The organism is Pseudoalteromonas sp. GutCa3, from assembly GCF_002836155.1.
Taxonomy (GTDB): Bacteria; Pseudomonadota; Gammaproteobacteria; order Enterobacterales; family Alteromonadaceae; genus Pseudoalteromonas; species Pseudoalteromonas arctica.
On sequence record NZ_PJBK01000056.1, the window covers coordinates 1 to 57,671 of the forward strand.

General features: G+C 39.9%; 52 protein-coding genes (1 of these 52 running past the window's edge). 20 read left to right on the forward strand and 32 right to left on the reverse strand.

Annotated elements, in window-relative coordinates; all coding sequences use genetic code 11:
- On the forward strand, positions 1-310 hold a 310-nt coding region (locus CXF64_RS09245; RefSeq protein ID WP_133120262.1), incomplete at its 5' end, for a transposase.
- A 135-nt stretch (positions 311-445) separates the two neighbouring features.
- On the opposite strand, the gene gcvP is transcribed toward CXF64_RS09245, so the two are convergent.
- The 4 genes from gcvP to CXF64_RS09265 form a co-directional block, all read right to left on the reverse strand.
- A complete protein-coding gene (gene gcvP, locus CXF64_RS09250) occupies positions 446-3,337 on the reverse strand; it encodes an aminomethyl-transferring glycine dehydrogenase (protein WP_101216869.1) in 2,892 nt (963 codons plus the stop codon).
- A 161-nt stretch (positions 3,338-3,498) separates the two neighbouring features.
- On the reverse strand, positions 3,499-3,888 hold the full coding sequence (gene gcvH, locus CXF64_RS09255; RefSeq protein WP_024590231.1) for a glycine cleavage system protein GcvH: 390 nt from the start codon (positions 3,886-3,888) through the stop codon (positions 3,499-3,501).
- A gap of 73 nt (positions 3,889-3,961) precedes the next feature.
- Entirely contained in the window at positions 3,962-5,044 is a 1,083-nt protein-coding gene (gene gcvT, locus CXF64_RS09260) for a glycine cleavage system aminomethyltransferase GcvT (protein WP_007579945.1), read from the reverse strand.
- 117 nt (positions 5,045-5,161) lie between these two features.
- Positions 5,162-5,761: a hypothetical protein gene (locus CXF64_RS09265; protein ID WP_002958026.1), complete on the reverse strand. Its 600-nt coding sequence runs from the start codon at positions 5,759-5,761 to the stop codon at positions 5,162-5,164.
- 126 nt (positions 5,762-5,887) lie between these two features.
- Between CXF64_RS09265 and CXF64_RS09270 the strand changes: the two genes are divergently transcribed.
- Complete coding sequence (locus tag CXF64_RS09270) at positions 5,888-6,739, forward strand: LysR family transcriptional regulator (RefSeq protein WP_007579940.1); 852 nt, start codon at positions 5,888-5,890, stop codon at positions 6,737-6,739.
- A gap of 188 nt (positions 6,740-6,927) precedes the next feature.
- Positions 6,928-9,084, forward strand: coding sequence for a TonB-dependent receptor family protein (locus CXF64_RS09275; protein ID WP_101216870.1), 2,157 nt, complete (start codon positions 6,928-6,930; stop codon positions 9,082-9,084).
- 329 nt (positions 9,085-9,413) lie between these two features.
- On the opposite strand, the gene rlmB is transcribed toward CXF64_RS09275, so the two are convergent.
- From rlmB to CXF64_RS09300, 5 genes are all read right to left on the reverse strand, one after another.
- Positions 9,414-10,157, reverse strand: a complete 744-nt coding sequence (rlmB, locus tag CXF64_RS09280) for a 23S rRNA (guanosine(2251)-2'-O)-methyltransferase RlmB (protein WP_007378377.1) — start codon at positions 10,155-10,157, stop codon at positions 9,414-9,416.
- Entirely contained in the window at positions 10,154-12,649 is a 2,496-nt protein-coding gene (gene rnr / locus CXF64_RS09285; protein WP_101216871.1) for a ribonuclease R, read from the reverse strand. The genes rlmB and rnr overlap by 4 nt, the downstream gene beginning before the upstream one ends.
- Positions 12,650-13,058: 409 nt before the next feature.
- Positions 13,059-13,793 (reverse strand): enoyl-CoA hydratase/isomerase family protein, encoded by a 735-nt coding sequence (locus CXF64_RS09290; protein ID WP_101216872.1) that lies wholly within the window; start codon positions 13,791-13,793, stop codon positions 13,059-13,061.
- A gap of 262 nt (positions 13,794-14,055) precedes the next feature.
- Entirely contained in the window at positions 14,056-14,670 is a 615-nt protein-coding gene (locus tag CXF64_RS09295) for a response regulator transcription factor (protein WP_058154167.1), read from the reverse strand.
- Positions 14,667-15,770 carry a sensor histidine kinase gene (locus CXF64_RS09300; protein ID WP_010554317.1) on the reverse strand — a complete coding sequence of 368 codons (1,104 nt, stop codon included), beginning with the start codon at positions 15,768-15,770 and terminating at the stop codon, positions 14,667-14,669. Before CXF64_RS09300 ends, CXF64_RS09295 begins: the two co-directional genes overlap by 4 nt.
- A gap of 327 nt (positions 15,771-16,097) precedes the next feature.
- Here CXF64_RS09300 and CXF64_RS09305 point away from each other — a divergent pair, with 327 nt between their 5' ends.
- The 4 genes from CXF64_RS09305 (at position 16,098) to queG (ending at position 20,131) form a co-directional block, all read left to right on the forward strand.
- Positions 16,098-16,964 carry a DMT family transporter gene (locus tag CXF64_RS09305; RefSeq protein WP_101216873.1) on the forward strand — a complete coding sequence of 289 codons (867 nt, stop codon included), beginning with the start codon at positions 16,098-16,100 and terminating at the stop codon, positions 16,962-16,964.
- Complete coding sequence (locus tag CXF64_RS09310) at positions 16,961-17,665, forward strand: glycerophosphodiester phosphodiesterase (protein ID WP_101216874.1); 705 nt, start codon at positions 16,961-16,963, stop codon at positions 17,663-17,665. The genes CXF64_RS09305 and CXF64_RS09310 overlap by 4 nt, the downstream gene beginning before the upstream one ends.
- A gap of 45 nt (positions 17,666-17,710) precedes the next feature.
- On the forward strand, positions 17,711-18,931 hold the full coding sequence (locus CXF64_RS09315; protein WP_101216875.1) for a methyl-accepting chemotaxis protein: 1,221 nt from the start codon (positions 17,711-17,713) through the stop codon (positions 18,929-18,931).
- A 66-nt stretch (positions 18,932-18,997) separates the two neighbouring features.
- Entirely contained in the window at positions 18,998-20,131 is a 1,134-nt protein-coding gene (queG, locus tag CXF64_RS09320; RefSeq protein WP_007579922.1) for a tRNA epoxyqueuosine(34) reductase QueG, read from the forward strand.
- Between the two features lie 46 nt (positions 20,132-20,177).
- Here queG and CXF64_RS09325 read toward each other — a convergent pair whose 3' ends face one another.
- The 3 genes from CXF64_RS09325 to CXF64_RS09335 all read right to left on the reverse strand — a co-directional run bounded on the left by CXF64_RS09325 (position 20,178) and on the right by CXF64_RS09335 (position 23,960).
- The gene (locus CXF64_RS09325; RefSeq protein ID WP_101216876.1) at positions 20,178-21,305 is read right to left on the reverse strand and encodes a response regulator; all 1,128 of its coding nucleotides are present in this window, start codon (positions 21,303-21,305) and stop codon (positions 20,178-20,180) included.
- Positions 21,306-21,357: 52 nt separating this feature from the next.
- Positions 21,358-23,352 (reverse strand): hybrid sensor histidine kinase/response regulator, encoded by a 1,995-nt coding sequence (locus tag CXF64_RS09330; protein ID WP_101216877.1) that lies wholly within the window; start codon positions 23,350-23,352, stop codon positions 21,358-21,360.
- A 119-nt stretch (positions 23,353-23,471) separates the two neighbouring features.
- Positions 23,472-23,960 carry a GNAT family N-acetyltransferase gene (locus CXF64_RS09335; RefSeq protein ID WP_007579917.1) on the reverse strand — a complete coding sequence of 163 codons (489 nt, stop codon included), beginning with the start codon at positions 23,958-23,960 and terminating at the stop codon, positions 23,472-23,474.
- Positions 23,961-24,041: 81 nt separating this feature from the next.
- Between CXF64_RS09335 and CXF64_RS09340 the strand changes: the two genes are divergently transcribed.
- From CXF64_RS09340 to CXF64_RS09365, 6 genes are all read left to right on the forward strand, one after another.
- A complete protein-coding gene (locus tag CXF64_RS09340; RefSeq protein WP_024609133.1) occupies positions 24,042-24,617 on the forward strand; it encodes a glutathione peroxidase in 576 nt (191 codons plus the stop codon).
- A gap of 86 nt (positions 24,618-24,703) precedes the next feature.
- A complete protein-coding gene (locus tag CXF64_RS09345) occupies positions 24,704-24,985 on the forward strand; it encodes a peptidylprolyl isomerase (protein ID WP_002958009.1) in 282 nt (93 codons plus the stop codon).
- 64 nt (positions 24,986-25,049) lie between these two features.
- Entirely contained in the window at positions 25,050-25,628 is a 579-nt protein-coding gene (locus tag CXF64_RS09350; RefSeq protein ID WP_007579913.1) for a glutathione S-transferase family protein, read from the forward strand.
- A 17-nt stretch (positions 25,629-25,645) separates the two neighbouring features.
- Positions 25,646-25,996 (forward strand): DUF2750 domain-containing protein, encoded by a 351-nt coding sequence (locus tag CXF64_RS09355; protein WP_007579911.1) that lies wholly within the window; start codon positions 25,646-25,648, stop codon positions 25,994-25,996.
- 99 nt (positions 25,997-26,095) lie between these two features.
- Complete coding sequence (locus tag CXF64_RS09360; protein ID WP_101216878.1) at positions 26,096-26,776, forward strand: hypothetical protein; 681 nt, start codon at positions 26,096-26,098, stop codon at positions 26,774-26,776.
- 148 nt (positions 26,777-26,924) lie between these two features.
- Positions 26,925-29,498: a M1 family metallopeptidase gene (locus CXF64_RS09365; protein WP_101216879.1), complete on the forward strand. Its 2,574-nt coding sequence runs from the start codon at positions 26,925-26,927 to the stop codon at positions 29,496-29,498.
- Between the two features lie 76 nt (positions 29,499-29,574).
- Here CXF64_RS09365 and CXF64_RS09370 read toward each other — a convergent pair whose 3' ends face one another.
- Both CXF64_RS09370 and CXF64_RS09375 read right to left on the reverse strand, forming a co-directional pair.
- A complete protein-coding gene (locus CXF64_RS09370; RefSeq protein WP_007579906.1) occupies positions 29,575-29,940 on the reverse strand; it encodes a hypothetical protein in 366 nt (121 codons plus the stop codon).
- Between the two features lie 75 nt (positions 29,941-30,015).
- Entirely contained in the window at positions 30,016-30,891 is an 876-nt protein-coding gene (locus tag CXF64_RS09375) for a hypothetical protein (protein ID WP_101216880.1), read from the reverse strand.
- 157 nt (positions 30,892-31,048) lie between these two features.
- On the opposite strand from CXF64_RS09375, the gene CXF64_RS09380 reads away from it, so the two are divergent.
- The 3 genes from CXF64_RS09380 to yjjG all read left to right on the forward strand — a co-directional run bounded on the left by CXF64_RS09380 (position 31,049) and on the right by yjjG (position 33,248).
- On the forward strand, positions 31,049-31,948 hold the full coding sequence (locus CXF64_RS09380; RefSeq protein ID WP_007579904.1) for a phosphoribulokinase: 900 nt from the start codon (positions 31,049-31,051) through the stop codon (positions 31,946-31,948).
- Between the two features lie 66 nt (positions 31,949-32,014).
- Positions 32,015-32,560 carry an inosine/xanthosine triphosphatase gene (gene yjjX / locus CXF64_RS09385; protein WP_007579903.1) on the forward strand — a complete coding sequence of 182 codons (546 nt, stop codon included), beginning with the start codon at positions 32,015-32,017 and terminating at the stop codon, positions 32,558-32,560.
- A 13-nt stretch (positions 32,561-32,573) separates the two neighbouring features.
- A complete protein-coding gene (gene yjjG / locus CXF64_RS09390; RefSeq protein WP_101216881.1) occupies positions 32,574-33,248 on the forward strand; it encodes a pyrimidine 5'-nucleotidase in 675 nt (224 codons plus the stop codon).
- A 93-nt stretch (positions 33,249-33,341) separates the two neighbouring features.
- Here the strand turns inward: yjjG and lpxC are convergent, their stop codons facing one another.
- From lpxC to mraZ, 16 genes are all read right to left on the reverse strand, one after another.
- Positions 33,342-34,253 carry a UDP-3-O-acyl-N-acetylglucosamine deacetylase gene (lpxC, locus tag CXF64_RS09395; RefSeq protein WP_024592892.1) on the reverse strand — a complete coding sequence of 304 codons (912 nt, stop codon included), beginning with the start codon at positions 34,251-34,253 and terminating at the stop codon, positions 33,342-33,344.
- A 106-nt stretch (positions 34,254-34,359) separates the two neighbouring features.
- Positions 34,360-35,607 carry a cell division protein FtsZ gene (gene ftsZ, locus CXF64_RS09400; protein WP_101216882.1) on the reverse strand — a complete coding sequence of 416 codons (1,248 nt, stop codon included), beginning with the start codon at positions 35,605-35,607 and terminating at the stop codon, positions 34,360-34,362.
- A 21-nt stretch (positions 35,608-35,628) separates the two neighbouring features.
- Positions 35,629-36,861 (reverse strand): cell division protein FtsA, encoded by a 1,233-nt coding sequence (gene ftsA / locus CXF64_RS09405; protein ID WP_007582937.1) that lies wholly within the window; start codon positions 36,859-36,861, stop codon positions 35,629-35,631.
- Positions 36,858-37,637 carry a cell division protein FtsQ/DivIB gene (locus CXF64_RS09410; RefSeq protein ID WP_007582934.1) on the reverse strand — a complete coding sequence of 260 codons (780 nt, stop codon included), beginning with the start codon at positions 37,635-37,637 and terminating at the stop codon, positions 36,858-36,860. Before CXF64_RS09410 ends, ftsA begins: the two co-directional genes overlap by 4 nt.
- Before the next feature lies 1 nt (position 37,638).
- Positions 37,639-38,559, reverse strand: coding sequence for a D-alanine--D-alanine ligase (locus tag CXF64_RS09415; RefSeq protein ID WP_101216883.1), 921 nt, complete (start codon positions 38,557-38,559; stop codon positions 37,639-37,641).
- Positions 38,556-40,007 (reverse strand): UDP-N-acetylmuramate--L-alanine ligase, encoded by a 1,452-nt coding sequence (gene murC, locus CXF64_RS09420; protein ID WP_002957994.1) that lies wholly within the window; start codon positions 40,005-40,007, stop codon positions 38,556-38,558. Before murC ends, CXF64_RS09415 begins: the two co-directional genes overlap by 4 nt.
- Positions 40,008-41,084: an undecaprenyldiphospho-muramoylpentapeptide beta-N-acetylglucosaminyltransferase gene (gene murG, locus CXF64_RS09425; RefSeq protein WP_101216884.1), complete on the reverse strand. Its 1,077-nt coding sequence runs from the start codon at positions 41,082-41,084 to the stop codon at positions 40,008-40,010.
- The gene (gene ftsW / locus CXF64_RS09430) at positions 41,081-42,256 is read right to left on the reverse strand and encodes a cell division protein FtsW (RefSeq protein WP_007582927.1); all 1,176 of its coding nucleotides are present in this window, start codon (positions 42,254-42,256) and stop codon (positions 41,081-41,083) included. Before ftsW ends, murG begins: the two co-directional genes overlap by 4 nt.
- Positions 42,253-43,587, reverse strand: coding sequence for a UDP-N-acetylmuramoyl-L-alanine--D-glutamate ligase (gene murD, locus CXF64_RS09435; protein ID WP_101216885.1), 1,335 nt, complete (start codon positions 43,585-43,587; stop codon positions 42,253-42,255). Before murD ends, ftsW begins: the two co-directional genes overlap by 4 nt.
- Entirely contained in the window at positions 43,588-44,670 is a 1,083-nt protein-coding gene (gene mraY / locus CXF64_RS09440) for a phospho-N-acetylmuramoyl-pentapeptide-transferase (protein WP_007582922.1), read from the reverse strand. It abuts the gene before it with no gap.
- Positions 44,670-46,052, reverse strand: coding sequence for a UDP-N-acetylmuramoyl-tripeptide--D-alanyl-D-alanine ligase (locus CXF64_RS09445; RefSeq protein WP_101216886.1), 1,383 nt, complete (start codon positions 46,050-46,052; stop codon positions 44,670-44,672). Before CXF64_RS09445 ends, mraY begins: the two co-directional genes overlap by 1 nt.
- Entirely contained in the window at positions 46,049-47,527 is a 1,479-nt protein-coding gene (gene murE, locus CXF64_RS09450; protein ID WP_101216887.1) for a UDP-N-acetylmuramoyl-L-alanyl-D-glutamate--2,6-diaminopimelate ligase, read from the reverse strand. Before murE ends, CXF64_RS09445 begins: the two co-directional genes overlap by 4 nt.
- Positions 47,520-49,337 (reverse strand): peptidoglycan glycosyltransferase FtsI, encoded by a 1,818-nt coding sequence (locus tag CXF64_RS09455; RefSeq protein ID WP_010554293.1) that lies wholly within the window; start codon positions 49,335-49,337, stop codon positions 47,520-47,522. Before CXF64_RS09455 ends, murE begins: the two co-directional genes overlap by 8 nt.
- Complete coding sequence (ftsL, locus tag CXF64_RS09460; RefSeq protein WP_007582915.1) at positions 49,334-49,660, reverse strand: cell division protein FtsL; 327 nt, start codon at positions 49,658-49,660, stop codon at positions 49,334-49,336. The genes CXF64_RS09455 and ftsL overlap by 4 nt, the downstream gene beginning before the upstream one ends.
- Complete coding sequence (gene rsmH / locus CXF64_RS09465; protein ID WP_101216888.1) at positions 49,657-50,595, reverse strand: 16S rRNA (cytosine(1402)-N(4))-methyltransferase RsmH; 939 nt, start codon at positions 50,593-50,595, stop codon at positions 49,657-49,659. Before rsmH ends, ftsL begins: the two co-directional genes overlap by 4 nt.
- A gap of 28 nt (positions 50,596-50,623) precedes the next feature.
- The gene (mraZ, locus tag CXF64_RS09470) at positions 50,624-51,082 is read right to left on the reverse strand and encodes a division/cell wall cluster transcriptional repressor MraZ (RefSeq protein WP_007582904.1); all 459 of its coding nucleotides are present in this window, start codon (positions 51,080-51,082) and stop codon (positions 50,624-50,626) included.
- Between the two features lie 496 nt (positions 51,083-51,578).
- On the opposite strand from mraZ, the gene CXF64_RS09475 reads away from it, so the two are divergent.
- From CXF64_RS09475 to CXF64_RS09485, 3 genes are read left to right on the forward strand one after another with little or no spacing between them, the layout of a single operon-like run.
- A complete protein-coding gene (locus CXF64_RS09475; protein WP_010554292.1) occupies positions 51,579-51,917 on the forward strand; it encodes a hypothetical protein in 339 nt (112 codons plus the stop codon).
- 6 nt (positions 51,918-51,923) lie between these two features.
- Positions 51,924-52,370, forward strand: coding sequence for a hypothetical protein (locus CXF64_RS09480; protein WP_101216889.1), 447 nt, complete (start codon positions 51,924-51,926; stop codon positions 52,368-52,370).
- Between the two features lie 10 nt (positions 52,371-52,380).
- Complete coding sequence (locus tag CXF64_RS09485; protein ID WP_101216890.1) at positions 52,381-52,623, forward strand: hypothetical protein; 243 nt, start codon at positions 52,381-52,383, stop codon at positions 52,621-52,623.
- A 3-nt stretch (positions 52,624-52,626) separates the two neighbouring features.
- Here CXF64_RS09485 and CXF64_RS09490 read toward each other — a convergent pair whose 3' ends face one another.
- Both CXF64_RS09490 and CXF64_RS09495 read right to left on the reverse strand, forming a co-directional pair.
- A complete protein-coding gene (locus CXF64_RS09490; protein ID WP_101216891.1) occupies positions 52,627-53,601 on the reverse strand; it encodes a glutathione S-transferase family protein in 975 nt (324 codons plus the stop codon).
- 21 nt (positions 53,602-53,622) lie between these two features.
- Positions 53,623-54,465 (reverse strand): pirin family protein, encoded by an 843-nt coding sequence (locus CXF64_RS09495; protein WP_101216892.1) that lies wholly within the window; start codon positions 54,463-54,465, stop codon positions 53,623-53,625.
- Between the two features lie 201 nt (positions 54,466-54,666).
- Between CXF64_RS09495 and CXF64_RS09500 the strand changes: the two genes are divergently transcribed.
- Positions 54,667-57,671 carry the 5' portion of a bifunctional diguanylate cyclase/phosphodiesterase gene (locus CXF64_RS09500; RefSeq protein WP_010554287.1) on the forward strand. 100 nt of this gene lie beyond the right edge of the window, so only the first 3,005 of its 3,105 coding nucleotides appear in the window; it begins with the start codon at positions 54,667-54,669; the stop codon falls past the right edge of the window.

Genomic DNA, 57,671 nt, shown 5'->3' on the forward strand with positions numbered 1-57,671 from the left:
CGCTAAAAAATTTAATAAAGCCAAAGAAGCGGCAGCTTATTGTGGATTAATTCCACGGCATAATGAATCGGGTAAATTAAAAGGGCGAACATCAATCAGTAAACTTGGCCCAGCCAGAATTCGATGCAAACTTTATATGGCAGCCATTGTTGCTGGGCAATGGAATAAAACAATAAAACGACACAAGTTAACATTAATAAATAATGGTAAAACACCAATGCAAGCTGTGTGTGCAAATATGCGAAAGCTAATTCATATATGTTTTGGTGTAATAAAAAACCAAGAAGCGTTTAAGCTCCAAGAAAGTTAAATACGACCTTGAAGCTTAAAATGAGAGATGTTATCTACAATGTTTAAACACACACAAAAAAGCCGCTACATTGCTGCAACGGCTTTTTTAATTTTTGATAAATTCCCAAACTTTAATTGGAAATTTTAAAAATTATCAATCTCTATATGTCTCAACCGCTGGGCATGAACATACTAAGTTACGGTCGCCGTATACGTCATCTATACGTGTAACGGTTGGCCAGAACTTGTTTTTAGCCACAGCAGGCACTGGGAATGCAGCGTAAAAACGGTCGTACGCACGGTCCCATTCGTTACCTAATACGTCGCCTTGTGTATGCGGTGCAAACACTAGCGGGTTGTTTTCGATTGACCATTCGCCAGAAATTACTTTTTCAATTTCGCCTTTAATTGACACCATTGCTTCGATAAAGCGGTCAATCTCACCTTTTGATTCAGACTCAGTTGGCTCAATCATTAATGTGCCTGCTACTGGGAACGACATAGTTGGTGAATGGAAACCGTAATCTTGCAAACGCTTAGCGACGTCCATTTCAGTAATGCCTGATAGCTCTTTAAGCGGGCGCAGGTCAACAATACATTCGTGAGCAACACGGCTGTTACGACCACGGTATAAAATTGGGAAGTGCTTGCTTAGCTCATGCGTTAAGTAGTTAGCATTAACAATTGCCATTTCAGTGGCTTGTTTTAAGCCCTCTGAACCCATCATGGTGATGTAAGCCCATGAAATAGGTAAAATAGCGGCTGAGCCGTAAGGCGCTGCCGATACCGCACCATTACCAATGTTAGTACCTGGTACGTTAATTACGCTATGGTTTGGCATAAATGGCGCAAGGTGCGATTTAACACCAATTGGGCCAACACCTGGACCACCGCCACCGTGTGGAATACAAAATGTTTTATGCAAGTTTAAGTGCGATACGTCTGAGCCAATAAAGCCAGGACTTGTTACGCCAACTTGTGCGTTCATGTTTGCGCCGTCCATGTAAACTTGGCCGCCGTGCTCATGAATAATGTCACAAATTTCGCGAATTGTTTCTTCGTATACGCCGTGCGTAGACGGGTATGTGATCATGATGCACGATAAGTTTTCAGACACTTCCTCAGCTTTCGCTTTAAGGTCGCTCATGTCTACGTTACCGTTTTTGTCGCAGTTAACTACTACAATTTTCATGCTCGCCATTTGCGCTGATGCAGGGTTAGTACCGTGCGCAGAGCTTGGAATTAAACATACATTACGGTGTGCATCGCCGCGTGATTCGTGATATTTACGAATCGCGATTAAGCCTGCGTATTCACCTTGCGCGCCAGAGTTTGGCTGTAGTGATACTGCATCGTAACCGGTAATGTTTACTAGCCAGTCGTGTAGCTCGCCAATCATTATTTGGTAACCCTCTGCTTGATCTAGCGGGCAGAATGGGTGAAGGTTTGCAAACTCCGGCCACGTAATTGGGATCATCTCGGCGGTCGCGTTTAGTTTCATGGTACATGAGCCTAACGAGATCATTGAGTGATTAAGCGATAAGTCTTTGCTTTCTAGTCGCTTAATGTAGCGAAGCATGTCTGTTTCGCTGTGGTAGCTGTTAAAGTTTGGATGCGTTAGTACTTCGTCATCACGTACTAAACTTGCAGGAATTGATTCGCTGCCATTTGCTTCAACGTCGGCTGCAATAGCGTCAACACTTAGGCCATGGCCTTCGCCTAAAATAATATCGAATAACTCAGCTACATCGGCACGTGTTGTTGTTTCTGATACCGAAATTGAGTACTCGCCTTCGTGGTTTGTTGCAAAGTTTACGCCTTTTGCAATTGCACGTGCTGTTACGTCGTTTTTGTTGTCGCTTACTACTGTTAGCGTATCAAACCAAGTACTGTGCTTAAGTGCAATGCCTTTAGCTTTAAGGCCACTTGCTAAAATATCAGCAAAGCGATGTATACGCTGCGCGATAGTTTTTAAGCCTTGTGGGCCGTGGTACACCGCGTAAAACGCTGCCATGTTGGCAAGTAATACTTGCGCTGTACAAATGTTTGAGTTGGCTTTGTCGCGGCGAATGTGTTGTTCGCGCGTTTGCATTGCCATACGTAGTGCGTCGTTACCTAAACGGTCTTTAGATACACCAATAATACGACCTGGTAATGAACGTTTGTATGCGTCACGTGTTGCAAAAAATGCAGCATGTGGGCCGCCGTAACCCATAGGTACGCCAAAACGCTGAGCCGAACCAAGTACTACGTCTGCGCCTAGCTTACCCGGTGCTTTTAATAGTAATAAACTCATTATGTCGGCAGCAACACAGGCAATGGCCTTTTTGCTTTGTACGCCAGCAATTAGGTCTGTTATGTCTACCACTTCGCCTGATGTAGTTGGGTATTGGAACAATGCGCCAAAAATATCAAAGTTAACGGCATCTTCTGCTTTACCTACAATTATTTCAAAACCAAACTGCTCGGCACGTGTTGTTACTACGTCGATTGTTTGTGTGTGTACGTCGTCGGCAATAAAAAAGGCATTGGCTTTTTTAGCTTTTGATACGCGTTTTGCAAGGCCCATAGCCTCTGCAGCCGCTGTTGATTCATCAAGTAGTGATGCACTTGCTAAATCAAGACCGGTTAAATCTAGGGTCATAGTTTGGAAGTTTAATAATGATTCTAAACGCCCTTGTGCAATCTCTGGCTGATACGGTGTGTACGCTGTATACCAACCTGGATTTTCTAGTACGTTACGTAAAATTACGTGCGGTACGTTAGTTGGGTGGTAGCCTTGGCCAATGTACGATTTGAAAACTTTATTTTTGCTGGCTACTGATTTTAGGTAGCTTAGTGTTTCAACTTCAGTACGGCTTTCGCCAACTGTTAGCGGTTGTTCTAGACGAATGCTAGCCGGTACAGTTTGGTCGATCAGCTCTTGCACACTCGATACTTCTAAAGCACTTAGCATATCGCTTACTTGTGCTGGGCTTGGCCCAATATGGCGGCGAATAAAATCTTGCTTTTGCTCTAGTTCTTCAAGAGATTTGGCGTTTGACATGAATCCAGATTCCTATGATCCTAAATGCTAATGGGTAACTAGCATTAATTAAAATATTTGACGATTTAACAGTTCACTCAGTATGGGGTGGTGCGCTGTAAAATCATAAAAGCCCCATTTTTATACATTAAACGGGGCTTTTAGTTATCTTCAAAAAATGATTATTCTTCGTCGATAGTGTGCGAGTAACCTTCAGCGTCTAATAAGTTGTCTAGCTCAGACTCGTCAGATGCTTTAATACGGAATAACCAACCGTCGCCGTAAGCGTCGTTGTTTACTGTTTCAGGTGAGTCTTCAAGTTCTTCGTTAATAGCAACAATTTCGCCACTGATAGGTGCGTAAATGTCTGATGCTGCTTTAACCGACTCTGCTACTGCACAGTCTTCGCCAGCGTCTACTTCGTCGCCAACTTCTGGTAATTCAACAAATACCATGTCGCCAAGAAGTTCTTGTGCATGCTCAGAAATACCAACAGTAAATGTACCGTCGCCTTCACTGCGAACCCACTCGTGTGAAGGTGCGTATTTTAACTCGCTAGGAATATTGCTCATTTTATTTGTCCTTTGGTTTATATTGGGAGGATACCAATCGCAATAATTATTGTGATTGGTATAACCAAATTATTTAAATTATTGATTTACCGTTACGTACAAAGCTAGGCTTTACTACTTTAACGTTTACTAATTTTTTACGCATTTCTACTTGAGCTGTATCGCCTGTTGAACGTGGTACACGTGCAAGGGCTACACTAAAACCAAGTGTTGGTGAAAAAGTACCAGAAGTAATAATACCTATCCCACCGTCAACAATTACTTTAGAACCGCTACGCAAAACGCCTTTTTCTTCAAACACTAAGCCAACTAGTTTGTCAGTGCTTTTTTCTGCGCGTTGCTTAACAAGTACGTCACGGCCAATAAAGTCGCGATCTTCTGGTTCCCATGCAATGGTCCATGCCATGTTAGCTGCAAGTGGTGATACGCTTTCGTCCATATCTAGGCCGTAAAGGTTCATACCTGCTTCTAAACGTAGCGTGTCGCGTGCACCTAAACCAGCAGGCTTAACACCTGCGTCTAGCAGTTGTTGCCATAAATCGGCTGCTTGGTCGTTCGGTACTACTATTTCGTAACCGTCTTCGCCAGTATAACCCGTTGTGGCAATAAATAAATCACCTACTTGAACACCAAAAAACGGCTTCATGCCTTCAACAGCTGCTTGTTGCTCAGCATTTAAAAGAGTGGCTGTTTTTGCTTTAGCGTTAGGGCCTTGTACTGCAATCATTGCAAACTCAGGGCGCTCTGTAACAGTTACGTCAAAGTCGCTCGATACGTTAGCTAAATGCGCTAGGTCTTTTTCGCGCGTTGCTGAGTTAACAACTAGGCGGTAAAAGGTTTCGCTAAAGAAATAAATAATTAAGTCGTCTATTACACCGCCTTGCTCGTTAAGCATGCCTGTGTAAAGCGCTTTACCTGGTACGGTTAATTTTGCAACGTCGTTAGCTACTAGCTTACGTAAAAATGCTTGTGCTTGAGGCCCTTTAATATCAACAATAGTCATGTGTGATACATCAAACATACCTGCGTCGGTACGCACGCTATTGTGTTCTTCTATTTGTGAGCCGTAGTTGATTGGCATTTCCCAGCCATGAAAATCAACCATTTTAGCGCCCGCTTCTAGGTGCTTAGCATGTAGTACAGTTTTAGAAGTCATAACATTCCTTCACGTTTAAATTAACCCTGTTTAGGGCGTGGCTTAAATAGACTTTAATTGCTTAATCGCAATTAAAAACAGGTAAACATTGTTATGTTCACCTGTTGTTTGTATTCGTTATGCGGCTTCACTATGCATAAGTGCAAAACCTTGCGCTTGCATGTAGCTTTGCCATTTTTGTAATTCTTGTTGTTTAGCGACTAATACAAAGTGTTGTTCGTCGTTTTTATCAATGGCGGTAATAAATACATCACCACTTTGCGCACCGTAGCATAGTTGCGCGTCAGAAAGGCGCAAACCGGGTGTTAATTTAAAAGCATTTACTAGAGTATCAAACGCGTTGTCGCCACTTAAAATAAAGCTTGCTAGGTCGGTGCGTACTACATAATCAATATCAAAACGTAGTTGTTGCTCGTTTATAAGTGCTTGTAGTTGAAGGCTTGCGTTGTGTGGCAGTACGAATCTAAAGGCGGTTTCGCTAAAGTAATAAACAGCAAAGCTGTAGTCAGAATTATAGTCGCCATCAAGCGTGCCTTTTAAGCCTAAACCGCTGGCGGTAAGCTTAGTTAAATCAAGGCCTAAAATAGTGCTTAAAAATACACTGGTTTCGGTGCCGCTAAAATCCATTACAACGTGATTGTTGTTAGTTTGCAAAGCGTTAGTAACCGCACTACTTGCGTTGCTGTGGCGGGCAAACATTATTGGGTTAAAAGTCATAACAAACACCTGTGTATTTTCGATTACAAAAGTATATTGCCCACGCCTACCAACAACAAATTGTAATTTTTTATCAATTGATAAATAATACTTATATATATAGCTATATAAATTGTAATTTTAAATATGAAAAACATATCAACAGACGGTTTACGTACTTTTGTAATGGTAGTTGAAATAGGTGGCTTTGCTAAAGCTGGCGATTTACTTGGCTTGTCGCAACCTGCTGTCAGTTTGCAAATAAAGCGCTTAGAAGACGTGCTTGGCTATAAACTATTTAAAAAACAAGGACAGCGCCAAGTATTAAACCAGTACGGCGAGCTATTATTGCCTATGGCAAAACAAATGATGCAACACAACGATGCTATTTTGCAGCAGTTCACATCAGAAAACATTGCAGGTAAAGTGCGCTTGGGTATTCCGAGCGAGTTTGCTGCGCGTATTTTACCCTCAATTATTGGCGACTTTGTGGCGCTCTACCCTGAGGTGTCGTTAGAAGTTAAGTCGCGTTTAAGTAAACATTTACTTTCGGCTTCTCGCCAAGATCAGTTCGATTTAGTACTTGCGCTAAATGAGCGACTCAACTCTGATAAGTTTCCTATTTTTATGCAAGACGAGTTAGTGTGGGTGGGCGACCTGTCACTTGCGCAAAACGACGTGGTTACGCTAGTTACCGCACCAGAGGGGTGTATTTATCGTCGCCGTGCAATTGATGCATTAAAAAGTGCGGGCATAAAATACCGAATTGTATATAGCAACGCCGATTTAACCGGCCTTATTGCTGCATTAAAAGAAGGCTTAGGTATTACCGTACTTGCTAAAAGCACAGTACCGAGTGAGCTTAACTATCAAGTTCAAACCAAACATTTACCCACTCTTGGTAATATTGGTATTAGTTTAATTAAAAGTTCGGGTGAATCGGATCATGCAGTAGATAAGCTCGCGGAGTTTATAGCGCTACGTTTAGGTTATAGCTAATCAAAACTTTATAACGAGTAAAGCAATTACAAAGTAATACAAAAGAAATAATTTAGTTAACAAAGTTGCATAAGTAGGTGCTTTTAGTTCTATTAAACTGAATAATTAAATACTTAATAACATTGATTCGTATTCGTTAACGTGTTCAAATTACGCCAATTAAGATAATTGACATGATTAGGAACACAATGAACCCTAAGTTTTTAGTATCTACCCTTGCAACTGCGGTTGCTTTGTCTTTTAGTGCTACTGCAATAGCAAAAGACACCAGCAATAAAGAACAACGCTTTGAACAAATTACCGTTATTGGCTCTCAGCAGGCAATTAACGATATTCCTGGTTCGGCTACGTTTATTTCTGATGAAGAACTTCAAAAATTCAAATTTACTGATATTTCTCGCGTTTTAGCGTCTGTTCCTGGCGTTTACGTGCAAGAAGAAGACGGCTACGGCCTTCGTCCTAATATTGGTATGCGCGGCACAGGTACTGGTCGTAACGATAAAATATCAGTAATGGAAGACGGTGTATTAGTTGCACCAGCACCATACTCAGCACCATCTGCTTACTACTTCCCTACTACAGGTCGTATGGAGTCTATTGAAGTATTAAAAGGCGCGGCATCAGTTAAGTATGGCCCGCGTACTACGGGCGGTGTTTTAAACTTACTTTCGCGCAGCTTACCTACTGAGCCAAATAGCTCAAAAGGTATGGTAGATGCAGCCCTTGGTGGTGATGGTTATTACAAAGGTCACGCTTACTTCGGTAAAGAAAAAAACAACACAGCAGGCTTAATTGAAGTATTTACTTACGGCGCAGACGGCTTTAAAGAGCTACCAGTAGGCAATGACAACACCGGCTTTGAAAAAACAGATTTACTATTAAAATTTGGCCATACGTTTGGTCAAAACGATGCGCATAATCTTGAGCTAAAAATTAAGTACTCTGACGAAACATCAGACGAAACTTACATGGGCTTAACTGACGAAGACTATCAAGAAAGTCCTTACCGTCGTTATGCTGCATCGCAAAACGATGAAATGAATACTCGCCATAACGCATACCAACTTAACTATGCGTACCGTTTTGGTGATGGCTATGAATTTTTAGCAACGGCTTACTTAAACGATTTTCATCGTAACTGGTATAAAGCCAGCAGCGTAGGTTTAAGTACTCTTGAGCAGTACAGCGATTTTGAAGCAAACCCAACAAGCGAAGGCATTGAAGGTATTGGTATTAAAGCTAATAACCGCGATTACCAAGCTAAAGGTATTCAGTCTGAATTACATATTCCTGCAGGCGATCACTACGTGACTGTTGGCGTACGTTACCACAAAGACGAAATGGATCGTTTTCAATGGGAAGACAAATACACACTCAATCAAGACCTAAGCTTAACGCTTACAGAGCAAGGCGTTCCGGGCTCTGACAGCAACCGTGTAGATAGCGCAGAAGCAAGTACATTGTTTATTCAAGACGAGTGGACAATTGATGCATTAGTAGTAAGTGCAGGCCTTCGTTATGAAGACATTACTATTACGCGTGAAGAGTGGTCTAAATCAGATCCAACACGCAGCAACGGTTTAACTAAAGATGTGTCGAACGACACTGAAATTTTAGTGCCGTCACTAGGTGCTACTTACACGCTTAACGAAAACGTAACGCTACTTGCGGGCATTCAAAAAGGTTATGCACCAGCAGCACCTGGTAATGCTGACCAAGAAGAAGAAGAAAGTGTAAACATTGAGTTTGGCTCTCGCTTTAATATGGATGGCTTTAGCGGTGAAGTAATTGCCTTTTACTCAGACTACAGCAACATGCACGGTAACTGTACTGCTGCGGTTGGTTGTAGCGACGACAACATTGGCGACCAATACAACTACGGTGAAGTAGAAGTAGCGGGCTTTGAATTTAGTGCAGCACGTACGTTTGCAACTGATACAGCTATGTTCCCAGTTAAATTAACGTATACCTACACAGACTCTGAGTTTAAAAACGATTTTGATTCAGAAATTTGGGGCACGGTAGAAAAAGGCGATGCAATGCCTTACGTACCAGAAAACCAAGTAGCGTTATCGTTAGGTGCTGAGTTTTCTGCGTTTGTAGTTAACAGCCAAATACGTTACGTATCTGATGCGCATGCTAACTTAACGCAGTCGGGCTTAAACGCAATTGATAGCCGCGTAGTATGGGATTTAGCTGCTAAATACTTAATCGATGAAAATCAAAAAGTATACCTAAGTGTTGATAACTTGTTTGATAAAACATACGTTGCTAACCGTTCAAACGGTGGCATTCAACCAGGTAAGCCGAGGACTGTACAGATGGGCTACACTTACTCATTCTAAATTGAAAGCTGGTTAAACGGTTCACTAACAGCGTTAATAATTTTTTATGTAAGAACACTACACATCTAAATTATTGCCTTGTTATTAAACCGTTTACCTGCGCTTTGTATAGGAGAAATGGTTCACTAGCTGCGTTAAAAATAACTCATATAAGAACAACTATATTTCGTTATTTTTGCCTTGCTATAGGGTTATTTTCCTATCGCTATGATAGAGCATCAATTCAGTACAATTGGTGCAAAGTTAAAAGCGTAAGTTACAGATACAAAAAAGCCGAGATTGAATTTCAATCTCGGCTTTTTAATACATAAAACTTATCGTTTTATATATTAGTTATTTGCGTTACGTTGGCGTAATACTTCAAACAAACAAATACCCGTGGCTACCGATACGTTTAAGCTTGAAACAGTACCCGCCATTGGGATTTTAACAAGCATATCGCAATGCTCACGCGTTAAGCGTCGCATGCCCTCGCCTTCTGCGCCCATAACAATCGCCATTGGGCCCGTTAAGCTTGCATCAAATACGTGGTTATCAGTTTCGCCAGCAGTGCCTACAACCCATACGCCTGCATCTTTAATTTCGCGAAGCGTACGTGCAAGGTTAGTCACTTGAATAAGCGGTACTGTTTCGGCTGCGCCACAAGCAACTTTACGTGCTGTGCCGTTAAGCTTGGCAGAGCGATCTTTAGGTACAATTATAGCGTGAACACCAGCAGCGTCTGCACTACGTAGACATGCGCCTAAGTTATGCGGATCGGTAATACCATCAAGCACAAGTAAAAACGGGGTGTCTTCACGAGCGATTATCGCATCAAGATCTTTTTCGTTAAACGTTGGCGCTGCTTTTACGTTGGCAATAATACCTTGATGCTGCTCACCCTTTGATTTGCTATCAAGAGCTTTACGCTGCATAAACTGTACTGAAATACCAAACTTACGTGCTTCATCAATAATCGGAGTTGAGCGTTTGTCGTCACGACCTTTAAGGGCGTAAATTTCTACAAAGCGCTCTGGCTCGCTTTCTAAAATTGCTTCAACAGAGTGAAAGCCAAAAATTAATTCATTACTCACGTATTATCTGCTCCTGGGCTAGTACTTTTACGGGCATTTTTGCCAGCTCTTTTAGGCTTTTTAACTGCCTTCTTCTTCGGCTTTTTCTTTACGGCAGTGTCTGCTGCTTTTTTATCTGCGGGTTTAGTTGCAGACTTATTTGCAGGCTTGCCTTTATCTTTATTTGCTGGCTTTTTTTTACCTTTTGGTTTGTCATCACTGTGCGACTTTTTACCCGGTACTTTGCCTGCTTTTAATTGCGAACGCACACTTGCTGGCGCATGCTCAGATTTACCTGAACCTTTTTTTGGCGCACGACGACGTGAGTATCTGTCTTGTGCAACATCGCCTTTAAGCGTTAAGTTGATACGGCGATCGTCTAAACTAACCGACGCAACTTTTACTGTTACTTTATCGCCAAGGCGATAAACTTTGTGAGAGTGCTCACCTATTAGGGTGTGTTTTGCAGCATCATGCGCAAAAAACTCGTCGCCTAAATTAGTAACATGAATAAGCCCATCAATTTGTAAATCGTCTAAACGAATAAACAAACCAAAGTTAGTGACCGATGAAATAACACCGTCAAACTCGTCACCTACATGATCTTGCATAAACTCACATTTAAGCCAGTCGGCTACTTCGCGAGTTGCATCATCGGCGCGGCGCTCTGTGGTAGAACACTGCTCACCTAGTTGATCAACTTCATCGTCGGTATAAGCGTATTCGCCAGACGTTTGCTGACCTTGTGCTTTTATTACTGCTTTAATAGCACGATGTACTACTAAATCTGGGTAACGACGAATTGGCGATGTAAAGTGCGCGTAAGCCGATAACGCTAAACCAAAGTGACCAATGTTATCTGGCTGATATACAGCTTGTTTCATTGAACGCAGTAGCATAGTTTGAATAAGCTCGGCTTCTGGGCGGTCACCTAGTCGCGCTAATACTTGGGTTATTTCTTTTGGTGTTGGCTCGTCGCTTAATGTGCTTTGAATACCTAACTCGCCTAAAAACTTAGTAAAGTTACCTAGTTTTTCGCTGTCTGGTTCGTCATGCACACGATAAAGCGCGCTTGCTTCGTGCTTTTCAAGAATTTTAGCCGCCGATACGTTGGCTAAAATCATACATTCTTCAATCAGTTTGTGCGCATCGTTACGAATAACAGGCACTATTGATTCTATTTTACGCTGAGCGTTAAATACAAAACGTGTTTCTAGGGTTTCAAACTCAATGGCACCACGCTCTTGGCGTGCGGCTTTAAGTGCCATATACATTTGCTGTAAGTCAGTTAAATGTGGCACTACGGCTGAGTATTCTTCGCGTAGTTTTTCGTCGTTTTGTAAAATGGCATTTACTTTGGTGTAAGTTAAACGTGCATGCGAGTTCATTATCGCTTCGTAAAACTTATAGCCCGAAAGTTTACCCGCGCTCGATACGGTCATTTCGGCAACCATACATAAGCGATCTACTTTTGGATTAAGCGAACATAATCCGTTAGAAAGCACTTTTGGTAGCATCGGAATTACTTGCTCAGGAAAATACACTGAGTTACCACGCAAAATTGCTTCTTTGTTAAGCGGCGTGTTCATTCCTACGTAATGCGATACATCGGCAATGGCAACCCATAAGCGCCAGCCACCCGATTTTTTAGGTTCACAGTATACGGCGTCATCAAAGTCGCGAGCGTCTTCGCCATCAATGGTTACAAGTGGTAAGTCACGTAAATCTACGCGGCCTTGTTTGTCAGCGTCTTCAACAAACTCACCTAGGTGAGCAACTTGTGCTTCAACTTCTTCTGGCCATACATGTGGAATATCGTGATTGCGCAGTGCGACTTCAATTTCCATACCTGGGGCTAAATGCTCACCAAGTACATCAATAATTTTACCTACCGCGTTCATGTTGCGGCTTGGATTTTGAGTGATTTTAACCTGCACCATTTGGTTATGGCGGGCACCGTTTTCGTTGCCTGGTAAAATCATTATATCTTGCGTTATGCGCGGGTCTTCAGCTACCACAACGGCAACACCATGCTCTACAAAGTAACGGCCAACAATTGGCGCGCGCTCGTTAGTAAGCACTTTTATAATACGTGCATCGCATTTTGAGCCAGAGCCACGTTTAGTGCCTTTAGCTAGTACAATGTCGCCATGTAACACCATATTCATTTGGTGCTTAGCAATAAACCAATCTTTACTCTCGCCTTCAACTTCTAAAAAGCCAAAACCGTCTCTGTGGCCTATTACTTTGCCTTTGGTTAAACCGGCTTCGTCAATTAGGGCATAGCATTTAAATTTATTAAAATACAGCTGTCCGTCACGCTCCATAGCGCGAAGGCGGCGTTTAAATGCTATTTGGCGTTCGTCATCGTTTACTGCTAGTTCTTCACATAATTGCGCGTAGTTAGCAGGTTTTGAACGCTCTTGAAGGTGAGTAAGTATAAACTCACGACTAGGGACTGGGTTTTCGTACTTTTCTTGTTCTCGACTGAGATTTGGATCTTGGTTTGACATTCACTATCTTGTTAGTTGGTTATGTAGGTATTTTAACCCATATAGTTATAATGAGACAGGTAAAAGCGATTAAACTTTTAAGAAAGCACTTTTACCTTGCTGTTTATCTTGCTGTATAGTTTAAAAATCTAGCGCAATGGGGCTTAACGACCCCTTAACTGCAAAGTGTTTAGTCATATCGTAGTAATGCTAAAACCCTTTCGCGCTATTATAACCTGAGCTCTGGATAATAAATCTATCTCGAGCAGCTATTTTCAGCGCTAACAGCGTTGAATATACTTGCAATAGGCCAGCTATTGACGCGTAAATTCGCCTTGTTTTCACTAAAAATCTCTGGCTAGAGAAAATAAATTTAAATATCACCATGATTCAATACGCTAGTAAATCTCTTAACCAGAGTTCAGGTTATTTATTTTTTTTGTAGGTTTTTCCACAGCAGTTTGCTTATATTATCAATAAAGCTTGAGTCTTCTTCTTTCATTGTAAGCAAAATTTGCTTATTCATTTGTGATTTATTTTGAGCGTAAATCCAGCGGTTTTTATTAAACTGCTGGGCAAACTCAAGTACACCTGCTTGTAGTTCATCGTTATTTGCAAACACAGCTTCAACTACTTTGTTCTCTAGCAACTGCTGTGCACCAACACGCTCTCCTGACATAGCTAAACGATTAAAGAATGTTTGCGAAATTGCTTTATTAATTATAGGAAACATCGACGGTACAAACGGCACCATTACGTCCACTTCAGGAAAACAAAAGAAGCCTTTATCTGACTTCATAAATCTAAAATCGCACGCACACGCAAGCACCGAACCATTGCCATAGGTATGCCCGTTTAACGCAGCAATAATAGGCATAGGAAAAGTAACTATGCGTTTAAATAAGTCACTTATTTGAATCATAAAGTCTGAAATTGCTGCAGGTAAAATACTTGGATTGGACATCCATTGAAGGTCGATGCCTAATGACCAGTTTTTGTCACTCGAGGACGTTAAAATAACTGACTTAATATTTTGATCTGCTTCAATGTGGTCAAGGTGTAAATTAAACTCAGCCAAAAACGCTGGATTGTGGCGGTTTTCAGCGGTATTCATGGTGAGTATAGCGGTGTTATTTTTAGTTGTTAGTTCTATTAGATTTGCCATTAAACCCTCTTTTAACGCTTTTTAAGCTAATTTTAAGCGCTGTTCGTTACTTTTATAAGTAATATCAACCTGCATAAATCTTTGATCAATTTAACGAATTAAATTTCACTATAACGTCGTTAAAAATTTTTTATTTAGAACAACTAGATACAAAAATTTTTGCCTAGTTCTAGCGTAATTTTCTTAACGTTAAATAGACCCCATATATAAGCAGATTGGTATAACATAGTAATACTTTGCTTATAATTTATAAACCCACTATTTAAAGCCATCCTTTTTGTTTAGCTATACGCGCAGCATCTATACGGTTAGTGGCGTTTAGCTTAGCAATAGCGTCTGATAAATAATTACGTGTAGTACCTTCGCTTATAAATAACTGCTTGGCTATGTCGCTTGTTTTAAGGCCGTCGCTTGCAAGTTTAAGTGCTTTACGTTCTTTATCTGTAAGTGGATCTGCGTCGTCTAATGCATTGATAGCAAGCTCTGGGTCTATCACTTTTTGCCCCTGCATTACTTTTTTAAGCGCATTTATTAGCTCTTCACTGGGTGCTTCTTTTAAAATAAAACCTTTAACACCTGCCGTAAGCGCTCGCCTAATATAACCCGCACGAGAAAATGTAGTCATAATAACCATTTTTATAGCGGGAAACTTAGCGGCTATTTTTTCACTCAGCTCTATACCATTCATGGTTGGCATTTCTATATCGGTTAAAATTATATCGGGATGTAAATCACTATCAAGCGCTTCAATTGCATTAAGTGCATCTTGCCCGTTACTTGCTTGCCCAATAATCTCAATATTAAAATCGAGTCCTAACAATGCTGCTACTGCGTCGCGCACAAGCGCTTGATCTTCCACTAAATACACTCTGATCATTGTAAATCCTTAGCTGAAATTGGTAGCATTACATTTAAAGTAAAAATATCGCCACAGGTAAATGTTGCACTGCCATTAAGTTGCTCTGCCCGCTCTTTAATACCATTTAGGCCATTGCCCGAATTTAATGTGGAGCACGGTGCTCGATCAATAACGGTAATGAGTAGCTGCTGCGCTGTTTGTTCTATATTTATTTCGCAATTTTTTGTGCTGCTATGGCGTAGCAAGTTGGTAACGGCTTCTTTAATTATAAGGCCGGCGATACCCTCTACTTTAGCGGGTAGAGTATTTAAAACTACATTAAATGAAACGTTAAAGTCTTGCTCTATTAATCTTTGTTTTAACTGTGCTACTTGGCTAACAAGGTTAAGCTGTTTTAAATCACTAACGGCGCTTCTTACATCGCTAAGTAACTGCCTTGCCAGATCGGCCACTTGTGCAATTTCGCTATTTGCTTGAGCGTAACGTTCACCTTGGTTTAATTTATTGGCAAGCTCAGCTTTTAAAGCAATAGATGACAATGAGTGACCTAAAATATCGTGCAAGTCGCGGGCTATCCGTTCACGCTCAGCAATTGCTGCTAATTGCTCTAATTGGTTAGCGTTTTCTTGCTCACGTTTTTTGTATAAGCTTTCTCTTTTTGCTGCAATACCGTAACTAAATAAGGCTGCACATAAAATCAAAGCAACGGCTAAAAAGTATTGCACCTTCCCTATATCACCAATATATGCGCTTAATAAAACCGTAGATATAATCGCGAGTGCAGCATAAATTCTTTGATGGTAGCTGTATGCATAGCCTGCTACGTACGCTGCAAAGCCAAATAAAGTAGGAGTACCTGTGGTGTAAAAAGTGGCGCAAAAACAAATTAATAGCATGGCTACAAACAACTTGGTCACCCCTGCACTTTTGCAGTTTATTGCTTTTACATATAAAAGAATAAAAGCAACATAAAAGGCTAAAGACATCGTTATTTGGTTAGCAGTAAAGCTCGCAAAATTAATTATTAGTGGGAGTAAATAAAAGCCTGTAAAAATTAAATGCCCATATTTCCAAAAACCTTTATCACTTTGTTGAGAAAAGGAGTTAAGCGAGCTCATACTAATACCTCAGGCATATTATTTTTACTTATAGGACTATTTTTATTAATAAATATAAATAACATAAAAATGCATGCCAGCATAAAGCAATCTGCGTACGTAATCGTAAAACTTAACGCCTCTAGCACTTCATTAATAGTTAAGCTGATTAAAATTAAAGAATTCATAATTATCCCCTGTTGAGTAAGGTAACTATGCCAGCGTATAAAAATAATAAGAGTGTGAAGTGTCATCAACTTTTATGACATTTGTCATGCGATAAAAAAATTCATCTTAAGAATTTTTAAGCAATGTTAATATGTTCAAAAAGTACAACAAGGAAACTAAATGCAATCTCAGCAGCAAAGTTTAATTTATTTGCACATAGCGGTATTACTTTTTGGCGGAACCGCTTTATTTGCCAAGCTTATTGGTTTAAATGCTTTAGATATTACCGTTTACAGAACTGCTATTGCAGGAATGGCTATTTTAGCCATGCTGTATTTTCAAAAAAAACAGATTAAACTAAACAAGCCTAAAGACTACTTTATTGCATTATTTTTAGGTGTTGCGGTGGGTATTCACTGGGTAACCTATTTTGCTGGTATGCAAATGGCCGGTATAACTATTGGAATGCTGGCATTTTTTAGCTACCCCGTAATGACGGTGTTTTTAGAACCCTTATTTAATAAAAGCAGGCCAAAAGCAAAAGATATAATAAGTGCAGCGGTGGTTGTTTTAGGTATTTACTTATTAGTACCAAGTGCAAACTTAGGCGACGATGTAACCTTGGGTGTAATAACAGGTGTTATATCGGCATTGTTTTTTTCTATCAGAAACATTACCCATAAGCGCTACTTTAGCCAATATGGTGGCCCGCAAACTATGTTTTATCAAACCTTAGTGGCAAGCATTATGCTGTGCGCATTTATAAAAGTGCCGGTATATGAGGTTAGTAATCACGACCTAATTTTAATTGCCATAGCGGGTGTTATTTTTACGGCTACACCGCACTCGTTATTTGCAGCAAGTTTAAAGCATTTATCAGCGGCAACTGCGGGGTTAATTTCTTGCTTACAACCACTTTATGGCACCATACTGGCTATAGTAATTATTCATGAACGTCCTACTGTTATGACGTTAGTTGGTGGAGCACTTATTGTTAGTGCCGCTTGTTTTGAAACGTGGTCAATCACTAAAAAGGCTCGACAATGAAAGTATTTGCACACCGTGGTGCCAGTGGGGATTTTCCTGAAAACACCAAAAGCGCTATTTTAGAAGCGTTAAAAGTAGGTGTTGATGGTATTGAAGTAGATATTCAAAGTTCCATCGATGATTACATGGTAATACACGACTCATGGCTCGATAGAACCACCAGCGGTAAAGGTAGGGTGAGTAACTTTACGGCACATGAACTCTCTAAACTTGATGCTGGAAATGGTGAACAAATTCCTACTCTTCAGCAGCTGTTTGATTGGAATAACAATAAATCTTTATTAAATATTGAGCTTAAACATACGTTTGAACTAGAAAGGTTTGTGGCTCAACTTGAAGAAAACATTGAAGCTAACAAAATATCGAAAGCAAATATTTTAGTATCATCGTTTGATCATCATCAACTACAGTGGCTTAAAAGCAAGCTACCATGGCTTAAAATAGGCGCCCTTACTTCTTCTATTCCAATTAACTATGCAAAGTTTGCAAGTGATTTAAACGCTTATAGCGTACATGCAGATAAAACCTTTATAAATAAGGCTTTTGCCGACGATGCAAAAAAAAGAGGCCTAAAGATTTATGCTTATACGGTCGATAGAGAACAAGATATAGCGCTAATGCTAGAGTATGGCATAGACGGAGTTTTTACAAATTACCCAGCGCGAACCAAAGCTTACTTGTTATCGTTACAAAAAAGCTAACTTACACCTCCCTAACTAAAATAAGAATCGTAGGGCTTAAGCATAATGAGTAGTTTTATGAAAATTTATAACTATATAGAGCAAACATTCTTTTTTACGTTAACACGTAAAATAGTCGGTAATTTAAGTTTTGTATTATTGTTCCAAGCAATTACGTTATTTTGGCTGCATCAGAGCTTAAGCGAACAACAGCAAAGTACAGGGCTATTTTGGCTTCTTACGCTTGTTATTATATCTGGTTTTATTTTTACTCTTTTTTATATGCGTTTTTTAATTGTTCGCCCTGTTACTGCTATGCGCGATACTTTGATAAAAATAAACCAACAAGATGCAAATTTAGCAGCAAAACTTCCCCACTTTTCGTATGACGAATTTAAAGATTTAAGTTCACAATATAATATATTTACTGCCCATTTAAGTGAGTTACTCAGCACAACATATAACAGTGCTCAAGCTAGTGCACACAGTAATATACAAGTCACTGAATCGATGAAAAATACTGAGCAATCAAGTGAGCAACAAATACAGTTAAGCCACAGTATTATTAATGCCAGTATGCAAATAACCCAAAGCTTACAAAACATAGTAAATAATACAGATAGCGTACATAACGTTAATAATGAACACCTTAACTTTGTAAAACTATCTGCATCAGAGCTCGCTGCTTTAGTAAAGCAGGTTAAACTTATTACTAATATGCTAGGTAGCTTTTCAAATACAATTGCGGGACTGAAAGAGAACAGTGAAAACATTCGTAGTATTTTAAAAATGGTTGAAGAGTTTTCTGATCAAACTAATTTGTTAGCCCTTAACGCCGCAATAGAAGCAGCTAGAGCGGGTGAAGCTGGCAGAGGGTTTGCCGTAGTTGCAGACGAAGTACGCACACTTTCAATAAAGGTAAGTGGCGCAACTAGGCAAATAAGCGACTTTATTACTCAAATGAATGAGCTAGTAAATGAAACAAATAAAGAGTCAGAGCAATTAATGACTCACTCCAATAATGCACAAAGCTCAATTAGTGCAACCTCCGAGGGTTTTACAAAAATGCTTAGTGAGTTTGAGCACAACCAACAGCAACTACAACAAATAGCCAGTGCTGTACATATGCTTGAGGGCACTCAAACTAATACTCACCAATCGGTAGAGCAAATAGTAGCTTTAGGTGAGCAAGCTAAACAGCAAATAGATACGGCATTAGCCGATAGCGAGCAATCTCAACAGTTAAGCTTACAAACCCAACAACAGTTAAAGCGCTTTGTGCGCTAAGAAGCGTTTTCGGGCTCAGAGAAATATGGTAAATTACGCAGCTATTAATTTAAGTGTGTGAAGTGTGTGAGCAACCCTACCCCAGACTATGAAAAATTAGCCCTGCAAATAAAAACCTGGGGACAAGAGCTTGGCTTTAGCGAAGTGGGCATTACTGATATTGACCTATCTAAGCACGAAGCCCAATTGCAACGCTGGCTTGATGCTGGCTACCACGGCTCGATGGATTATATGGCTGCTCACGGCATGAAACGCGCTCGCCCTGCTGAATTAGTACCTGGTACACAGCGTGTTATATCCGTAAAAATGAATTATCTCCCTCCCGATGCTGGCTTTGCAAAAACCTTAAAAAATAAAGAAAAAGCATACATAAGTCGTTATGCACTGGGTCGTGATTACCATAAATTAATGCGTAATCGTTTAAAAAAACTTGGCCAAAAAATAGAGCAAGAAATTGGCGAATATGGCTTTAGGCCATTTGTAGATTCAGCCCCGGTACTTGAGCGTCAACTTGCCGAAAAAGCCGGTTTAGGGTGGCGCGGTAAGCATTCGTTATTAATTAATCAAGAAGCAGGATCATGGTTTTTTTTAGGCGAGCTATTTATTGATTTACCCCTACCAATAGATGCAGAGAATACGTTTGAAGGCTGCGGTAAATGTGTTGCTTGTATTACTCTTTGCCCAACAGGTGCAATTGTAGAGCCTTACGTTGTTGATGCACGTAAATGCATATCGTACTTAACGATAGAACACCAAGGCCCCATACCCGAACAATACCGAACTTTATTAGGCAACCGTATATATGGTTGTGATGATTGCCAGTTGGTATGCCCTTGGAATCGTTATGGGCAAATAACGGATGAAAATGACTTTCATCCCCGTACTCAATTAAAAAATAAAGATTTACTTGAGCTATTTGCTTGGGATGAGCCTACATTTTTAAAAAATACCGAAGGCAGCCCTATTCGCCGCATAGGTCACGAACGTTGGTTACGTAATATAGCGGTCGGTTTAGGTAATGCAGAGTTTAGCCCGGCTATTATTCATGCCTTACAAGATAAAAGCCAAATATGCAGCGAGCTTGTTTTAGAACATATTGAATGGGCACTTGCTCAGCAAAACGATAAACAACGATTACAAATTCGTAAAACAGCTAGGTTAATCAGAATCGTAGAAAAAGGCTTACCCAGAGATGCATAATGCAGTTGGAGTAAGCCTTAAAGTAACATTATTTAATTAAGTATATTTAGCTCTTTAAAAGTAACGATAGATCTTGTTCTATCTCTGTAAAGGCTGCTTTTACTTGTTTAACAGACTCCTCTCTGGCCACTGAGTTTTGGATAGTTTCATCTACTTTTTTATAAATAAACACCTCCTGATCTTCATCCAGTCCCATTGATGGGATACGTTCTTCGAGCTCTTCTTGTAACTGTTTAAACACTTTTTCGTTGTTTTGACGGTTGTCATTCAATAAGCTAATTAAGCCATGAAACTTACTGTGAACTGTACTTGCTACGGCATTAAGTTTTGCTTGTTGTGATTCAAGCATTTTCTTAGTCATGATGGCGCGTAGCTGCTGCTCGGTAACACTGACAATAAAACATACGTGGTCGCGTATACGCCCGTGTTTATCTGGATCGTGATCAGGCATATTTAAAATAAGTAAGCTAATCAATTCATAGTTAACTAAAATTCGATGCGAAAATTCATGTAAACGCCCTTTGTTTTTAAGCATTTCAAATAGCTCCACCACAATAGGTGAACACACGCCACTTAATGCAAAGTGACTAATTTCATCGTTCTCTCTAAACTCAACATTACTTTGCAAATCAAAAGATTGTAGGCAATCTATAAGCGCTTTACCTAGCTCTTGAGGGTCGTTAATAAAGCCTATGTTTTCAACGTAGTTAACTATCTGCCCCATTTCACTGCTGTTAGCCATGGCATTAAATGCAGTTGATGTAGCATCTTCAACTTGCTTTTCAAGGCTTTGTTTTTCAACAAGTACTTGGTTTAAATTTTTAAGCTTTGACTTAAGTTCATCATGGCCAAAGGGTTTTACAATATAGTCTTCTGCACCAACCGAGTAGCCTTCCATGCGCTCTTCAACTGTGCCACGAGCAGACACAAACATAACAATAATGTGTGCTGTATTTGGGTTTGCTTTAAGTGCCTTACATACTTCATAGCCGTTCATTTGCGGCATACTTACGTCGAGCAATATAACCTGAGGCATATAGCCCTCAACCATGTTTAAACACTCAGGACCATTCGTTGCTACTTGTAATTCAAAATCAAGATCCTCTAAAATCTCCTCAATAATTTCAAGGTTAAAGGGTTCGTCATCAACGGCAAGTATTTTAGTTAAGGCCATAATTTATCATCCATTCAAATTCTCAAAAAGTTACTTGGCTGCCAAAAAACAATTAATTACTGTGTTGTATTAATTGCTCTTCAGCCAAATGCTCATCTAGATTTATTTCTAATGGCACTTGTATGGATATAGTTGCGCCACCATTTTCGTTATTGTGCGCAGTGATCTCTCCTTGGTGTAAAGATACAAACTCTCTACACAATGCAAGGCCCAATCCTGTACCACCGGCACCGCTATTTGTTTTACTGCTTTGTACAAACTTAGTAAAAATATGCTCCAGCTCATCTTCTGGGATGCCGACCCCACTATCGGTAACCTCTATGGTAGCAAATCGACTATCTGACTCTAAATTTATCTGTATTTTACTTTTTGGTTCACTAAATTTGAGTGCATTACCTAATACGTTTCGAAGTAACTGGTTTATTTGCTCTTCATCACACTGCGCAATTACAGGTAATGGCTGCGCGGTAAATACAACCTCAATTTCTTTTTCCATTGCCGTACCAGATACATCATCAATACTTGTTTTTATAATGTTCGCTAAATTATATGGACGAGGATTAAATGGAAACTTACCCACATCTAGCTTAGATAGGTCGAGTAAATTATTTAGTAACGACAGTAAACGCTCACCACTACTCTCTATTCGCGATAGATATTTAATGAGTTTTTCTTTTGCAAAATCTCCAGTTTCTAGCTTGCTTAAACCAAAACGCGAAAAGCTTAAAATAGAGTGCATAGGTGTTCGAAGTTCATGCGACATATTTGCTAAAAATTCTGATTTACTTAAGTTTGCAGCCTCAGCCACGTTTTTAGCGTGCTCGAGCTGTGAGGTACGCGCTCTTACTTGCTCTTCAAGGAGATCTTTTGCTTCAAGTAGTAAATCTTCTTTTTGCTTAAGGTGGGTTACATTTTTAAATATTACGGCAAGTGCTATTTCGCCATGGTGATCTATTTCATTAAAAGATCCCACTAACGGTATATAGCCCCCTGCAGTTTTAGATAAACGTAAGTCGCAGCTAAATTGGCGATTACTATTTAATGTCGATATTTTATTTTTAATACCTAATGTTGAATCATCATCTAAAAAGCTAAATACTGATTTCCCTTCGAGTTCGTTAAACGGTAAGTTAAATAGTTTTAAACAGGCATCATTAGCTTCTATCACTCTACCGCATTTCTCAAACAACATAATTGCATCGGGCGTATGCTTATAAATAACCTGAAGTAGGCTGTCTTTTTCAATCAGGGCATCAACTGTATCTTGTAGCCTTTCGACGAGTTCTGCGTTATGGCGTTTTAATAGCTCTGTTTGCCACAGTTTATGTATTGATTGTAATAATGAGCTGTCGTTCAATGGCTTAATAAGTACGTCTTCTACACCTTGACGAATAGCTTCAATCATTGAAACTTGATCGGGACGTGAGGTAAATAATAAGCAACGGCAATGTGGTTGCATTATTTTTAAGTTTGAAAAAATTTCTAAACCGGTTCCGTCATCTAAAACAAAATCACTTATTAGTATATCGATTTGCTTTTCTTTCGTAATTTCTAAAGCTTCTGCAGAGGTGGTTGCTGTATGGGTCTCGATATGAGCACCAATCAAGCTATTTTTCATTTTTTCGAGGCGCTCAGGAACATGATCGACGAGTAAAATAGTAGGTAACTGCAAAATATGATTAGAGCCTAATTCTAGTAGGCTCTCTAAAAGAGAAGTAATTTCTTTATTAGAAAAAAACGGGTAGATCACGGTTGCGTCAGGCGCAACATGATTTAGCTCACTAAACGCAGTTAGTTGCTCACCACTTTGTGCTTTTGGAGCAAGCAGCATAAAACGCTCTTGCGCTACTTGGCTAACAAGCGGTTTTATAGAATCAACAGGCACACCATGGGCAACAACAACTAAGTCGTAGTCGCCTATATTGGTATACATGTCTAGCATGCTGAAATGAATTAATTCGACTTCACATCCTATTAATTCTAAAAGCACTTTCACACGCATTGCGATGACACTGCTACTATCAACAATTAATATTTTTCGAATCATCAAGCTACACTTCAAATTAATAAACTTAATATGTTAATAGCGTAGACTATTTTTATTTAATTGGCATAAACCCTTCGTCTTATTTTGTAAAAAAATATTACAACATTATGAAAAATAATTTATTCCAGATGTTTTCCAAAAATAGTAAGGCTATACGCCTTATCATCCATTATGGCAACGCTTGGCAACTCACCCCATATTGCAAAATCAAAATGCTTAAACAATTTAACACTCGGTAAGTTATGACTAAAAATAAAGCCGAGTAATACTTTAATATTTAATTGCTTAGCTTGTGTTTGAGCAAATATCATTAGCTTTTTACCAAGCCCTTTACCTTGCGCTTTACTGGTAATGTAAATGCTCATTTCTACTGTGCCGTCGTAAGCTGGGCGCCCATAAAACGATTTATAACTTACCCAAGCAAGTACTTGGTTATTTTCGCAGTAAACGTAAATAGGCCTTTTATCGTTGTGGCTATTAAACCAGTCACGCTTTTCGTCAACGCTCACTTCTTGCGTATCTGCAGTTACCATTCGCCCTGCAATAGTTTCGTTGTAAATGGCTACAATTTCATTAAGATCATTAATAGTTGCTAAACGGATTGTCATAGGTCATTAGAGGGTTGATCAATTTGTTCCATATTAGCGTATGATTATCCAATCAAACAATCGTAAAGTTTAGGTAATGTAATGCTTAAAATAATTATAATAGGTTTAACGGCTTTACTTATTAATGCTCCCCTTCAAGCTCAAACACCATCAACCATAAATAAAACCTCTACACAGGACTGCCAAGATTTTACCAATGTAGATATACGAAAGCTTCGCTCAAAAGAATCTATTAACTTGTGCCAATTTAAAAATAAACCTTTGTTAATAGTAAACACGGCAAGTAATTGTGGTTTTACATATCAATTTAAAGGCCTTGAAGCGCTATATCAACAATACAAAGAGCAAGGTTTAGTCGTATTAGGGTTCCCCTCTGATGACTTTTTTCAAGAAGAAGACAATGAAAAAGAAACAGCGAAAGTATGCTTTGTAAATTATGGTGTAACTTTTCCCATGTTTGCCACCAGCAAAGTTCGTGGTAGCGAAGCAAATCCAATTTTTAAATATTTGAATGAGCAAACTAGCTCTCCAAATTGGAACTTTTATAAATACTTAGTGTCTGCTGATCGTAAAACAGTTTTACGGTTTAACAGCAAAGTGGCACCTAATTCAGAGCAAATGATTACTGCAATTGAAACTGCGTTTTCTGATAAATAAGTTTATACTGGTACAATTAGTTGAAACTAACTAGAATGATATTTCAATTCGGTTAAAAAAACACCACACTATACTCGGGAGATTTTATGACAGTAGCAAGCGCACGACATATACTTGTAGACAGTGAAGCACAATGCTTAGACTTAAAAACAAAAATTGAGCAAGGCGAAGACTTTGCTGAACTAGCCAAAGCGCATTCAAACTGCCCATCAGGTCAAGATGGCGGTGCTCTTGGTGAGTTTGGCCCTGGTATGATGGTTCCAGAGTTTGATAAAGTTGTGTTTTCTGCGCCAATTAATCAAGTACAAGGCCCTGTACAAACTCAATTTGGTTATCATTTACTTGAAGTTACTAGCCGTTCAGAATAAATTTAACTGTACTGTAAGTAACATTTGATAAAAGCCGCTTATGCGGCTTTTTTATGGAGTAATTATGCAATTAATTGGTTCTGTACCTTCACCTTACGTGCGCCGCATTAGAATTTGGGCACAACAAAACAGCTGCAAACTAGAGCTTGTAAGTCTCGATATATTTTCTGAGCAAGATCGCCCTACTATGGCTAGTAAAAATCCAGCTCGAAAAATTCCAATCCTGGTAGATGGCGACTTAACACTTAGTGACTCTAATTCTATATTACGTTATTTACTTGAAAAAACAGGTCAGCCAAAACTAACGTGGCCTCAAGAGCACTTACTTACGACTATAAATGCCTGTAACGATTCGTTAGTAGAAATGGTGTTATGTAAACGTTCTGGATTTGACACCAAAAGCGATAAATTATTTTTTAATCTGCAAAACGAACGTATTGAACAAACATTAAGCTTTTTAAATACCCATTTAAGCGATGAAGAATTTAAAAGCTGTGAATACCTCAACATCAGTTTATACTGCCTGCTTGATTGGATTTGCTTTCGCGAATTAGCTGACTTTAGTCAGCATTCAGCGCTTGTTGCTTTTCATAAGCAATATGACGAGCGCCAAGCAGCAATAGACACCAATCCTCGTCACTAATTTAAAAGGGTAAACACATGAGCGATATCGAAATTGAATCACAACTAGTTAACTTCGTAGAAAAAGTACGTGTTAGCGAAGTAATTTGGGCACTTGGTGCAGAAGATAATGGCTTTGTAGTGTGCGATTCTAACCAATTTGACGAAACTGACGTACTACTGCTTTGGGAAAGTGAAGCAGCAGCTAAAGCACAGTGTAAAGAAGAGTGGAAAGATTACAGCCCAGTAGAAATCAACCTTGATGAATTTTTAGATGCATGGGTTGAAGACTTAAATGAAGATAACGCACTTGTTGGTATCAATTGGAATGACGACCAAGTATGTGCAGAAATTGAACCTACAGGTTTAGCTCGCGCATTGAGTGAATAATACTTTATACGCTTTACTCTAAAAGCGGATAAAACCCGACTAGCATCTACTGCTAGTTGGGTATAAAATAAAACACATCATTATTTTCAAGGTATTACGTTGAAAACCCATCTTGGTCGCCGGCCCTTTTCAGCCATGGAACTGCACACTCTTTATAATGGATATATATACGGTGATTTTAAAGTTGCACGAGAGCAACCAAAACACTGGCATTTTTGGCTCCCTTTAATTGCATATTATAGTGGTGCTTATAGCGATGAGATTGGTTATTTAACGCTTGATGATCTGTCCCTTGAAAAAAACGTCTTATGCTTTAATTTTCATACCCACGGTAAAATAAAGCCTCGCTTAGTTCCTGTACATCAAGCACTTATAAATGCTGGATTTAATGAATATATAACGTTCATCAAATCGCAAAACCAACACCGATTAATGTTCGACTTACCCGCTAAAACTGGCAGGTACAGTGAGAAAGTCCGCATTTGGTTTTCAGGCGAAGGTGAGCGAGCCGGTTATCTGCAAAAATGTGATATACCAAACGTAGATCAACTCGGTATGAAAACAGCAATAAGCAGTCTTCGTCTTAACTTTGAGCAACAAGTGCGTATATACGCCCTACAAGCTAACTCTAAAGACGCTTTTAATTACTTGATGGGTTTTAACGAGTATCCATACGATGTGTTTAGCGATACCCACTTATTAAATACCGTTGTCCAACAAATACGTATTATTAACTCACACCTGCATTGGCAGCGTTTTATAACGCGCGAAAGCCACTGACAAACTTTGTTACTATTTCCCCTTAAAGTCACCGTTATAATCAATTACTCTATTTAAAAAAACTGTTAGGATATCTAACCCCCTAATTATATGAGCATAAAAAAGCCTATTTAGGGTAGTTTCTAACAACAACAATCTAGGGATCACTATGTTTCTTAAAAGCCTCTTAACAGTGAGCGTTGCTTTGGCAATGGGTGCTGCAAACGCTAACGAATTCGTTATTGAAAAACTCGCAAAACCAAGTTCACAACAGGTGTCGTTAACACTCGACCCGAGCCAAGATACATTCACAGGGATGACTGAGATTTCCCTAGAAGTACTAAAACCAACAAAATACATTGAGTTAAATGGCGTAGCTTACGCTATTAAAATGGCGCAACTGCTTGGTGATGAAAACTGTGATTTAAACAATGAAATGCTTAAAACAGGTAAAGTAAAATTTAGCTGTGATGAGCAAATTCAACCAGGTAAATACACACTTAAAGTTGATTTTTCAGCGCCATATAACCGTCAAAGTGTTGGTTTATACAAAACATTAGACCAAGGCACTCCTTACTTATTTACTCAATTTGAAATGAGTGATGCACGCCGTGCATTTCCTGTTTTTGACGAGCCAAGTTACAAAATTCCATTTCAGTTAACGATTACGGCACCTACATCACAAAAAGTATATTCAAATACGCCAGAGTTAAAAACAACAGTTAATGGCGATATGACCACACACTTTTTTGATAAAACACCGCCAATCCCTTCATACCTAGTAGCTATGGCTGTTGGCCCGTTTGAAGAATTAGAAATTAAAGGCATGCCAATTCCTGGTCGTGTAATTACCCCTCAAGGTAAAATTCACTTAGCCCAATACGCAAAAGAAAATATGCCAAAAGTACTGGGCGCACTTGAAGCGTATTTTGGTATCCCTTACGTTTACAAAAAACTAGACTCAGTAGCGGTACCAGAGTTTCCATTTGGCGCAATGGAAAACTCAGGCTTAGTGACCTACAGAGAAGATATTTTATTGGTTGATTTAGCTGCCGCAACACGCAGCAAAAAACAACGTAATGTATCAATTATTGCTCACGAACTTGCTCACCAATGGTACGGTAACTTAGTAACCATGAAATGGTGGAACGACTTATGGTTAAACGAAGCGTTTGCTAGCTGGATGGCTGCAAAAATTACTAAGCAGCTTAACCCTGAGTTTGAATCGCACTTAGACCTGCCACAAAACAACGTAATGGCACTTGATGCACGCCTAAGCACCAAGCCTATTCGTAAGCCAATTAAAACCGAAGCTGACATTATGGATGGTTTAGGTCTTGCTTACAGTAAAGGCAGCTCAGTACTTGCTATGGTTGAAAACTGGATTGGCGAAGATGCATTTCAAAAAGGTATTCAAAGCTACTTAAAAGAGTTTTCATATAAAAACGCAGAAGCGGCCGACCTGTGGGAAGCACTTGGTAAAGCATCAAATAAAGACGTAGCGAGTGTTTTAAAATCGTTTATTGAACAGTCTTCTTTCCCATTAGTTAAAGTAACTCAACAAGGTAGCAAAGTAACTATTTCACAAAGCCGCTTTGTAAATGCAGGCGTTGATGCGCCAGAGCAGTTATGGAATGTACCGGTTGCAATTAAATATGGTGCTGGCGATAAAGTAAAAACAGCAAATGTATTACTTAATAAACAAAGCCAAACGCTAGACTTAGACTTTGAGCCAGAATGGATTTATCCAGATCAGGGTGCACTAGGCTACTACCGCTGGGTAATGGATGACGCACAATTTAGCGCACTTGTTAAAAAGGCGCCAAGCGTACTGAGTGACCGTGAACGCTTAGCGTTGTTATCGGCTACTGATGCACTACTTGACGCTGGTGTTATATCTGCTGCTAAGTTAATGCAAACACTTGAAGTGTTCGTAAGCGATAGCCACCCTCGCGTAGCAAATACCGCGCTAGGTTACTTAGTATCGCAACAACGTACTTTTAAAGACGATAGCAATAAAGACCTATGGCCTGAATTTATTCGTAATGCAGTAACGCCTGCAGCTAAAAAATATGGTTTAGAAGCTAAAGCAGGAGAAGACGGAGCTATTGCACAACTTCGTGCGGCCGTTGTATCACGCTTAGGTTTTGATGGTGAAGATCAAAACGTCATTAATAAAGCGAAAGAACAAACACAAGTTTATTTAAATGATCCACAAAAAGTAGATCCTTACTTAGCGGGTACGTACTTAACTCTTGCTGCTTTTCATGGTGACAAAGCGCTGCTTGATCAATTCATGACAACGTTTAAAACAACGAAAGATCCACAAGTACGCACTAACATGCTTGCTGCAATGGGCTTTTTTGGTAAACCTGAGTTACAAAAAGCGGTATTAGCTTATAGCTTAACGGATGAAGTAACTGCATCTGACATGCGTACTATTTTGTCAGGTCAAAGTTATACTGATGAGCGCCAAGCGTTATTTATTGACTGGGTTTACAGTAACTACGATAAAGTAACAGCAAGCTTACCGCCTTTCTTTATTCCTAACTTACCGTACTTTACAACGGCGAGTTGTAATGCAGAAAGCTTAGCTAAAACAAAGACCTTTTTTAACGAAAAAGTAGCCGATGTAGCCGGTTACGCTCGTACATTAAGTAAGCTTGAAGAAAGCACAAACGATTGTATCGCGCTTAAAACACGTGAACTTGAATCGGTTAATAGCTTCTTAAAAAGTAAGTAACCCTTAGGTTTATTAAGCTATAAAAACACAAAAGCCGCTGAATATAAATTCAGCGGCTTTTTACGTTTATATTTTATTAGTTACCAATAATCATAGTTAGCTTGGCTATAAAGTCTTTTGCTGCTTGCTCAGAGTTTATTTTAAATGCCACACCGTAGTGAATAGGCTGAGCACTTTTAAAAATACGTGTAGGAAAGCGTGTCATCTCGCTGCTATGAAAGTAGCCTTGCGCACGAGTTACGCCATCAATATCACTAAAGTCATCGCTAAACACCTCAAATGCTGGGCGAATTACTATTTTACCCTTGCCGCTTTCGCTGTGGGTATAAAATGCTTCTTTAGAGTTTACTAACATGTACTCTGCAATATTTTTAATCTTAAAATTACTTCTACACTGTAATTTAATGAGCTGTTCTGTCAGCTCGTCTGCACTATAAGCCACGTGTAATCCCTATTAGTTAATTTGCGTATTAGATTAACGCATACACACAATAAAATCTGAATTTATTTGTCTGCTTTACTGCGTTATATCACATACAAAAGCGAGTTTTTCATTGTTGTAACTCATTCTTGTTATATTTGTTTCGCAGTAGGTGCTTAAATTAAGCCATTGCGATACTTCATCACTTCCATCAAGTTTACGCTGATAAACGCGGTTTTTAATAGCATAAGCGATAGTTGCATCATCTTTCAAAATAAAATCTTGAACTTGAGCAGGTAACCTTAGTAGGTCTTCAACCTGTTTATCTTGTGGATTAAAACTCGCTAAAATATGTTGCTCGTTTTTAGTGTAACTAAATAAAAATGCAGCCGTAGAGTTATTATAAATAAGCGTTCGGCCAATATTGCTGGCAGCTATTTTCCCCTTCGCTTGTGCAACAGAAGTATATTGAAGAGTGTGAGGCTTTCCTAAAATAAACATCACTAAATCATTTTGAACGCCCCAAGCATGGTACCCAACAGGTTCAATCCAATCAAAAATACGACTTGGCGCATCTTCGCTTTTGAGTGGGTATTGCCACAGTTTTTGCTTACCATCTGCCTCTACAACAATCGCTGATACTGCATCACCACTTGGCATAACCGTTGGTGAATATTCGCTTACGGGAGAGTTACTGATATTAATAACTTTTTTTGATGTTAAATCGTAATAAGCAATATCGGTTTGGCTTTGCTCATCTGCAATCACCTCATGAGTAAAGTATAAACCTGTACTTGTTAAGTGCGGTTGGTTGTTATAACTGTTTTTATCACTCACTATACTAACTTGTACCCCGAAAGGTGTATTTAAATCAGCAAGTAATACTTGGCTTTTTGGCATGCTAGCCTGCGCCATAATTGGGCTAAGCGCTACTATAGAAAATATCCCAAGTAATGGTTTAATAAGTTTCATGCTTTCTCTCGTTTTAATTTTAAGCACCTCATGATAACGTTATTTGCTGATGACGTCACTTGAGCTAAGTCAGTCAACTCTTAAGATACCCAAACGGCTTAAAATAATGTTAAGTTTAGTCTGGTTATAAAACCTGGTCCTAAAAAAGAGAATTAACATGTCAGCTAAAAATCCTATTATTGCGATTACGGGTTCGTCTGGTGCGGGTACAACCACCACAACCAATGCAATTAAACATATTTTCCGTAGCCTTAATATTGAAGCGGCTTTTATCGAAGGAGATAGCTTTCATCGTTACACTCGCCCTGAAATGGATAAAAAAGTACGTGAAGCACAACAAGAAAATAAACACATTAGTTACTTTGGCCGAGAAGCAAATGACTTTGGTGCTTTAGAAGCGTTGTTTGAAAACTATAGTGAAACAGGCCAAGGTAAGTTACGCCGATACTTACACACCTTTGATGAAGCCGTCCCATATAATCAATTACCGGGTACATTTACTCCTTGGCAAGACCTTGATAGTAATACTGATATATTGTTTTATGAAGGGTTACACGGCGGCGTAGTTGATCAAGATGTAGACGTAGCAAAGCATGTCGATTTATTAATAGGCATGGTTCCAATTATTAACCTTGAGTGGATTCAAAAATTAATACGCGACACATCCGAACGAGGCCATTCTCGCGAAGCGGTTATGGGCTCTATTGTGCGCAGTATGGATGACTATATAAATCATATTACCCCGCAGTTTTCTCGTACCCATATTAATTTTCAACGCGTGCCTACTGTTGATACATCAAACCCATTTAGCGCCAAAGATATTCCATCTCTTGATGAAAGCTTTGTAGTTATTCGCTTTAGGGGTATTGATGATGTTGATTTTCCTTATTATTTACGGATGATCGAAGGCAGTTTTATGTCTCGTATAAATACACTTGTAGTACCAGGCGGTAAAATGGGCTTAGCTATGGAGCTTGTACTTACCCCATTAATTAAAGATATTATTTTGAAAAAGCGTGCACTGGAAAACCTAGCACCACTCGATTTACCTATTTGATTACCGACTCTTTTTTGTTAAAGCTAACTCACGTACACTGCTGATTTTGCTCAAGGTGAGATCAGCATGTCACAACAATTAAAAATTATTGTCGGTTCTAAAAATCCTGTAAAAATAAATGCCGCTAAACATATTTTTACTATGTATTTTCCAGAATGTATCATTGACTGTGAAGGTGTGAATGCTCCCTCAGGCGTGCCCGATCAGCCTATTGGCGAAGACGAAACACGTATTGGCGCGCAAAACCGTGTTAATTATTGCAAAAAGCACCACCAAGCTCACTATTACGTTGCAATGGAAGGCGGTGCAGAGCAATTTAGCTATGGTGCAGCAACCTTTGCTTACGTTGTTATTGATAATGCCTTAAATCAAGTTGTAGGGCGTAGCAGCAACCTTCCTCTACCCCAAGTACTTTATAATGCATTACTTAAAGGTGAAGAACTTGGCGATGTAATGGACAAAGCATTTAATACCACCAACGTTAAACAAAAAGGTGGCGCTATTGGTCTACTTACCAACAATCATGCCACGCGCGAAAGTACCTATACACAAGCACTCACTTTAGCTATGGCGCCTTTTTTACACCCTGAGCTATACGGCCAAACAAATTAATTTAGGAAGTTTAATGAAGTACAACTATGTATTGTTTGATGCAGACGAAACCTTATTTAGGTTTGATATTTTAGCGGGCATGACTCGCATGTTTAAAGCTTACAACGTAGATTTTAGCCAAGACGATTATATTCATTATCAAAAAACCAATAAGCAGCTGTGGGTTGATTATCAAAATGGCACTATTAGCGCAGATTACTTACAAGTAACACGCTTTAATGAGTGGGCTTCAAAACTTAATGTGCCAGCAAAAGAGCTAAACGATGCTTTTTTAGATTCTATGGCGCAAATTTGCGAGCCATTACCTGGTGCTATTGAGCTTTTAAATAAACTTAAGCCAAATGCTAGATTAGGTATTATTACTAACGGATTTGCCCGCTTACAAACCGTACGCCTTGAGCATACTGGCTTAAAAGATATGTTTGAATGGTTAGTTATATCTGAACTTGTAGGTATAGCAAAACCGAATAAAGCGATTTTCGAGCACACATTTGAGCTAATGGGTAACCCAGATAAAAGCGAGATACTTATGGTGGGTGATACTGCTGCAAGTGACATACTTGGCGGCAACAATACAGGTATTGATACTTGTTGGTTACAACACCCTGGTGAACAATTAGCCGACGGAATAAAGCCAACCTATACAGTAGCTAGTTTAAATCAGTTACAAGCTCTTTTAGAGTTATAATAAAGTATAGAGCTATTAAATTTCACGCAAAAAAAATGACGCTAATTAGCGTCATTTTTTATAACTGTTTTTCGAGCTGCTCTTTCGCTGCTTTTAGGCTGGAGCTAACTCAAGACCGGGTGCAGGCATCGTCACAGGCGTTTCAAATGTTGCCCACTCCCATGCTGACTCTGTAGCCATAATTTTACGAAGTAATTTATTATTTAAATCATGACCCGATTTAAATGCAGTTACTTTACCTAAAAGATTATGGCCTGTCATAAACATGTCACCAACACAGTCTAATATCTTGTGCTTAACAAACTCGTCGCTATAACGTAAACCGTTAGGATTTAAAACTTTGAACTCATCAAGTACCACAGCACTATCCATGCTACCACCTAGCGCTAGGTTGTTTGCATGCATGTATTCAATATCTTTCATAAATCCAAAAGTACGCGCACGGCTAATTTCTTCAATAAAGCTTTGCGTTGTTATATCCAACCCAATACGTTGACGACTTTCATTGATAGCTGGGTGGTTAAATGCAATCTCAAAGTCGATATGAAAACCATCATATGGTTCAACTTCAGCCCACTTATCACCTTCTTCAATGCGTACTTTTTCTTTAATACGGACAAAGCGTTTAGCAACGTTTTGCTCTTCAATTCCGCCTTTTTGTAACAGATATATGAATGGTAATGCACTACCATCCATAATCGGCACTTCTGAGCTATCTAATTCTACAATTAGATTATCAATTCCCATTGCAGCAACGGCTGCAATAAGATGCTCAGTAGTCGATAAGCGAACACCATCTTTGTTAATTAAACAGGTACACAACTGCGTATCACCAACGGCTTCAGGTGTTGTTTCAAAATCAACAACCGGATCAAGGTCGACACGACGAAATACAATCCCAGTATTTGCGCTCGCAGGTCGGAGAGTTATTGTGACCTTCTCACCTTTATGAAGTCCAATTCCTATGGCTTTGACTACTTCTGCAATCGTACGCTGTTTAATCATAGGTATGCTCACTTTTAAATCAGTTACAGTTATATGGCGGATTTTAACATAAATCCTTTTGCCTTTCAATATTTGTACATATTTCAAACAAAAGTATTATTAAATGTTAATCAGCCTGCTTACGTAAAAAAGCGGGGATATCAAAATAATCACCACCTTCTGATTTATCCGCTTTTTTACTGTTTTGTGCTGAAGAGCTTGATGCACTGTTTGAACTAGTTGTAGGCGCTTTTTCTTTGCTTTGCGTTTGCGCTTTAGCAGTGTTTTCTTCAGTGTTTGTATCTTGGCTTGCAAAGCTTGGTACGTACATACTGCTCGTTTGGTTTGATGTGCTTGCAACATCAGAACCTGATGCTTTTTTAAAGCCGTTATCAACAATACCAAACTGTGGACGACGATCGCCGCCTAAGCCAGTTGCAACAACCGTTACACGTAGCTCATCAGTCATTTCTGGGTCGATTACCGCACCAACAACAACCGTTGCGTTTTCTGACGCAAGTGCTTTAACGTGATTACCAACAATTTCAAATTCTTCAATCGCAATGTCCATACCTGCGGTGATATTAACTAAGATACCTTTAGCACCTGTTAAATCAACGTCTTCTAGTAGTGGGCTTGAGATAGCGGCTTCTGCTGCTTCTTGTGCACGATCAGGACCTGACGCAGACGCCGTTCCCATCATTGCAGTACCCATTGCAGACATTACAGTTCTAACATCGGCGAAATCCACGTTAATTAAACCAGAACGTGTAATTAGCTCTGCTATACCTTGTACCGCACCAAATAATACGTCATTAGCTTTAGCGAAGGCATCTAGAAGTGTAGTCCCTTTTCCTAAAACTTTAAGCAATTTATTGTTCGGAATTGTAATAAGTGAATCTACAATTTCTGACAATTCATTAATGCCTTGTTCAGCGGCTGCTGCACGTTTTTTACCTTCAAAATCAAAAGGACGTGTTACAACTGCAACGGTTAAAATACCGAGTTCTTTAGCAATTTTAGCAACTACTGGTGCTGCACCAGTACCTGTACCACCGCCCATACCGGCTGCAATAAATACCATATCGGCGCCTTCAAGACTGGCACGAATTGTATCTGCATCTTCTTCAGCCGACTTACGGCCTACTTCAGGGTTTGCGCCCGCACCCAACCCAGAGGTTATTTGCGTGCCTAGCTGAACTGTAATATCGGCAGCAGAGTTACGTAATGCTTGCGCATCCGTATTGGCGGCTATAAAACGCACGCCTTCTATTTGTTGTTTAACCATGTGCTCAACAGCGTTACCGCCACCACCGCCCACGCCGATTACTTTTATTACAGCTTCTTCGCTGTGTTGTTCCATTATATCAAACATGTTTACTCTCCGACTTGAGTCTTAAAACTCGCCTTGGAACCATTTAGTAATGCGGTTCCACCAATTATTGTTATCCTCTGCTTTCGACTTTTGTGCATTCATCGATTGCATGGTACGCCCGTATTGTAACAAACCAACAGCGGTTGCGTACGAAGGATCATCTACATAGTCTGTCAAACCAACCATCCCGATTGGTTTGCCTATTCTTACTGGCATTTGGAAGATATCTTCTGCCACTTCCATCGCGCCAGTCATTTTAGCAGTTCCGCCTGTAATAACGAGACCTGCCGCAATTTGGTCTTCTAAGCCTGAACGACGAATTTCTTCCATCGCAAGCTCAAATAATTCTCTAAAACGAGGCTCTACCACCTCAGATAATGTATGGCGCGACATTAACCTTGCTGGTCGTCCGCCTACACTTGGTACTTCAATTGTGTCTTCGCTACTTGCCATTTGGCTACTAGCACATGCGTATTGTACTTTGAGTGACTCGGCATGTGATATAGGTGTGCGAAATATTTTTGCAATATCACCAGTAACTTGGTTACCCGCCACTGGAATAACCGCAGAGTGACGAAGTGCGCCATTAATATAAATGGTGATATCCATAGTGCCGCCACCAATATCAAGTACTGCAACACCTAGCTCTTTTTCGTCATCTGTTAGTACAGAATAACATGACGCTAATGCAGTAAAGATAAGTTGATCGACTTCAAGACCACAGCGCTCTACGCATTTCTCGATATTTTTTGCCATATCGTTTGAGCACGTAATAATGTGTGCACGCGCTTCCATACGAACACCACTCATACCAAGTGGGTTTTTAATGCCCTCTTGCATGTCGATACTGTATTCTTGTGGCAATGCATGCAGCATTTTACGTTCTGCCGAAATAGGCACAGAACGCGCAATATGAATTACATTTTCAATGTCTTCGTCAGTGACTTCAGTGTTATTAATTGCCACCACGCCACTTTCATTTTGACACTGTATATGTTTGCCAGAAATACCCAAATACACAGAGCTAATACGACAATCAGCCATTAACTCGGCTTCGTCTATTGCTCGGCGAATAGACTCAGACACTAAGTTTAAATCGTTAACGCCGCCTTTATCCATACCATGAGATACTTGGCTGCCCACACCAACAATGCTGAGCTTGTTATCTGCGGTGATTTCACCTACCGTGGCAACCACTTTCGAGGTGCCAACGTCTAACCCTATTACTAGGTTTCTTTCTGCTGACTTAGTCATGCCTTACTCTTATTTTGTAATTGTTCTTCTTGCACTGGCTTAAAGCTGACTGCAAGGCCGGTATCATACCGTAAATCTATTGTATCTACTTGTGCATCTGCACGTTGTTCCATTCGTGGATAAACGTCTATAAAACGTTGTACACGCTTGGCTTTATCTTTACGTCCTAAATTTAAACGTATTCCGTTATCTAACCATAGTTGCCACGAAAAGCGCTCCGACAATGCCAAACTTGTTAACGTTAAGCCGTTAACTTTTAGCATTTCATCAAATTGCTTAAAAGCAATCCACGCTTCTTCTTCGCTGCCTTCTGGGCCGTATAACTGCGGTAAGTCATCATCTAACTTATCGCTGCTGGCTTGAAATGCCTGACCACTTTGGTTGAGCAATAAGTCGCTATTCCAATGTGCTACTACTTCATGTTCAACAACATATACTTGTATAGTATCAGGCCATTGTTTACGCACCGAAGCGGTAGCAACCCAGGGTAAGTCTTGAACTAGCTGCTGCACATGCTTAACATCAAGTTCAAAAAAACTACTTAAATCGGCTTTTTTAATCGCTTTTATAATTGCCGTTTCATCTGTGTATTTAGGCTGCCCTTGCACTGTAAGGTGCTTAATTTGAGCATCTTTGTTTTCAACTAACCAATCCGATACACCTGTTGTAATTTGCACTAAGCCAATTACAACTATCAGAAAAAAGCTCACACCAAAAATCAGAGACCAATTAAGTTTCAGTTTGATTTCCTGAGCTTTTTCTAAAAGGGGATGCATATTAAAGCGTTTGCTCTAAAATGCGAACAACTAATTGTTCAAAAGTTGCCCCATTCGCTTTTGCCGCCATTGGCACTAACGACTTTTCAGTCATGCCTGGTACTGTATTTACTTCAAGGAGATAAAAGTTACCTTGCTCGTCTTGCATCGCATCAACACGGCCCCAACCACTTGCGCCCACTAAATCAAATGCATCTAGCGATATAGCTTGTAAGTACTTAGTATCTTGCTCTGATAAATCGGCAGGGCAATGATACTGCGTTGTATTTGATTGATACTTAGCTTGGTAATCGTAAAAACCATTAGGTGTCGTCATCTCAATGACTGGTTGTACTTCATCGCCAAGCACTGTAACTGTGAATTCACGTCCCGTGATCCACTGCTCTATAAGCACTTGATTATCAAACTTAAATGCATTAGCTAGTGCGTCTTCAAGTTCTTGTGCTGTACTTGCTTGCGCCATACCGATGCTTGAGCCTTCGTGCGATGGCTTAACCATTACCTTTTTAAACTCACCCATAATAGCTGCAGCATCAAAGCCTTTTTTAGCGTCAACTACGGTATAAGGTGCAGTGCTTAAACCCGCTGATTTAAATAAGTGCTTACAACGTACTTTATCCATAGCAAGTGCTGAACCCAGTACATTACTGCCCGTGTAAGGCAGGTTCATAAATTCAAGCGCACCTTGTACAGTTCCGTCTTCGCCACCACGACCATGCAAAGCAATAAAAACGCGCTCTACATTTAATTCTTTTAACTCCCACAAAGAACGACTTTGCGGGTCAAATGCAATTGCATCAATGCCACTAGTTTGCAGCGCATTTAAAACAGCCTGACCCGATCGTAAAGACACTTCACGTTCTGCTGAGTTACCACCTAGCAGTACCGCTACTTTACCAAATTGTGTGTTTACCTGAGTCATACTTCACCTTGCTTAAGTTTTTCTATCGACATACCCGTCGCAGCTAATGTTTTAACTAACTGACCTATATTACCAGCGCCTTGGGTTAATACTAAATCATTATTTTGTAAATTTGCGGCCAAAACGCCTGCAAGCTCTGCATTTGTTGCTACATGCAGCGGCTCTTTGCCACGTTGACGAAGGCTACGGCATAAGCTTTTGCTGTCTGCGCCAACAATAGGATCTTCACCAGCGCTATACACATCAAGCAGTAGCAACTGATCTACATCAGCAAGTACTTTTACAAAATCTTCGTATAAGTCGCGTGTACGGGAAAATCTATGAGGTTGATATACCATTACTAAACGCTTATCAGGCCAACCTTCACGTACTGCTGCAATTGTTGCTGCAACTTCTGAAGGATGATGCCCGTAATCATCAACTAACATCACATTGCCACGCTCGTTTTCAAATTCACCATAGTGTTGAAAACGACGACCAATACCTTCAAACTTCTGCAGCGCTTCTAAAATTGCATGGTTCGCAATGTTTTGATCTTTTGCCACAGCAATTGCAGCGGTTGCATTAAGTGCGTTATGTCTACCTGGCATATTCAACGTGGCAGTTAAACACTCACCTTGCTTGTTAGTTACTGTAAATGTGCATGTATTAGCTGATTGGCTAAAATCGCTCATGCGATAATCAGCATCCTTCGATTCGCCATACGTGATAACTGGGCGACCAAAACGCGGGATAAGTTCAGCAGCAACTTCAGAATCAATACATACAACAGCTAAGCCATAAAACGGCAAGTTATGAATGAAATCGACATACGTGTCTTTCATTTTTTCAAGACTGCCGCCATAAGTATCCATGTGATCTTCTTCAATATTTGTGATCACCGATACCATTGGCTGTAAGTGTAAAAACGACGCATCGCTTTCATCAGCTTCTGCAATTAAAAAATCACTTTTGCCTACTTTTGCGTTACTACCTGCGCTATTTAACAAGCCACCAATAATAAAGGTTGGATCAAGCCCTGCTTGTCCATAAATACTCGCAATTAAGCTTGTTGTCGTTGTTTTACCATGCGTACCCGCAATTGCTATACCGTGGCGAAAACGCATTAATTCAGCCAACATTTCTGCGCGGCGAACAACAGGAACTCTTGCGGCTTTAGCTGCAATAATTTCAGGATTTGTTTCATCAATCGCACTTGAAACAACGACTACATTGGCATCTTTCACGTTATTTTCATGATGGCCAATAAATACTTCTGCACCGGCTTTAATTAAACGATCTGTCATAGCGCTATGGGCAATGTCAGAACCTGTAATACGGTAGCCTTCAAAAGCGAGTACTTCAGCAATACCGCCCATACCTGCTCCACCAATACCAATAAAGTGAATGGTTTCTATTCGGCGCATTGCAGGGCGTGTGTGTTTTTCTTGTACTGACGTTTCTTTCACTTATTTTCTCTTATTTGTTACTTGCTCACAGTGCGTTGCTACGCTTGCTGTGGCATCTAAAATGGCTTGTTTTTTTGCATTTGTAGCCATTTCAGTTATTAATGAAGGTTGGGCTAAATACGGGCTTAGTAGTTCAACAATTGATTGTTTATTAAACTGCCCTTGTGGCATTAATAATGCGCCATTAGCCATCACTAAATATTGTGCGTTCGCTGTTTGATGGTCATCCACAGCATGTGGAAACGGAACAAAAACGGCCATTTTACCTGCCGCTGCAATTTCGCTAACAGTTAACGCACCAGCACGACAAACAACAATGTCAGCCCAGCTATAGGCTGCGTCCATATCATCAATAAATTCAGCTATTTTTGTATTACTACCTGCAAAAGCATGCATTTTATAAGCTGCTTCTACGGTAGTTAAATGACCCTTACCTGTTTGATGCCATACACTTATTGGAGCTGTATTATTTAGTACTTTAAACGCTTCTGGTAATGTTTGATTAAGCACTTGTGCACCAAGCGAGCCACCTACCACTAAAATATTAATAGGGCTTGATACATCGCGTTTGGCTATATTCATCACGCTTTGGCGAACTGGGTTACCTACTAGCTCGGCTTGACCCTGTGCAAAAGCACTTGGAAATGCAGCTAATACCCGTGTAGCCACCTTAGCTAGCAGTTTATTACTCATACCCGCTACAGCGTTTTGCTCGTGAATAACCAGCGGAATACCTAAACTTTTTGCGGCAATTCCCGTTGGCCCCGTAACATAACCGCCCATTGCAAGTACTACATCAGGACGCTGTTCTTTCAATACCTTACGCGCCTGTAATACTGCATTAATTACCATGAATGGGGCTTTAATAAGACGCTTTAATCCGTTACCACGAACACCTTTAACGTTAATAAAATCAATATCTATATTGTGCTTAGGTACAACGCTCGCTTCCATTCGATCTGGTGTGCCGATCCAGCTAACTTGCCAGCCCTGCTGTTTTAAATAATCGGCTACTGCAATACCGGGAAAAATGTGTCCGCCAGTTCCACCAGCCACAACTACTAATTTTTTACTCATCGCTTACCTCCGCGTGAGGTGGCTTGTTTGGTTGCCATTTTGGTTTCAAAATCTACGCGTAATAAAATACCCGTGGCAATCGTCATAATTAATAAGCTTGAGCCGCCATAAGAAATAAACGGCAGGGTTAAACCCTTCGTCGGTAAAATACCCGCGCTCGCACCTACATTCACCATGGTTTGAAATGCAAACCAAATACCAATGGCAAATGAAAAGTAGCCTTCGTATTCCTTGCCGCACTTAAGCGCTTGTTGGCCTATTAATAAGGCTCTAAATACTAAAGTAGCTAATACAGTTAAAATACTTACAACGCCTATTAAGCCAAGTTCTTCACCTATAACGGCAAAAATAAAATCGTTATGTGCTTCAGGTAAATATTGTAGCTTTTGTACACTGTTACCTAAGCCTTGGCCAAACCAACCCCCCTGGCTATATGCCATTAGCGATTGCACCAACTGATAACCCTTTCCAAAAGGATCATCCCAAGGGTCTAAAAAGCCTACAACACGCGCCATACGATATGGTTCAACAATAATAAGTAATACAACCAGACCAACGCCCGTTAAAATAAGTACAAAAAACTGCCATAACTTAGCACCAGCTAAAAACAATAAACCAACCGTTGTTACAAACATAACAACCACTGTGCCTAAATCTGGCTGCAGCAGAATAAGCAGTGCATACACTGCAAATACAGCAATTGGCTTTGCAAAGCCTTTAATATTTTCTTGTACTTCTTCGCGTTTTCTTACCAAATAACCCGCAATATAACTAAAAAAGTACAACTTAGCGGCCTCAGCCACCTGAAAACCAACAGGTCCAATAGGTATCCATCGTTTAGCGCCGTTTACTTCGCGCCCAATAATCAATACCGCTATTAATAGCACCATACCTAGTATTAATAGATAAGGGTTTGATCGTTTCCACCACTCCATTGGCACACAAACGCTTATCCAAAAAAGCACAAACGCCATTGCCAAAAACATGCTGTGGCGAATGGTAATATGGTACGGGTCATCAAATAACCGCTCTGCGGTAGGCATTGATGCGCTGGTCACCATGATAAAACCAACACCAATGAGCATTATTACGCAGTACAATAGCGGTACATCGTATAACTGCGCCGAAGGCTTAGGTGTTAATGCGTCTCTTATATCGGCAAAAGCAATCATAACGCCTCTGCCATTACACACTGAACAAAGTCATCACCGCGTTGCATATAATTGTTATACATATCAATGCTGGCACATGCGGGTGCTAATAAAACAATATTGCCTGCACTACTAAGTACTTTGGCCAAAGTAACGGCTTCTTCCATATTGTTAGTTAAATAACTCTTATTGGTAATCGCAGCTAAGTCACTTGCATCTTTACCAAAACAAATTAATGCTTTTACATGCTGTTCTATGTAAGGTTTAAGCGCATTTAAATCAGCGCCTTTGGCATCGCCACCAGCAATAACAATCAGATTTTCACCGTCACTAGCTAAACTATCTATTGCAGCAATGGTCGCTCCAACATTAGTTGCCTTTGAATCGTTAAAATACTTTACACCGTTAAGCTCAGCTACAAATTGGCAGCGATGAGCCAACCCATTAAATTGACCTAATGCATTTTTATATTGCTCTTTGCTTACTTCAAACGGACTTAAGAGCGCCATTACTGCAAGCGTATTTAAATAATTGTGCTTACCCACTACCGCAAGTGTATCAACAGGTAAAAAGGCATCGCCTTTAACCATAAAGTGAGTTTCGCCATTGTGCTGCGCTAAATGGTAATCACCTTGTTGAGCACCAAAGCTAATTAGAGGAGCCGTACCACGCTCAACAGGATGTGTTTGACTATCGTCTGCATTGACAACAATAAGCTCTGCAAAATTATAAATACTTAGCTTTGAGTCTATATAAGCTTGGTAACTGTCGTAGCGGTCAAGATGATCTTCAGACACATTTAATACCGTTGCACTTACTGGTTTTAAACTCGTTGTGGTATCTAACTGAAAACTCGATAACTCAAGCACATACACATCAAAATCATCATTGAGTAAATCAAGTACCGCTGTGCCAATATTCCCACCCAAAGCAACTTTATAGCCGGCTTCTTTTAACACCTCATAAGCGAGCGTCACCACGGTTGATTTACCGTTAGAGCCCGTTACTGCAACAACAGGTTTTGTATTAATGCGTGCAAATAACTCAACGTCGCCAATCACTTCAACACCTGCGTTAATTACATCTGCAACAGCTGGTATTTTTAAGCTAAGCCCAGGGCTTATAATAATCATATCGCTTGAACAAAGCTCTGCGTCATCCAACTTACCGAAGTGGGTATCTAGAGTTGGCGCGTGCTCTTTTAACCAATCAATCCCCGGCGGGGTTACTCGGCTATCAACGACCTTTGGTGTGAGGCCATGAGATAATAGAAAACGCACAATGCCCAGACCGGTTACACCGAGTCCGAGCACTGTTATTTGTTTGTTTTTTATCTCGTTTAAATACTGCATTTATCGAATCTTTAAAGTAGCTAAGCCAGCAAGCACTAGCACAACAGAAATAATCCAAAAGCGCACAATAACGCGAGGCTCTGGCCAACCTTTTAATTCATAATGATGATGAATCGGCGCCATTCTAAAAATGCGTTGTCCGCGTAATTTATACGACCCCACTTGTAATATTACCGATAGCGCTTCCATTACAAATACACCGCCCATAATAATAAGCAGTAACTCTTGGCGTACTAAAACAGCAATAATACCTAATGCGCCACCAAGTGCTAATGAACCCACATCGCCCATAAATACTTGTGCTGGGTAAGTGTTAAACCATAAAAAGCCAAGCCCTGCGCCCACAATGGCAGTACATACAACCACAAGCTCACTCGCCAGCGGTAAATGTGGAATATGTAAGTAAGCCGAAAAGTTAATATTACCTGTTAAGTAAGCAATAATTGCCAATGCCGAAGCCACTAAAATAATTGGCACAATCGCCAAGCCATCTAAACCATCGGTCAGGTTTACCGCGTTTGATGTACCTACTATGGCAAAATACGTAAGCACGATATAAAACAAACCTAATTGCGGTAATACGTCTTTAAAAAATGGAACAACAAGTGATGTTTCAGATGCTTGTGCACTGGTAAAATACAAAGCAGTAGCTACAACTAATGCAATGACCGACTGCCAAAAGTACTTCCACTTAGCAATTAAGCCTTTTGGATCTTTACGAATAACTTTACGGTAATCATCAACAAAGCCAACAATACCTAATGAGCCAATTACAAATAGTGTTGCCCATACGTATTTATTTGATAAATCGGCCCAAAGTAGCGTGCTGGTAAAAATAGCCGCTAAAATAAGTAAGCCACCCATAGTCGGCGTACCCGACTTAGATAAATGCGATTGCGGACCGTCGTCTCGAACTGTTTGGCCTATTTGCATACGTTGCAAACCACGAATTAACTTAGGTCCTAAATAAAGAGACATAATTAGCGCAGTTAAAATACCTAAAATGGCACGTAGCGTTAAATACGAAAAAACATGAAAACCACTAAAATACTGTGTTAAATACTCTGCCAGCCAAACTAACATTATGATACTCCATTGATGGCTTGTTGCTGGCCATTAACTAAATCGGTTACTAATAATTCCATGCGAGAACTGCGCGATCCTTTCACTACTATTGTTGTTTTAGTATTCACTTTATTAATACTTTCTTGAATTTTTTGCTGCATCTGTTCGCGGCTCGAAAAGTGGCGATTAGGTAGTTCAAACACATCACTTGCGTATTTACTTAATACACCTAATGTAAATAACTCATCAATCCTTTGTTCAAGTGCATACTCGCCAACTTCTTGATGGTACTTACGTGCATCTTCACCTAGCTCACCCATGTCTCCCAGCGCTAAAATGCGGTGACCTTGCATATCACTTAACAAGTCAATCGCAGCCTTTACCGACTTAACATTGGCATTATAGGTATCATCAACCACGGTGAGTAAATCAGACACTTCAATTAAATTAACGCGCCCTTTTACATCAGCCATTGTGGCAAGTGCATTGGCTATTTCTTCAAGGGTTACGTTAAATTCACTGGTCAGTGCAGCAGCGATAAGTGCATTACTAATATTGTGCTTACCCGGAAGTGCCAAAGTAACAGGTACTTGCTTGTTTTTAGTGCAAAGCGTAAAGCTTGCACGCGCATTGGCATCAAGTGTTATATCTTCTGCCCAAATATCGAGTTTTTCGGTTGTAGAAAAACGTTTAACATTACGCCCTTCAAGCTTATCTAACCAATATTGGCTAAATTCACTATCGCAGTTAACAATTGCAACGCCGTCATCTTTAAGGCCATCAAAAATCTCACCTTTAGCTTTTGCGACGCCCATTAAACTACCAAAACCTTCTAAGTGGGCTGCTGCAACATTACATACAACGGCTACATCTGGTTTTGTCATTGCAGTAGTGTAAGCAATTTCACCTAAGTGATTTGCACCTAGTTCAATAACCGCAAAACGATGTTGAGGCTCTAAGCGCAATAACGTAAGTGGGACGCCAATATCGTTATTAAAATTACCTTTAGTAGCTAATACATCACCGTGAACCGACAAAATTGCCGCACACATTTCTTTTACGGTGGTTTTGCCTACACTACCTGTAATTGCAATTGTTTTAGGCGCCACTTGGGCCATAACAGCGGTGCCAATTGCACCTAGTGCAATACGTGTATCGCTTACTATAAATTGTGGAATATCTACATCAACGTTGTGCTGAACAATAACGCCAATAGCGCCTTTTTGTTTAGCCTCAGCTATAAATTTATGCCCATCAAAATTTGGCCCTTTCAGTGCTAAAAACACTTCGCCATCGCACACTGTACGAGTATCAGTATTTATATTAAGTACGTGTTGATTATCACCTTGATAATCGGTTGTTAGCACATTAGCTAACCAATCAAAATCCATTGGGATCATTGTGTTATCCCTCTTACTGCTTTTTTTAGTTGTTCTTGTACATACCGGCGATCGCAAAAGTCGATTCGCTTATCGCCTATAATTTGATAATCTTCGTGGCCTTTACCTGCAATCAAAATAACGTCATCAGCTGTAGCATTTTCTATAGCAAAACGAATTGCAGTTGCTCTATCAGCCTCTAAATGTGCATTTTGAGGATGGGTTAAACCGCCTGCTACATCTGCAATAATGTCATCAGGGTTTTCTGAGCGAGGGTTATCACTGGTAATAATAACTTTATTAGCGTTTTGCTCTGCAGCTTGCGCCATCAATGCACGCTTACCTTTATCTCTGTCGCCACCGCAACCAAATACACAACTTACACCACCTGGCACATGCAGCTGTAATGCTTGTAATGCAAGTGCAAGTGCATCGGGTGTATGTGCGTAATCAACAACACACGTCGGCATGCCTGCTTGGCTAAATGCTTGCATTCGCCCAGCTACTGGCTGTAACTGCGCACAACCTGAAACTAATTGCTCAAGCGGATAACCAAGCCCTAGTAATGTAGCGATCGCGGCCGTTAAGTTATATAAATTAAATTCGCCAAACAGAGGCGATTTAATCGACATAACACCCCAACTAGTCGATAACTGCGCCGAAATACCTTCACTTGAATATTCAACATCAGAAAAATAAACGTACTGAGCATTCTTAGGGGCTAAGTTTTTGCGGCCATAACAGATTAGGTTATTAAAATCATACTTTTCAAGCCATTGCTCAGCTTGAGAATCATCTTGATTAAGCACTACAACTTGCGGCTCAAAATCACGGAAAAGCATTAGTTTCGCATCACCGTAACTTGCCATATCAACATGGTAATCTAAGTGATCGCGCGAAAGATTAGTAAACACAGCCGCTTTAAACGCGCATTTAGCAACACGCTGCTGCACTAATCCATGAGATGACACTTCCATGGCTACCAGCTTTTTATGCTGCGAATTTAAATCGCTCAAAATATGCTGCAAATCAACCGTTGAAGGTGTGGTATTAATCAGTGGAATTAAGTTATCAGGATGACCATAACCCAAAGTGCCAATAATAGCCGAATCAGTACTGCAAAATTGCGCTAAGTGGGCAATCATTGCTGTGGTTGTCGATTTACCGTTTGTACCTGTCACACCAATTAAATCAAGAGCCTGACTTGGCTGGCTATAAAAGCGACTTGCTAATTCTGGAAGCTTTTTATCAAGCTCCGAAACTAAATATAGTGGCTCAAAACTTGTTTCAAATTCACATAATCTGTCAGCAATAATAGCTGTTGCGCCATTTTCAATTGCTTTATTAATAAATTGACCGCCATCAAGTGCATGGCCTTTAATAGCAACAAATACATCACCTGGCGTTACTTCACGGCTATCAAGGCGTAAATGTTTTACCAGTTGCGAGGGCGCATCTATTTCGATGTATTTTAAAATATCCTTTAAATCACGCATCGTTATCTTTACCTTGTACGTACGCAACCTCTTCCTTGTCAGGCGCTACGTTTAATATTCTTAATGCGTTAGAGATGATTTCTGCAAATGCAGGGCCAGCGGTGGCACCTCCATAGTACACATCACCACCTGGTTCATTAATCATAACTACCACGGCTAAACGAGGATTACTTGCCGGCGCTACACCTGCAAAATAACCTACATATTCATCACCATAACCACCTGCTACGGCTTTTTTAGATGTACCTGTTTTACCAGCTGCACGATACCCATCAACTTTTATGTTGCGAGCAGTACCGTCTTTTTCAAATACACTTTCCATCATGTGCACTACGGCTTCTACGTCTTTTTGTTTAAAAATACGTTCGCCTTCAGGTATATTGTCTTGCTTTAAAATAGTCAGTGGTCGATTAACTCCACCAGCGCCTAACATGGTATAAAAGCGCGCCATTTGCGCAGTACTTACCGAAATCGCATAACCAAATGATAAAGTGGCAATTTCAAAGTCAGACCAACGACGATTTGGATAAAACAAACCGCTACTTTCACCGACCATTCCAGTACCTGTATCACTACCAAAGCCTACTTTTTGGTATAAACCAACAAGGTAATCTTTAGGCACTAACTGAGTAACCTTCGCAACTCCCATGTTTGAGGAGTACTTTAGTATTTCGCGCAGTGTTAGTTCGCCGTGATTACGAGTATCTCTAACTAAACTACCACCTAAACGCATCCAACCTGGGTAGGTATCAATCGTGTCATCTGCCTGAATCGCGCCGTAGTCTAGCCCAGCCAAAATGGCTAGAGGCTTAACAGTTGAGCCTGGTTCAAACAAATCTGTAATTGCGCGGTTACGACGTTTATGAGGTGCAGCATCGCTTAAGTTGTTTGGATTAAATGAAGGGCTATTTACCATTGCCAGTACTTCACCGGTTTTAACATCAACTACCATAGCTGAGCCCGATGTGGCTTTATAAGTCAGTACAGCTGATTTTACGGCCTTGTACGCAATAGCTTGAATTCGTTGATCAATACTTAGTTCTATACTTTCTGGCTCTACACGTTCACGTTCGTCAAGTACTTCTACCTCACGCCCTTGTGCGTCTTTACGAATAGTACGGCGGCCTTCCTCGCCCGTTAAAGCGTTTTCGTATAGCTTTTCAATGCCTTCAATGCCTTTGCCATCGATATTGGTAAAACCAATAACATGCGCGGTAACCTCACCGGCGGGGTAATAGCGTTTAGATTCATCTAGTAAATGAATACCAGGGAGGCGTAAATCACCAATATAATTTGCTACAGCAGGAGTAACTTGGCGCTTTAAATAAACAAAGCGACGCGAGGGATCGTTTAATAGTCGAGAGTTAATCTTCTTAGGATCAATGCGCAGCACATCTGCAAGCTCGCGCCAGCGTAAATCGTTTTTATAATAAAGTGCAGTACGCTTATCAAGCTCAACAGTGTTTTCAGTTAAAGATAAGTGATCTTCGCCGCTTTTGCGGGCTTGTTTAATTACTTTAGATACAAGCGATTTATGTAATGCTTTAGGATCAGCATATACACTTACCACAGGCACACTTACCGCTAATTCTTTACCATTGCGGTCAAAAATCATTCCGCGTTGCACATGCAGTTTTTCAACACGTACCGTGCGTTTATCACTTTCTGAACGTGCTTTATCGGGTTCTATTACTTGTAAATAAGCAGCGCGAGATACGAGTGTTACAAACACCATAAACACAACTGTACACACCAGCATAAAGCGCCATGTGATTAAATTAGTGACTGGTTTTTTGCCTCTATTTCTCATTGTACTATTATTACCTGCTCATCTTGACTCGTAGGTCGTTTCATTTTTAATTGTGATATAGCAACTTCTTCAATACGTGCATGTTGCGAATAAAATTCTTCTTCAACAAGTAAGTAGCGCCACTCTAAATCGAGTTCATCACGTTCTTGTAATAATTGATCTTGCTTTATAAGTTGCCCACGAGCTAAATGTGTTGTTTGCACAACAGCTAAACTAGAAGCGAATATCACAACCAACAAGGCCGAGGTTAGCTTGTTAGCACCTAGGCCTTTTAATATTTCAAAGAATAAATTGGGTTGACGATAGCTCGCTTTTTTACTCATCCCAACCTCTGTGCAATCCTAAGTACAGAACTACGAGAACGTGGATTACGTACTACTTCAACAGTACTTGGCTTAATAGCCTTACCCACTGCTTTTAACGTCAGGTTTTTATTTATTTGTGCATCAGTTAAAGGCAGACCTCTGGGTAACACTTCTCCCCTACTCTGTTTTCTAATAAACTGTTTTACAATACGATCCTCTAGTGAGTGAAACGAAATCACCACTAAACGTCCGCCTGGCTTTAGCACTTTAACTGCAGACTGTAGCGCTGTTTGAATCTCTTCAAGCTCGCTATTGATATAAATACGAATCGCCTGAAAAGTACGTGTTGCAGGGTGCTTGAACTTATCTTTTACCGGTACTGCTTCATCAACAAGGTCAGCAAGTTGCTTGGTTGTTGTGATTGGCGTGTGCTCACGAACTTCGAGTACTTTGTGTGCAATGCGTTTACCAAACTTTTCTTCGCCCAGTTTTTTAATTACGTGAGTAATATCATCTAACTCGGCTTCTGCTAACCACTGTGCAGCACTGCGACCTGTTGTTGGGTCCATGCGCATATCAAGTGGCCCATCTTTCATGAAACTAAAACCACGCGCAGCGTCATCAAGTTGTGGCGACGAGACACCAATGTCTAATAAAATGCCATCCACTTTACCAATGAGATCGTTCTGCTCTGCTACTTCGTATAAATTTGAAAAACGAGTATGTGCAATCGTAAAACGTGGATCATCAGCAAATATTTCGGCTGATTGTATCGCTTGTGGATCTTGGTCAATTGCTTGCAGGCGACCTTCATCACCTAGGCGTGCTAAAATTTGTCCAGAGTGGCCGCCACGTCCAAACGTACCATCCATGTATATACCATCTGGCTTAATTGCGAGGGCATCGATGGTTTCGTCCATTAATACGGATACGTGTTCAAATTGCGCTGTCATTAGCTATTATTTGCCTTTTTTTGTGCTGTTAGAGTGTAAAATTATCTAAATCTTGGTTAGGTTCAAAATCGCCAAGCCTTTCAAGCTCAGTATCTTGCTGCATTTGCTCGTGCCAACGCGCCTCATCCCAAATTTCAAATTTATTCATCAAACCAACTAGCATGATTTTTTTGCCAAGTGATGCATGAGCCCTCAGTGACGGCGCAAGCAAAATTCGACCATTTTTATCAAGTTGATATTCAGTAGCATTCCCGAGCAACATACGCTGCATTCGACGGGCTCGTGGGTTCATATTGGAGATTTTAGCTAAACGGCTTTCTATTTCTAGCCACTCAGCCAGCGGATACAACCATAAACACGGCTCATTTAATGCGACGGTACAAATAACCGTTCCCTGATCTTCAGACAATAGAGATTCTCGGTACTTAGTCGGTACCGCAAAACGCCCCTTATCATCCAAACTCAGTGAACTCGCGCCACGAAACATAAAAAACCTACTTTAAAATTGTTTTATTCAACTTTTGTTTATTTTTATCCAGTGTGATCCACTAAAAACCACTTTTTACCACAGTGCTCCAGTTTAGGGCTTGACAAGCCATTTTGTCAAGTAAGCTGACCAGCTTTAGTAAGTCCCAAAGCTAGAAAAAATAAGGGCTCAAGCGAAGCGTTTGAATTACGTGGGAAAAAGTGGGATTGTGATGAAAAAAATATCTATTCTGTTTTTTATAACTTTCTGTTTACACGCTTTACTTACTGAATAACCAATGAATATTTACAACTTTTTAAGCATTTTTACTCCCTTTGTAAAATTTACCTAACCGTGTAGTAATAGTTACTGTTTGCTTTAAATTACCAAATACAAAAAGTTATATACAAACAACAAAAACAAACAAAATCAACAACTTAAAATAAATAACAGTTTTGGTTTAATCATTGCATCATCTAAATCACTATTTAAATTTTTAACTTATTAAGGATTGATTATGGCTACTGCAACAAATACGAAACCAAACACAACTTCAGATGTTAAGCCTGACGTTAAACTAACAAATACTGAATCACCTCTTACAGAGAAAGCAACATCAGCGGCGCACGATGCTGTAGATGCACTTTCTAGCAAAGCAGCAACAGCTGAAAGCAGTGTTCGTAAAGGCGCTTCGAGTTCAGCAGAAGCACTAAGCGAAAAACAACTTATTGCACGCGAAAAGTTAAGTGAATGTACAGCTAAAACCCGTGCATTTGCTTCTGAAAATCCATTAGCAACCGCGGGTATTGCTTTTGCTGCGGGTATGCTCATTACATCACTATTTCGTCGTAAGTAATTAGTGATGAATAACCCACAAACAAGCGCAGCCAAGGATGGTGAAGCGCAAAACCAAACTACTGAGCAGCAGAGCCAAAAGGACGATTGGCAAGATCATATAGCAAAGCTTTTAGAGTACTCTAAGCAGCTCAAGGATGATTACCAAACTCAAGGAAAGATCACCCATCAGCTTGCTAAAGCTGAATGGCGGTTATCGCTTAGATCGCTTGCATTGATCACTATATTTTTAGGCTGTTTTGCCAGTGGTTTGGTTTTGTTGTGGGCAGGAGTATTAGGTGCTGTTGGATACGGTGTATACGATGTTTTTGGGTCAGTATGGCTAAGTATTGCAACAGCTGCTTTGCTGCAAGTTGCTTGTTTAGCATGGCTTTGGAAAAATACAGTTTACCTAAGCAATAAAATTGGCTTTAGTAAAACGCTCAAAAGCTTAAAACAACTGTTTAACTTATAAGGAAATTATCATGTTAGTTAACTACTTAATCAAAGCACCTAATGAAAACGTTGATGCTCTTAGTAAGCAAATGGACACGCGCAGCGAGTTGAAACGCCAACATCATGCGGCATTTCAATATAGACTTAAGCGTTTTGCCGCAACTAAAGTGGGACTAACAAGTGCCTTTTTAGCCGGCGCAGCTGTACAAGTAGGGAAAGGCGAAACCAGCTTGGTAAGAAAATACGGCTGGCTTGTTAGGCTGTTTGCTTAAACGCTAAACATTTCTACCGTGATCAGATAAGTAATCAACACTTGGGCCACTTGGCACAACTTGTGTCGGATTGATCATTGTATGGCTAAAATAGTAATGACGTTTAATATGATAAAAATCAACTGTCTCTGCTACTCCCTTAACCTGATATAACTCTCTAAGGTATCCGCTCAGTGCAGGATAGCTTTCAATTGTGCGTAAATTACATTTAAAGTGACCAACGTACACACTATCAAACCGAATGAGAGTGGTGAATAATCGCCAATCTGCTTCTGTGAGTTCATTTGTGGCTAAATACCGCTGTTTGCTCAGTATCCCCTCTACTGTATCGAGTGCTTTAAATACATCGTTAAACGCCTCTTCATACGCATCTTGAGTTGTAGCAAAGCCCGTACGATAAACACCATTATTTATATTTGGATAAATCAGTGTATTTAATTCGTCAATTTTTGGTTGCAGTGCCTCAGGATAGTAATCATCGTTATTACCTGTTAATTCATTAAACGCACTATTGAACATACGTATAATATCGGCAGACTCATTACTAACAATTTTATTGAGCTTTTTATCCCACAATACGGGAACCGTTACTCGCCCAGAATACTCAGGGTTATTTTTTGTATACACTTGATGTAAGTAATTACTATTAAATAATGCATCGCCAGTACTGTGGTTTTGCGTATCAAAAGCCCAACCACTATTAAGCATGTCAGGGCTAACAACCGACACCGTAATTAAATCTTGCAGCCCTTTTAACGCTCTAAATATAAGCGTTCGATGCGCCCAAGGACACGCAAGTGACACATATAAATGATACCTGTTCGCTTGAGCTTTAAAACCGGCCTCGCCCGTTATTCCAGCGCTACCATCTGCAGTGATCCAGTGACGTAACTGCGCTGTTTCGCGTTCAAACTTACCGTTACTTGAATCGGTGTCGTACCATTTATCTTGCCATTGGCCGTTAACTAATAATCCCATAAAACTCTCCTAAAAATACCGTTAAATTTTGCCAAACTCGCCGTTTTGATAATCACGCACTGCTTGCTGTACTTCTGCTTGCGTCGTCATTACAAACGGCCCCATATGAGCAATCGGTTGATTAAGTGGATCGCCTGCTAAAACCAAAACACCAGCGCCGTGCTCAGAGCTAATATTGATGTCACTGCCTGGTTCCAAAATAAGTAACTTGCCCGCTGGTATTGTTTGATTGTCGCTCATTATTAGTGAGCCGCTATGAATATAAAGCATTACTTTTTGTTGGCTAAGAGGCTCTAAATAGATGTTTTTACCAGCGGGTAATGTAATATCAGCGAGCGCCGCATTAGCCGCTAAACTTTGCAGAGCGCTTGTAAGCGTTTCACTTTTAAACTGCCACGATCCCGCAAGTGATTTTAACGTCACACCTTGCGTATTTGTAAAACTCGGAGCTGGGTTTTTAGTAGTATCTTGATAACGTGAATCACGCATTTTTTCTGCGCTTGGCATGTTGATCCAAATTTGAAAGCCATGCAGTCCATCTACAGCATCCGCGAGTGGCATTTCACTGTGCATGACGCCGCGCCCTGTACTCATCCATTGCACATCGCCTGCTTTAATTGCTTCTCTGTTACCCATTTGGTCACGATGTTCAAAGCCACCTTTTAGAATATAAGTAAACGTTTCAATACCTCGGTGCGGATGCTCAGGAAAGCCTCCCATATAATCTTTTTTGTCGTCTGACTTAAGTTCATCAATCATTAAAAAGGGATCTAAATATTTACCATCAAACCCTGGTATGCGGCTAATGCTTACGCCGTCGCCATCTTGAGTTGCATAAGCTGTAAGTATTTTTGATATTTTCATTTTTTAATTCACTCTAAAGAATAAGTTGATGAGGTTATTAAATCATTCATTAAACAAAACAACTATGTCTTTAAATCGACCTTAACATTCCAAAAAATAGAACTATAATGATTCATTGGTTACATTTTCAACCTTATAATTACTATGGTTATTTGGAGTGAATTTGGCTACAATTGTTATTGCAAAATACAAAACTAAGGAATGGTTATTTTTACTTATTCTCTCAAACATCAGCTTTATCGTTTACTTATATTGCTAAGTATTCCGGGCACCGCTGTAATTATTTTTACACTGCTGCTTGAACGCGATCACTCTATTGAGCAAAGTGAAAAAAAAGTAGAAAATATTGCTAAGCAATTAATTTTACAGCAAAAGCACTTAGTCGATGATATTGACCGTTTAGCACGTTATTTGGCTAAAGAGGAAAGTAAGAAAGAAAATCTAGCAACGACCTGCCCTAATTATTTTAATCAATTTAGATCTATTTACGCACATGTTGCCAATATCGGGATTATAGATCCAAATGGCATTGTTATATGTACAACAAGCGGGTTAGCCAAAACAATTAATATTGCCGATCGGGCGTATTTCCAAAACGCCTTAAAAAGTAACCAATTGTCGGTAGGTTATTTTCAGCACGACCGAAGCCTGCAAAAAAACACTCTTAATTTTGCGTTACCTATTATTAATAAAAAAAATGTAATTCAGGGGGTTGTAGTTATCGTTGTTGCGCTTGACTGGTGGAACAATGCTTTTAATGACATTGAACTTCCGCCAGGCTCTATTGCTGCAATTGCTGATTCTAACGGAAAAATTTTAGCGCGTTATCCACCTACAACGGCCGCGCTTGGCGATAATATTGCACAGACTTTATTAGCAACTGATTCTTCGATTGATAATGAGGCATCAACAAAAATAAAATCCATTGAAGGTGAAGCCCGAATGCTTCATCACTCTGTTATTTACAGCGATCCAAGTAATAACAGCTTAAATATACATATTGCACTTCCTGTCACACATGCTTTAAAGCAAATAAATAATAATTTTTTTATAGCGATTGGTGTGTTTATTTTATCGCTGCTGATACTGTCTTTAATTGCACGTAAACTACTTAAAACCAGCATTATTGACCCAATTAATAATCTAACAAATGCAACAAACGTATTGGCTAAGGGCGAGATGCCCGCACAAAAAATACAACCCAATAATCCAGAGCTAAATACTCTCTATCAGCGTTTTAAATCAATGGCGCAAACTCGGTTAACAGCTGAAGCTAATTTAAAAAACAAGCATGATGAGCTTACTAGCTTGCTTAATACTCTGCCCGATAGTTACGTTAGAATTAACATCCATGGCGATATTCTCAACATAACAGGACAGTTTAAGCCTCAAGTAAATCCTAACAGCACTGTAGTACCTCATTTATCATCAATACTTTCACACAGCAATGTTCAGCTTTTGTTATCGCAGTTATCTAAACTTGATGTTTCGAGTAATTTAGAATTCACACTCGAAAAATCAGATCCTAAACGCAGCTTTGAAGCACGTATTAGCGCAATGCAAAGTAAAAATGAATACGTTGTTGTGCTACGAGATATAACACAACGAAAAGTAAATGAAGAAGCACTCCACCTTGCCTCACTAGTGTATAACAACAGTAGTGAAGGCATGGCAATCACCGATCCAACGGGTATCATATTTGATGTAAATCCTGCATTTTGCAAAACGACTTTATATAGTAAAGAAGAAGTAATTGGCCGGTCCTCTTCAATTCTTTCATCAGGAAAACATGATAAGAATTTTTACAATAAAATGTGGTCTGAATTACAGCAAACAGGCCGCTGGCAAGGCGAGGTTATTAACCGTAAAAAAAACGGGCAGCTTTATTCTGAGTGGCTCACAATCGATACTATTTATGATACAAACAACGCACCTATTCGTCGTATCGCGATATTCACAGACCTCACAGAAAAAAAACAAGCTGATGAAACCATTTGGCGACAAGCTCATTTTGATCACCTAACTGACTTACCAAATCGTTTAGAATTAAAGGAGCGATTAAATCAACGATTTTCAAATGTTGTTACTCCAGATAATCAATTGGTTGTCATGCTTTTAGATATTGATCACTTTAAAGATATTAATGACACATTAGGCCATCACTATGGCGATAACTTATTAAAACTCGTATCTCAGCGTATAGTCCAGTCGGCAAAAAACGCTGAGTTTGTGGCACGAATTGGGGGAGATGAGTTTGTTATTGTATTTAGTCACATTAAAAGTACGCGCCATATTAATCAAATTGCGAGTAATATTTTACTTAGTCTATCGTCAGCTTTGCATCTTGAAAACGAAGAGTTATTTATTAGTGCAAGCATAGGCATTGCTTGCGCTCCTAATGATGGTGAAAATACTGAACAGCTTTTAAAGGCAGCCGATCAGGCTATGTATAAAGCAAAAAGTAATGGTCGTAACTGTTTTGAGTTTTTCTCTGCTGACATGCGCGAATATGCACACGCGCGCATGGTGCTATTAAAAGACTTACGAAGTGCCATAGAACTTGAACAGTTTGAGTTATTTTATCAGCCCATAGTTGCTTTAAATGATTTACATATCCATAAAGCTGAAGCGCTTATTCGTTGGCAACATCCCGAAAAAGGCCTAATTAGCCCTATCGCATTTATCCCACTTGCTGAAGAAACCAGGCAAATAAATGCAATTGGTCAATTTGTATTTGCCCAAGCTTTGCAAACACTTAACGATATAAAAACACTAACCGATGATACTTTTCAAATAAGTGTAAACGTATCGCCAGTGCAATTATCCACGCCAGAGAGTGGCATAGATGAATGGTACGATATGCTAAAAGCAGCAAAGCTGCCTGCTTCGTCAATTGTCGCAGAAATAACTGAAGGCTTAATGGTTAACCCTGAAGCACTTACGCAAAGACGCCTAAAAGAAATAGTAAAATCAGGTATGCAGCTTGCTCTTGATGACTTTGGTACCGGGTATTCGTCGCTCGCTTACTTACAAGAAATGGACACCGACTATTTAAAAATAGATAAACGTTTTGTTGATAATATTCAAGTAGGCAGCCAAGAACTTGCATTGTGTGAAGCCATCATTGTTATGGCGCATCAGTTGGGCTTAAAAGTAATCGCCGAAGGAATTGAAACTAAATTACAAATGCAGCTACTACTTGAAGC

Coding starts and splice junctions, on each gene's coding strand:
- murG (WP_101216884.1), bottom strand. CDS start 41,084: ATGAGTAAAAAATTAGTAGTTGTGGCTGGTGGAACTGGCGGACACATT.
- CXF64_RS09270 (WP_007579940.1), top strand. CDS start 5,888: ATGAAAAACATATCAACAGACGGTTTACGTACTTTTGTAATGGTAGTT.
- ftsL (WP_007582915.1), bottom strand. CDS start 49,660: ATGAGTAAAAAAGCGAGCTATCGTCAACCCAATTTATTCTTTGAAATA.
- lpxC (WP_024592892.1), bottom strand. CDS start 34,253: ATGATTAAACAGCGTACGATTGCAGAAGTAGTCAAAGCCATAGGAATT.
- yjjX (WP_007579903.1), top strand. CDS start 32,015: ATGTCACAACAATTAAAAATTATTGTCGGTTCTAAAAATCCTGTAAAA.
- CXF64_RS09315 (WP_101216875.1), top strand. CDS start 17,711: ATGAGTAGTTTTATGAAAATTTATAACTATATAGAGCAAACATTCTTT.
- CXF64_RS09340 (WP_024609133.1), top strand. CDS start 24,042: ATGCTTAAAATAATTATAATAGGTTTAACGGCTTTACTTATTAATGCT.
- CXF64_RS09295 (WP_058154167.1), bottom strand. CDS start 14,670: ATGATCAGAGTGTATTTAGTGGAAGATCAAGCGCTTGTGCGCGACGCA.
- CXF64_RS09445 (WP_101216886.1), bottom strand. CDS start 46,052: ATGATCCCAATGGATTTTGATTGGTTAGCTAATGTGCTAACAACCGAT.
- CXF64_RS09375 (WP_101216880.1), bottom strand. CDS start 30,891: ATGAAACTTATTAAACCATTACTTGGGATATTTTCTATAGTAGCGCTT.
- CXF64_RS09265 (WP_002958026.1), bottom strand. CDS start 5,761: ATGACTTTTAACCCAATAATGTTTGCCCGCCACAGCAACGCAAGTAGT.
- CXF64_RS09275 (WP_101216870.1), top strand. CDS start 6,928: ATGAACCCTAAGTTTTTAGTATCTACCCTTGCAACTGCGGTTGCTTTG.
- mraZ (WP_007582904.1), bottom strand. CDS start 51,082: ATGTTTCGTGGCGCGAGTTCACTGAGTTTGGATGATAAGGGGCGTTTT.
- CXF64_RS09290 (WP_101216872.1), bottom strand. CDS start 13,793: ATGGCAAATCTAATAGAACTAACAACTAAAAATAACACCGCTATACTC.
- CXF64_RS09365 (WP_101216879.1), top strand. CDS start 26,925: ATGTTTCTTAAAAGCCTCTTAACAGTGAGCGTTGCTTTGGCAATGGGT.
- ftsA (WP_007582937.1), bottom strand. CDS start 36,861: ATGACTAAGTCAGCAGAAAGAAACCTAGTAATAGGGTTAGACGTTGGC.
- CXF64_RS09330 (WP_101216877.1), bottom strand. CDS start 23,352: ATGATTCGAAAAATATTAATTGTTGATAGTAGCAGTGTCATCGCAATG.
- CXF64_RS09485 (WP_101216890.1), top strand. CDS start 52,381: ATGTTAGTTAACTACTTAATCAAAGCACCTAATGAAAACGTTGATGCT.
- rnr (WP_101216871.1), bottom strand. CDS start 12,649: ATGTCAAACCAAGATCCAAATCTCAGTCGAGAACAAGAAAAGTACGAA.
- gcvT (WP_007579945.1), bottom strand. CDS start 5,044: ATGACTTCTAAAACTGTACTACATGCTAAGCACCTAGAAGCGGGCGCT.
- CXF64_RS09455 (WP_010554293.1), bottom strand. CDS start 49,337: ATGAGAAATAGAGGCAAAAAACCAGTCACTAATTTAATCACATGGCGC.
- gcvH (WP_024590231.1), bottom strand. CDS start 3,888: ATGAGCAATATTCCTAGCGAGTTAAAATACGCACCTTCACACGAGTGG.
- CXF64_RS09300 (WP_010554317.1), bottom strand. CDS start 15,770: ATGAGCTCGCTTAACTCCTTTTCTCAACAAAGTGATAAAGGTTTTTGG.
- ftsZ (WP_101216882.1), bottom strand. CDS start 35,607: ATGTTTGATATAATGGAACAACACAGCGAAGAAGCTGTAATAAAAGTA.
- CXF64_RS09480 (WP_101216889.1), top strand. CDS start 51,924: ATGAATAACCCACAAACAAGCGCAGCCAAGGATGGTGAAGCGCAAAAC.
- CXF64_RS09350 (WP_007579913.1), top strand. CDS start 25,050: ATGCAATTAATTGGTTCTGTACCTTCACCTTACGTGCGCCGCATTAGA.
- ftsW (WP_007582927.1), bottom strand. CDS start 42,256: ATGATTGCTTTTGCCGATATAAGAGACGCATTAACACCTAAGCCTTCG.
- yjjG (WP_101216881.1), top strand. CDS start 32,574: ATGAAGTACAACTATGTATTGTTTGATGCAGACGAAACCTTATTTAGG.
- rsmH (WP_101216888.1), bottom strand. CDS start 50,595: ATGACAGCGCAATTTGAACACGTATCCGTATTAATGGACGAAACCATC.
- CXF64_RS09495 (WP_101216892.1), bottom strand. CDS start 54,465: ATGAAAATATCAAAAATACTTACAGCTTATGCAACTCAAGATGGCGAC.
- CXF64_RS09475 (WP_010554292.1), top strand. CDS start 51,579: ATGGCTACTGCAACAAATACGAAACCAAACACAACTTCAGATGTTAAG.
- gcvP (WP_101216869.1), bottom strand. CDS start 3,337: ATGTCAAACGCCAAATCTCTTGAAGAACTAGAGCAAAAGCAAGATTTT.
- murE (WP_101216887.1), bottom strand. CDS start 47,527: ATGCGTGATTTAAAGGATATTTTAAAATACATCGAAATAGATGCGCCC.
- CXF64_RS09410 (WP_007582934.1), bottom strand. CDS start 37,637: ATGCATCCCCTTTTAGAAAAAGCTCAGGAAATCAAACTGAAACTTAAT.
- CXF64_RS09310 (WP_101216874.1), top strand. CDS start 16,961: ATGAAAGTATTTGCACACCGTGGTGCCAGTGGGGATTTTCCTGAAAAC.
- CXF64_RS09325 (WP_101216876.1), bottom strand. CDS start 21,305: ATGGCCTTAACTAAAATACTTGCCGTTGATGACGAACCCTTTAACCTT.
- CXF64_RS09490 (WP_101216891.1), bottom strand. CDS start 53,601: ATGGGATTATTAGTTAACGGCCAATGGCAAGATAAATGGTACGACACC.
- murD (WP_101216885.1), bottom strand. CDS start 43,587: ATGCAGTATTTAAACGAGATAAAAAACAAACAAATAACAGTGCTCGGA.
- CXF64_RS09355 (WP_007579911.1), top strand. CDS start 25,646: ATGAGCGATATCGAAATTGAATCACAACTAGTTAACTTCGTAGAAAAA.
- mraY (WP_007582922.1), bottom strand. CDS start 44,670: ATGTTAGTTTGGCTGGCAGAGTATTTAACACAGTATTTTAGTGGTTTT.
- CXF64_RS09335 (WP_007579917.1), bottom strand. CDS start 23,960: ATGACAATCCGTTTAGCAACTATTAATGATCTTAATGAAATTGTAGCC.
- CXF64_RS09305 (WP_101216873.1), top strand. CDS start 16,098: ATGCAATCTCAGCAGCAAAGTTTAATTTATTTGCACATAGCGGTATTA.
- CXF64_RS09345 (WP_002958009.1), top strand. CDS start 24,704: ATGACAGTAGCAAGCGCACGACATATACTTGTAGACAGTGAAGCACAA.
- CXF64_RS09415 (WP_101216883.1), bottom strand. CDS start 38,559: ATGACTCAGGTAAACACACAATTTGGTAAAGTAGCGGTACTGCTAGGT.
- CXF64_RS09380 (WP_007579904.1), top strand. CDS start 31,049: ATGTCAGCTAAAAATCCTATTATTGCGATTACGGGTTCGTCTGGTGCG.